Here is a 57671-nt window from a genome sequence, read left to right on the forward strand (position 1 = left end):
GCCGGCTTCGATGTTGCGGTCTTCGTCCTTATCAATGCCAGCAATGGCAACGACCTTATCCCTCGCGGTGGCTGGGAGCAGTTGCATGATACCGACTGCGCCGCGTGGACTGCGTTTCGATTGGTCGAGCTTGGATTCCTGATAGCCCTGCGCCATCAGCATCAGGTAATCGAAGGAATAGGTCGTTCCGTGCTTGCGGAAGAGTGTGACCAGTTGCTTGAATTTTTCGACATCGTCGCTTGAGTAAGCGCGCTGAAGAATTTTATCGCTCTTGAAATACGTATTTTTCAGAATATTGCCAAAGGTTGTTCCAACGCGATGCGTCGCCACGAAACGGTCGAGCTCTTTCTTCAACAATGGACTGTTCTTGCGGATCGCCCAGGCGATCTGGCCGTTACCGGAAATTTCGATATCCGGACGAACGACAACATCCTTGAAAATAGACGACCAGATTGCGGCCTTGTATTTGTCGACGACGGTGTAGGCCAGAAGATCCGCATTCACCATTTCAAGAAGATCTTCATCCTCGAGATTTTCGTCCGTAATCCGAATGCTTATCTCGGTCTTTCCCCGCGATTTCAAATCGGCATTCAGTTTTGAAAGATGTTCGAAATAGCTGCTTGTCTCCCGCACGGCGACCTGTCTGCCCGAAAGATCATCGAGATCGACTACCCTTTCGGCAGAAGGCCCCGTCACCAGAATTTCGCTTGCTTTGTCGTAAACGGGAACGGTGAAATCGACCTGCTCGAGCCGGGCAGGCGTTATTGTGAGGTTTGCCATCACCACGTCACCCAGTCCGTCATTCAACGCATGAATCAGTTCGTTGCGGCCAACCGGGATGAACGCGATGCGCACGCGATCGAGCTCTCTCTTGGCTCCGGCATTGAGCGCCGTCTCAAGCGCAGTGCCGAACTCGACTGCAGTGCCATACTGTTTGCCCTGATCAATGAAATAAATCGTCTTGCTATAAGGGACAAGAATTCGAATGAGCCGCCTCTGCTTCATCCCGTCCAGATCAAGAATGTGGCTTGAGAGGAACTTTGAGTCGGCCAGGGCCGGCGCGGCCATGGACAAACAAGCGATCCCGATGAGACCCAGCACAAGCCGGTTCAATGCGTTGCTGAATGCCATTGCTACCCCGCCCTTATCAGAAGTCATTGACCTTGGTTCAACTTTCCCCGGCTTTCGCGGCATCCGCTGCCTTCTTGCGGTGGATCGCATCGTTCGTGGCCGCTGCGGCGACACTGCCTGAATGATCGTCACCCGCAACCTGCACGGTCGGCGAGGCAAATTCGATGCCGGTCGCCGTAAATGCATCGCGTATCATGGCGTAGGCCCGTCGCCTGATGGTTGATTGGTGCCCGGGTTTGGTCATCATGGCGAAGCTCAGGTTAATGCCGTAGTCGCCGAATGCCTCGACGCCCTTCATCTTCACTGTCTCGATGATCTGCGGACCAAATTCCGGATCTTCCAGGAGCGTTGCGCCCACGGTCTTGACCACCTTTTTGACCTGCGCAATGTCGGTGTTGTAGCTGACTGAAATCAGGAACTTGTCGATGACCCAGTCGCGGCTCATATTCTGGACCGCACCGAGCATGCCGAAGGGAACCGTGAAGATCGGGCCACGGTGATGGCGCAGCTTGACCGAACGGATGCTGAAGGACTCTACGGTGCCCTTATAGCTCCCGCTCTGGATATATTCGCCGACGCGAAACGCATCGTCCATCATGTAGAACACGCCGCTGATGACATCCTTGACGAGCGTTTGGGAGCCAAAACCTATTGCAACACCAAAAATTCCTGCGCCGGCAATCAGCGGGCCGACCTCGACGCCGAGCCCCGAGAGCACCATCATGATGGCAATAACCGCGATGAGTACCGCGAGGAAATTGCGCAGGATCGGCAACAGGGTCAGCAGTCTGCCGCTGCGCGCCAGTTCCGCGGCATCGCCGCTCGCTCGCCGGGCCTTCTCAAGCCGATGGTTTATGGAGCTTTTGGCGACGTGCCACAGCATGTCCGCAACAAGGAGAATAATAACACCGCTGAGGACGCCGCGGATCGCTTTGCTGGCCGCGGCATCTTCGGTCAGAACTGTCGGATGCAGGCGCACAACCATGGCGAGCCAAATTACGGCAAGTGTTATGATGAGGGCTCGCGCACCGCGATCGACCAGAACTTCGAAAACCGGTTTGCTCTCATCCGCACGGTACTGGTCAAACACGGTTTTAACGATTGCACTTGTCGCTCTCAATATGCCGGGCAGGACTATCGCGTAGATGCCGAGCCACAACAGAATGTTCATGCCTGCAATCCAGAAGAGCCACAAAATGCAGAAGGAAGCGACGAGCAGCCAGCCTCCCGTGCCCACATCCCTGGCGTCGCGGCGAGGCCCGGGGCGGTGCCAAACGGCTTCCACCGCCACGGCCAGCAATCCGATACCAATGCAATAGACGATCAGGCTCTTTGCGTCGGCCGGTATCGATAGCGCCGTCAGAACACCGGCTGCAGCCCATCCGGCGAACAATATGATTGTAAAGGCGCTGGTGCGACGGCTCCAGAACCGGGCGGAGATATCCTCCATCGGAAGAAGCCGGATGTGGGCTTCGCCTTTGCCGGGCGCAAGCAGGAGTTCGCTCAGGCAAATGATCATCCGGCATCCGATCAGCGCCAGCAAAAGCGGGATGACGAGAGCATTGAACAGAGGCGGCAATGCCAGGATCAGAAAAACGCCGAAGCTCGTAATGCTGAAAACAGCAATCGGGGCAATTTTTACGAAGGCCGCCTGTGCCAAGTCTTCGTGAAAGATCACCTTGTCATCCGGCGGCTGGTTTGCGATCAATCCCGCGGTATTTTTTACCCATTTCCTGAAAAGAACCTCCAGGCCTATCCCGCAGAAAATGGGTATCAGAAGCAAAAACGCTGCGGACCAGAATCCGTATTCGCTGACCTTGGCTGCCAGGATTCTGCCTGCGTTCAGCAGATCGCCGGGGAGAGCCGGAACGGCATGAATCACCGCACGAAGATGTTCACGTATACCATTGGTCCAAAGCGTAAAACCGCTTGGAGCGCCATCGATGGCAGGCGCAGGCACTGTCTTCGGTTTGGTGGCAAGCCATGCACGGATTTCCGGATCGTCGAGCAATTTGATCAGTTGCTGGACCTTTTCAGGTGGCATTGCCGCCGCCGCGGGCTGTGCGGCACTGTTCGACCCGGAGGCAAACCATGCGGCGACCATCAATCCGACGATCAGACAGAGATGGATGGCAGTCCTTTGAATTGCAATGATGTGCATCACGACCGCTCCGGCCGTGCGCCCCGGACAGTTGCCGCAACTGCCTTCGCCATTTGCAAAAACGGATATACACCTGAACCGACCATTGTCGCCCCCAACTGCGCCACATTCCCTGGCTTGATGCCCATCGGCTCAGAACGGCACGCCCCCAAGGTAATACGTGGAAAGTTGCGGACGCACAGGTCGTTCTAGGTCATCGGGATCAAACATTGGCCCGGCGGAACGCGCGAACCAATTCCGTCTGGATTGTTGGGATAAATCAGAGGCCACGTCAAAGTTGTTACAGTTACATTGTTGCATTGCCGGAGTGCTCAAAGCATCTTCTTATCAGTAACTTATGCGAGGTAACGGATGAAACGTATAGCCCAGGGCCTTTGTCTTCTCGTCGCTCTGACAGACGTTGCTGCCGCACAGTCATTGCAGGTGCGCATACTTGAGCGCCAGACAGCGCGCGCAATACGCGCGGCAGGATTCTGGTGCAACCAGGTCAGCGACGCAAGAATCGATCACGTCCTGTCGGCAGCAGGCCCCACGATTGTGCTGGTAACATGTGACGACAAGACAAGGTTTGCCCAGTATAAATTGACAATGACCGCAGACGATAAAATCTCGAAGATCGAAGCGTGGAAGTGATTCCAGCGCGCCATATTTCTAGTGGCATAGACGTCCGCCCCCAGTGATTGAACGAGAGATTTGCCAGCACGCCATCGTGATAATCGCCGATCGTTCATGAATGCATGAGCGGTCGCGCAAGCCGCAAGGGCAAGTACGCAACTGTTAATTTGTCGAGCTAACGAGAGGAGACGTTGCGTCCAGTGCTCCCCCTTGAGGCCACTGCGGCAGCGCAAGCCCGGCCTTCATCAGGCCGGCACCAAGGGTGTCTACAAGGACAGGCGCGTACTGGCGGGCGGCCATTTCGGCGCGAAAAGCCGTCCAGAATTGCCGGTTGCGCGATTTGAGCCGGGTGACAACCTCGCCAACCGTTTCCGTATCACCAACTTGCGCTGCGGCTGCCAACTCAAGAATATTGGCGACATAATCGTCCGAACGGCCCATTTGCTGCACGCGCAAAAGCGCTTCCGCAAATTCACCGCGCCGATAGGCGTCAAGGGCCAGAGTCAGACCGGCGTCGCTGTGCGGAACCTCGTCGATCAGGCCCGCCTTGATCGCCAGTCCAGAACCCTCAGCCCACCGTCCCGCGGCAAAGAGCATTGCACCCAATCGGGCCGGGATGGCGCTATTCTGCGGATTAAGCGCCATTGCCCGATAACCGGAGACGAAGGCCGCTTCCGTCTGGCCATTGCGGAATTGTGCCAGCATGTGCGCGTAGTTGCTCAGATCCGACATCGGCGCAAGCGAGACGGATTTGTTTGCAAGAACAAGTGCACGTTCCGTCGCATCATTGGCAATGTCAGGCGCGGTCGACTCCAGCAGAAGAACCGCCAATTGGGCATTCACATCGGCATCGTTCGGGGCGACATTGAGCGTGGCTTCAAGGCAGGTCCTGGCTTCCCACATTTCATTGCCACTGTGCCGCTCGATGGCGACAGCGGCGCGAAGTATACACCCGTTCCCGATGGTCGGGGCTGCCAGTTCCCGCGTCAGTTCCGCGCTGTTGATCACGCCCCGCGCACCGGCAAAGCGATTGGCCAGATTGGTCACAAGTTCGCGACGCAAATCTTCATTGGTTTTATTGCCGACGAGAATCTTCTCCACCCCGGATCGCAAAGCCTCGCCGGTGGCCGGATTGACAACCTGCCACCAGACCGTGCGTTCGCTCGCGGTGGAATGATATTTCAGCTTCACATGGTAGCGGCTCATTCGCCGGTCCGACGTAAGGAAGGTCACATCTGCCGTCGGCTTCGAAACGTCGCGGCCCATGGCCTGCGGCTGGTCAGGCGCGGACAATTTGAGCGTATGAAACTGCGACAGGGCAATCATCAGGTAGTCGCGAATGAAAACGGCCTCGCCATCGGAGGGATCACCGGCAAGTTTCATCTCGATCGCAACATTCGGCTTATCGGAATAGATAGCCCCCCGCGCCAGGAAAGCCCAAAGGCCAAGGCATCCCGCAGCGATCGGCAAACCGAACAGCAGGAGATTTCGCAGGGAAACGATGTTCGCGGATTTCACGGCGTGGGGTGCATCGTCTTTGAATGCGGCATCCTCTGCCGGACTGACGCCGCTCTCCAGTTCCGCTATTCTTGAGAAAACGGGGATGTACCGACCCCGCGGCAATTCAATGTGCACGCTTCCAACATCCGTGCGCGCCTCGTAATACTGAACCAGCGATGCACGAAGGCGCGTGGCTTCTATTCTGACGATGGGATCGGTGGAGGGATCGAAACTGGACGGACGGCCGAAAACATCAACGGCGATGGTATAGGCCTTCACCGAGGCTGAGTTGCCTTCGAAAACCGCGTCGGCAACGTATTTTAGAAAGTTCCTGTTGCGCTCCGTGGAATGAAACTGTGCATCCGAAAGAAGCCGTTCCAGCTCCACTTTGGCATCTTCATCGGTTACGCCTGTGAGTTTCCGCGCGTCGACCATCTCGTCAACGTTCATTGCACTCATCCCCCATGAACGACCACAAAGTACAGTTAGAGTGTATTTTACACTTGCGGTATAGGGGGAAACCCTTGGTTCAAACAGTGAATTCCCTTAATATTCACACCAAGCAATATAATTCTTAATTACAGCATACGCTGCCTAATCATTTATAATTACTTATCGCCAATTTCAGCAACAAAACCCAGATCACATCATTTCTGATTCACTGCGATGCACATCTTGATAACTTCTTCTTCAAGCTCCCTGCAAAGATCTTGGTACTCCGCAATCAATTTGATATCGCTTGATCCATTCCTTCGCAACAGATCCAGCATCGAGCTCGCGTCGTTGTATGCCTCGCATAAACTCAGCAATGTGGCGTTTCGAGCACTGAGAACCTGGAGCTCGCCGCGCAACGCGGGCAGCTTGAGCATCAGTTTCCACAGTCCCCGCCGTTCTGATACCTCCGACATGGCTTTGTCTGATTTCGCTCCCTTTGATGACCCTCCAATTATCGTATCCGGATGAGACTTCGAAGCAGCCCGTTGTTTTCCGGGGGCTTTGTGGTCCAATGCGATGAGGAGTGGCAATGCGTGGTGGTCAACACCTTGGTCGTGTTTCGCCGGCGTCAATTTCCGGCCTGCTCTTGGCAAAGGCTTGAAGCCATCTTCAATGTCCTGGCGCAATCAGCTAAGTACGTAACGGTTACAAAGCCGCGGTGTCCCGCTTGCCTTTTGCCGTTCCGGCATCGCTTCGATACACCGCCGCGTGTCAGACCTCGTCTTCCGAACGGCGTAATCGTCGACAGCCTCCATCGCATTGATAGGCGCATATCCGCGATTTTTGTGTTCGCAAACGCCCGGATCGGGATTTGTTACTGTAACGTACTTCAGTCAGCCGTTCTTCTTCTTGATGCTGCACTCGATGCATGTGGAGGCGAGACAGGATGACCGTGGCAGTTCAATGGGAAGATGCAAGCGGGCCGTCGATATCCGAGGACGGTCTTGTCTGGATAGCTGGCAAGACCTTCACCATGGGTTCCGACAAGCACTATGCCGAAGAAGCTCCTAGCCACCCGGTCCGGGTCGACAGCTTCTGGATCGACGCCACGCCTGTCACCAACAGGCAGTTCGGGGAGTTCGTTGCAGCGACCTCCTACGTTACGCTTGCTGAAAAGGCGCCAGACCCGAAGGACTATCCCGGGGCGTTGCCGCACATGCTCAAGGCTGGGTCGCTCATGTTCGACCCGCCCAGCGAACCGGTCACCAGCTCGGACATAAACCAATGGTGGACCTTCAAGTTCGGCGCCGACTGGCGACATCCATACGGGCGCAAAAGCGATTTGAAACGGAAACTCGATCATCCGGTCGTCCACGTTGCCTGGTGCGATGCCAAGGCCTACGCTGACTGGGCCGGCAAGGATCTGCCGACTGAGGCTGAATGGGAACTTGCCGCGCGCGGCGGGCTTGACGACGCTGAATTTGCCTGGGGCGACGAACTTGCACCTGACGGCCGGCTGATGGCGAACACCTGGCAAGGTATTTTTCCCCACCACAACCTTCGCTCCAAAGGCAACGACCGGACCTCCCCCGTCACGAGCTTCCCGCCGAACGGCTATGGTGTCTACGACATGATCGGCAATGTTTGGGAATGGACAAGCGATTTCTGGTCGACGCGCCATCCCGAACCTGCAGCCAAGGCGTGCTGCATCCCTGTTAATCCCCGCGGTGGTGCAATTGAAACCAGCTATGATCCGCGGCAGCCTGCAATCCGGATACCGCGAAGGGTCCTCAAGGGTGGTTCGCACCTTTGTGCTCCGAATTATTGCAGGCGTTACCGTCCGGCAGCCAGACACGCCGAGCCGGAAGACACCTCCACCAGCCATGTTGGCTTCCGGTGCGTCAAACGCCCTTAATTGCCTAGAATGGAGCATTCCGTGACCAGACTTGCCAGGCTCGTCGGGCTGTTCGCAGCCATTCTGATTACCGCTGTCCCGACACTGGCGCTCAGCCAGGGTGCGCTGCCTTCGTGGCGCGAAGGCCGTGCGAAAGCTGCAATCGTCGCATTCGTTCAAAAGGTGACAACGGAGGGATCGGGTTTCGTTCCTGTTGCGGATCGCATTGCCGTTTTCGATAATGACGGAACCCTATGGTCCGAGCAGCCATTCTATTTCCAGCTCGGTTTCATGATCGATCGCGTCAAGGTTCTCGCGCCGGAACATCCGGAATGGAAGGAGAAGGAACCATTCAAATCCATCCTGGAGGGCAATCTTGCAGGCCTGGCCAGCGCGGGCGAAAAAGGCATTGTCGAACTGGGAATGGCAACGCATGCGGGGATGACAACGGACGAATTCTCCAAGATCGTTACCGATTGGTTCGCCACGGCAAGGCATCCAAAGTTCAAGCGCCCTTACAATGAAATCACGTTCCTGCCGATGCGCGAACTTCTCGACTATCTGCGGGACAATGGTTTCAAAACCTACATCGTCTCCGGCGGCGGTGTCGAATTCATGCGCCCGATGACGCAGAAGATGTACGGAATTCCGCCGGAACAGGTGATCGGCAGCAGCATCGAAACGAAATACCTTCTGGAGGGCGACACGCCCGTCCTCACGCGTGAACCGAAAATCGACTTCATCGACGATGGCGCAGGCAAACCCGTCGGCATCAACAAGTTCATCGGTCACCGCCCGATCTTCGTCGCGGGGAATTCCGACGGCGACTACGAAATGCTGCGCTGGGCAACGGCAGGCGACGGCCCACGCTTCGGGATGATCGTGCACCACACCGACGCAGACAGGGAATACGCCTATGATCGCGACTCCCACTTCGGCAAACTCGACAAGGCTTTGACAGAAGCCGGCACCCGCAACTGGCTGCTGGTCGATATGAAGACCGATTGGGGCAGGATTTACAGCTTCGAAGATCGATGATCTATTTCGGCACGGAAAACGTCAGCAACCCGCGGCATCTACTGGAGGGAATTGATGAACTGGATTCATGAAGTTTTTCGCCAATCACCTGAAATCGCGCTTTTCCTGTCGCTCGCCGGCGGCTACGCGATTGGTAAGATCCAGTTCGGCAAGTTCCAGTTGGGCGGCGTTGCAGGATCTCTGCTCGTCGCGGTTTTGATCAGCCAGGTTGGAGTCTCGGTTGACAACGGGGTCAAGTCGGTTCTCTTCGCACTGTTCATCTATGCGGTCGGCTTTGAAAGCGGCCCGCAATTCTTTCGCTCGTTAGGCCGCCAATCCTTGCGCGAAATTGCCATGGCTGTCGTTCTCGCCGTCAGTGGTCTTGTTACCGTTGTGGTGCTTGCCCGGATGTTTGGTCTCGATAAGGGGCTGGCAGCGGGCATCGCATCCGGAGCACTCACGCAATCCGCTATTATCGGCACGGCAAGCGCCGCCATCGGCAAGCTTGGTCTGGCAGCGGACGAGGTGCAGAGACTGCAAGGCAACGTGGCCGTCGGATATGCGGTCACCTACATCTTCGGTTCTTTCGGCGCCATCATCGTCTGCGTCAATATTCTTCCAAAACTCATGGGCCGCAGCATCAGAGACGACGCGATCAAAGCTCAGGCCGCGCTGCTGGCAGGCGCACAGATGTATGGCCCGGGAGAACACCCGGCTGCACCCGATCTCGTTGGCCGCATCTATCGTGTTGGCAAGGCAGCAGGGCAGACAGTTGTCGAGGTTGAGAATGCCGGCGCGAGCGACGCGGCGTTTACCATCGAACGGATCAAGCGCGCCGGCGCACTGATCGGCGTGCAACCCAATCTGACGCTTCTGGCCGACGATATCATCCTTGTTGTTGGCAGACGTGCCGGCGTCGTCAATGCGGCCGAAGCCATCGGAACCGAATTGCAGTCGTCCGAGGGCATGGATATCGTTGTCGTCACACGCGACGTGACAATCAACAGCCCGGCATTCATCGGCAAGACTGTGGCCGAGATCAAGAAAGCCGCGACTGCGGATCTGCGTCACGGCATTTACGTGACGGGCATCAAACGCGCCGACAAACCCCTGCCGCTTGATCCCGACACCAGAATTGAGCCGGGCGATGTCGTCACGCTCTACGGCACAGATCAGGATTTACAACGCGCGGCCAGATCGATCGGCACGGTCATTCTGCCGAGCGATAAGACGGATTTCGTCTTCCATGGATTGGGCCTGGTAGCCGGCTTGCTTGTCGGCCTGATTGTCCTTCGTATCGGCTCCATACCGTTGACGCTTGGCAGCGGCGGCGGTGCTTTGCTGTCCGGTCTTCTCTTCGGCTGGTATCGCAGCCGAAACCTCGCGATCGGCAATATGCCGACCGGCGCATCGACGCTTCTGCGCGATCTCGGGCTGGCAGGTTTTGTTGCGGTCGTGGGACTTCAATCCGGCCTGCAGGCGGTGCAAACGATCGCGACGAGCGGCCTTTCCATTTTTCTCATCGGCGTCGTTGTGACGATCCTGCCGTTGATCATCACCATGCTGTTTGGCCGCTATGTCCTGAAATATGACAACACGGCTATTTTCGCCGGTGCCCTTTCCGGCTCGCGCAGCGCCAACCCGGCCTTCGGGGAAATTCTCGACAAGGCCGGGAATTCCATTCCCACGGCACCCTTCGCCATAACCTACGCCCTTGCCAACGTGTTCCTGACCCTGCTCGGCCCTCTGGTCGTCGCATTTGCTTGAGGAGACAATCATGCCCCGCACCGATTACAGCCAATACGCCAAGCTCAGCCCCTTCGAACTGAAGGATGCCCTTATCAAAGTTGCCTCAGCGCGGGAAAACCGGTTGATCCTCAATGCCGGACGCGGCAACCCCAACTTTCTTGCAACTTTGCCGCGGCGCGCCTTTTTCCGCCTCGGCTTGTTTGCGGTTGCCGAAGCGGAATTGTCCTTTTCCTATATGCAGAACGGCGTTGGTGGTTTGCCGAAGATTGAAGGGATCGAAGCCCGTTTCGAGCGGTTCATTTCCGAACATCGCGCGCAGCCCGGCGTGGTTTTCCTGGGACGCGCCCTCAGCTATGTACGTGACCAGCTTGGCCTTTCAGCCTCCGACTTCCTGCACGAGGCTGTCGAGGGGATTCTCGGCAGCAACTATCCGGTACCGCCGCGCATGCTTCGAATGAGCGAAGAGATCGTCAAGCACTATATCGTCAAGGAAATGATCGGCGGCTTCCTGACCTCAAGCGATATCGATCTGTTCGCAACCGAGGGTGGAACGGCTGCGATGACGTACATCTTCAACTCGCTGAAACAGAACAAGCTCATTGCGGCCGGCGATAAAGTCGCTATCGGCATGCCTGCCTTCACCCCCTACATCGAAATACCTGAACTGAACGATTATCGGCTGAAGCAGGTTCACATCAATGCCGATCCCGCTGCGGGATGGCAGTATCCCGATGAAGAACTGGACAAGCTTCTCGACAAGGACATCAAGATCTTCTTCTGCATCAATCCAAGCAATCCCCCATCGGTCAAGCTCGACACCCGGAGCCTGGAACGGATCACAAAGATCGTCGCGGAAAAGCGCCCCGACCTGATGATCCTTACGGATGATGTCTACGGCACCTTTGCCGATGATTTTAAATCTCTCTTTGCCACCTGCCCGGCCAACACACTGCTGGTTTATTCTTTCTCCAAATATTTCGGTGCAACCGGCTGGCGTCTTGGCGTCATTGCGGCACAGCAGGGAAATATCTTTGATGCAAAATTGAAGGATCTGCCAAAATCGGACCGCAAGGAACTGGAAGAACGGTATTCGACACTGGTGCCTGACGTGTCGAAGCTCAATTTCCTCGACCGGCTGGTCGCCGACAGCCGCACCGTGGCGCTGAACCACACCGCCGGCTTGTCGACACCCCAGCAGATCCAGATGGTCCTGTTCTCGCTCTTCGCGCTCATGGACGAGAGTGATGGCTACAAGGCGGAGCTGAAGAAACTCATCCGCCGCCGCGAGGCCGCGCTTTATCGTGAACTCGGCCTGTCGCCCCAGCCGGACGAGAATGCGGTCGATTATTACACGTTGCTCGATCTCGAAGACATTACCAGAAGACTATATGGCGATGCCTTTGCGGATTGGGTCAAAAAGAATGTCGCGCCCACCGAGCTCCTGTTCCGCATTGCCAACGATACCGGCATTGTCCTTCTTCCGGGCAGCGGTTTCGGCACGCGTCAACCCGCGGGGCGTGTATCGCTCGCCAATCTCAATGAATATGAGTACGCCAATATTGGACGATCACTCCGCCAAATGGCTGATCAGATTTACGCGGACTACGCGAAAAAACTGAAGAAATAGACCCGGTACAGCAAACGGCGATCTCGCTCTAGCCAGGTACCTGTACCGAGATCGTCGTGCCCTGTTTGCTTGTCGAGATATCGAGAGTGCCGTTTAACGGACGAAGACGCGCCTCCATGCCGGACAGGCCAACACCTATGCTGACGCGCTTGCGTCGCTCGATGCCGACACCATTGTCTCTCACCGTCAAGGAAAGACGCGAATCTGTCGTCGTGCTGTTCCGGACAAGCCTGATGACAGCTTTTGTCGCCTTGGAATGCCGGTAGATGTTGGTCAGGGCTTCCTGCACAATTCGAAAAAGCGCAAGTTCGACACCGGCTGGCGGCCGTTTTACGCCAAGAACGGGATCGACCCGCAGTTCGATATCCATGCCACTTCGTTCCTCAAATCCTGCGATGAGGAGTTCCAAAGCATTCGGCAGCCCGGATTCATCCAGCATGGGAGGATGCAGCAGATAGGAAAGCGTCCTCAATTCATTGTTGCTGAGCGTAATCAACTGGGCCGTGCGGGACAATGCCGACGACGATTCCGCGTTAAGCTCTGGCAGAGTGGATCGAAGATTCTCCAGTTCCATGGCCGCGCCTATCAGATGCTGACCTGTCGAATCGTGCAGGTCTCTTGCAATGGAACGCCGCTCTTCATCCTGCGAAACGAGAAGCTTTTCGCCAACCTCCCGGAGCGACTGGTTTGAGCGCAGCAAGGCGATTGAACGACTGCGCGCGAACCATGCCGTCGTTATAAAGGCAGCCAATGCCGTCCCCAATACCAGGCTGTAGATGCGAACCGATTGCCGCCAGCCGTCCATCAGGGCATTCTCATCGATTCCGTATGTCACATAAAACGGGAAGTCGAGAACTTTTCGATAAGCGACGATGCGGTCGATTCCTTCCGATGACGTAACACGATGAACTTCGCCCGACTCCGGGTTCCTGGCAATTGCCGCCGCAAACCATGCCGGCGCGGCTGCACTCCCCTCCCAGAACGGAACATTCACCACGACGTCGCCGTTCACACGCAGCAATTGGGTGGCATCCGTTTGGGAGGCAGCGCCATTGAACAATCTTGAGAAATAATCGATGGGCATTGTGATTAATATCAAGCCATCGAACTTGCCGTCGGGACGGCGCAGCGCTTTGCTCATGGTCAAAGACGGCTTTCCATACACACGCCCAATCAACGGCTCGCCCATGAACGTTGCGTCCGATGTATCGTCGCGATGGAAACGAAAGTAATCCCTGTCGGATACATTCAGGGACTTTGCCGGAAAGCCTTCGCTGTAGGATACAAGCAAACCCTCCGCGTTAACCAACGCAATAACGCCCGAGTGTTTCAAATACTGCTTCTGGGTTGCCAAATGTTCTGAAACCCGCTCTGAAGCGGCAATTTCAGCCCAGGGGATCGTACCGACTTCAGCTGCAAGGTCGTTCAGCACCATGTCATTGGCTTCCAGAATCTTGCCGACATAGGCCTCAAGCAAAGCTGTTTTCTGCCGTAACTCGATTTCCGCCTGGGAGATCATTCTTCCCCGGCTTTCAAAAGCGCCGACGACGAAAACCATGACGATGACAAAAACGCTTAGCAGCATAAAAAAGCCGTAAGACGACAGCGGCAATCCCGACGCATCGGCGTGATTGCCGTTCGAGAGTGCGTTTCCGCGTGGCGCTATCAAGCCGCAACGTCGAAGCAGATCGGGTATCAGTTTAATGCCCCAGCGGTCGCCATGTCTGCGTAATATCCTCAATTGTCATATCCGAACAAAATCATGGGAGCTTTCGTGATTCGATGTCCCTTGCTGGATCTATAAAGTAGATCTATCCGTATATGAAAATATTACATTATAAAGCGGCGGTGTTGATCAGCACAAAATTTATTATGCAGTCTATACATAATTCAGATGACAACCCTTACTGGTGAAACTGCGACATCCTCCAATAAATACAAACCAATACAAATTCAAGAATACTGTCGCAGCGACAATACTCCCAATTGTGAATCGGCAGGAATCCGTACTGTCTTCCCACCTCCGGAGCGACATGGATTATCTTCATGCATCAACCGGCTTCCAGCTCTCGTCGGGAACCAAGGTCATGACGCCGGCCATTTGCCGAACGCGCTGCGAATGATCGCAATCATCCGCAGCGCGCATCTGCTATTTCTTCACGGCGGTAAAAGTCCCGAGGTTGAAAAGCTGCACCCGGCGGTTGTCTGCCGCTGTCGGATTGGACCCTTCGATCGGATATTCCTGTCCGACACCCACCGCAAACAGCCGTCCGGGCTCGATTGCAAACGTCGTTGCAAGGGCGTCCTTGATGGCGTCCGCTCGCTCCTGGCTGAGCTGAAGATTATGCTTGGCGTCACCGGTCGAACTCGTATGCCCGACGATAAGGAACTTGTACTTCAACAGGTTGGGATGGTGGAGCGCGTCCGCGAGCAGTCCGATTGTCCGGTAGGAGCGCGGCTCGATCGCAACGGAGTTGTTATCGAAATTGAGCTCGACGAGCATCTGCGGAAGTTTGCTGACCTTGTTCCAGTTCGGCAGCGTTTGCAGGTTCTGTCCGGGGTTGCCAAGCGCCTCCTGCCGAAGCAGTTCGACATCGATGATTGGAGCGGCTTTCGTGACCTTGCCAAGGCTGGCGGTGATCCGCTGCTGGGTCACTTCCTGCGCAGAGGCGCCGATGGGCTGGAACATGATACCGGCTGCGATGATGATGCCAAGTCGACGAGCGAACATTGTCTTTTCTCCTGTGGGGCGCATGGTTCACCGCCATCCGGCGTTGGTGATTGCCTGATTGCATTCGCCGCTGACGATCTTCTGTGTCTTGATCAGGCAGGACAGCTGGTAGCCGTCGCCCTTGATACCGCGGCAATGCCGGGCGATGTCGCCTTTGCAGACGTTGAAGTAGGCGGTCTGGGCTTCCCGGCGCTGCCCGATGGAACCAGCCACCGCGTTGAACGATGACGTGCATTTCGGTGAAATCTTCGCAGCGTTCTTCGCAAGACAGTTTGCAATCGCTCCGTTGCCAAGGTTCAGGCCGGCACAGAACTTTTTGATATCCGGACCGCAGTCATTGGCAAGTGTCGTGACGGCATCGCCATAGCTGATGGTCTCGGCACGCCCGGCGGCGCTCAGTGCAAGAAGGGCGATGACGGCCGCCCCACCCAAAACGATAAATCTGTTTGACATGTCTCGATCCTATCCACTCAGTTTCGCTTGCAGTCCATAGGTTGATCCGGTGCTCCGGTTCATCGGCTGGCCGTAGCGATGATGGCGGCGACATGGCTTCCAACGATCACCAGCAGCTTCAGATATTCCAAGCTGAACGAAGCAAAATCACGCGATGTGCGAAAGTACGTAACCGTAACAGCAAGCGTAGGTGAGAGATTGCATCGGGTGCGAAGCGATCTCCCTCCCACTTCGATCTGCGAACAGCGTCGATCCGGTTATGTCCAAGCTGCATCCCGCAACACAGGCGGATCTTGAGGCTATGGCTTCGTCCGGCCGCTGGGGAACAGGAAGGTAATTCCTGATTTTATGCCCCACTCCGGTGACTGATCCGGTCCTTCAATCCAATATTTCCCGCCGATCGAAAGGCTCACCGTCTGCTCGCCGATCTTGACAATCTTGGAAAAGGATACGGAGGCCGGGAGGCTCCAATTCCCGCCGGTCCAGTCATAGGACGCGTCCAGGCTGGCGGATATCGTCCGGCCCTTTCCGATATGCCATGCGATGAAAGGCTGGACTTCCGACTGGTTGACATCAGGTCTTCCAGATGACCCGAAGAGCGACCACATGTGATCGAAGGACGCTCCGGTCGTCACATTCTCGGTTTGAAGCAGCAGCAGTCCGGACGGCCCCGCTGAAAACTTGCCGGAGCCGAACATGGCGTTTGTCGCAGTCGGGAACGACAATTGCGGTCCGAATGCCCAGATAAACGCTCCGTGCGATGACGGCGTGAACGACAGGTTCTGGCTTATGTCCCCCAGCCCGAAACGGCCAGCGTCAGGTCCTGCCGGGTCGGAATAGGCAAATGGTATGTCCGTGTGCGAGATGAGATTCCAGTCCGCATTGAGCGAAAACGGGATCACGGGCTCGATGTCCAAGGTCTGATAGAAGCCGTGACCGGCACTGCTGTTCGCAAAATCACTGTCACTGTGAACCGGAACACTGATCATAAACGAAGCGGGATTTGACACCTTTTTCGCCAGTTCGTCAGCGTCATCGGCATAGGCACTGACCTGGGCCATGACAAATCCGGACACTAGCAGAACCGCTGCTGACAAAGAATGTCGAATACGCATCATTATCAGCCTTGCACCTGAATCCTGAGAGAGTCCCCGTTTCATGGTTCAGGATGCCATCCGTCCGCCCTCGGTGAAAAGTACGTTACGGTTACGCCCAAATCCTGAGCGTGACGGTTCAGTTGAATGTGTAACCGTAACCTACTTCGGAGGCTCATGCCTGCTGTACTAGGTTGTGCTGACGATCCGCCAACTGAAGGCCAGCCTCATGAAATCAGCCGCTGTACTGAATCTCACTCTGCTCGCAGCGATGCAATGTACGGCAGCAACGGCCCAACAGGCTTCCAACGACGAGCTGAACAAATCCAACAATCCTCTGAATCTTGCCATAACGCTCAATTTTCACAATTATTATTACCCGCCGACCAGTGGACCGGTCAGCGTCGATGGCAATGCGCTGTGGCTGCGCGGCATGGTGCCCGCGATGATCTTCGATACCCCCAATCCTTTCCGGTTTTCCATGCCGTACATCACGGAGCCGGCAGGAACCCCTACCCCATCCACGAAGCTGCGGCGTAAGCGTCCGCGCCCCTGAACAGCATACTTTCCGCTAAATGGACCGGCTTTTCAGATTGATACATAAATCAATGACTTCACTCTCGATTTCGGAGCAAATGGTTTCATACTCCTTGATCAGCTCTGCATTTGACCTTGGATCACGGTTCAGTTGGTCAAGGGCAGTCGTCGCATCGTCAAACGCGTCGCACAGTCCCATGAGTGCCTTGTTTTTCGCGCTCTCCATTTGCAGCTGCCCCCGCAGCGCAGGCAGCTTCAGCATCAACTTCCAAAGTCCTCGCTGTGCCGACGCCATCTGAATCACTTTCGTCTGACCCGCCCCGTATCGGTCAGGCATGCTCCAGCGAGCAGCCAGCCTGATACATGATGTATCGGCAAAAATAATATGGCAGTACGTTACGGTTACTTATCCGGACAATACACATTGGATGAATGTAACAGTTACGTACTCACATCCGGTCAACGTCATGAATATCCTTCCGCGATCAAACGCAGGGAGCCATTCATGAAATTTATCACCCTTATGACAGCCGTTGCGGCCAGCATTCTCTCGGCTACCTGTTCTTTTGCCCAACAGCATGAGGATGTGAATGCTGCCAACAACCCGCTCACGCCCAAGATAACCATCAATTTGCATGACTACTACGTGCCCGAGCTTTCCGGGTTGCCGGGCAACCGGTATGCCAATCAATTCCTGCTGCGCGGCCTGATACCATCAGACATGTTCGGTGCGCCGCAACTGCTCCGGTTCACGCTGCCTGTCGCGACAGCGCCGGAATTTCCGGCGGGATACAGCACAGGGCTCGGCGATCTCACCCTGATGGACCTTTTTCTGGTTCCCGGAAAAAAGGTGTCGTTCGGTTTAGGCCCTCTCGTCGTGCTGCCGACGGCAACCGATGACGTGCTTGGATCGGGCAAATGGCAGGTCGGTGCCGCAGGTGTGGTTGTCGCTCCCCAGACCTGGGGATTGATCGCCGGACTGGCCACCTATCAAACCTCGTTTGCCGGCCCGGAGAGCCGCGAGGATGTTTCCCTTGCGACATTCCAGCCGATCGTCAATTTCAATCTGAAAGATGGCTTCTATCTCCGCTCCACGGCCACCTGGAACTTTGATCTGGAAAGCGGAAACTACTCGATCCCTGTCGGGCTCGGCGTCGGCAAAGTGTTCCAAGTCAACGACAAGGTCACGATGAATGCGTTCGTCGAGCCTCAGTATACGGTGTTCGACCATGGCGCCGGCAATCCCGAGTGGCAGGTGTTCGCCGGGGTCAATTTTCAGTTTGCGCTCGGGAAATAAATTCCTCCCGTCACTTCATACGTGTCAGCCGCTTCACAGCGGCAAGCCACGGTTGGTCGCGCTCTGAACCTCATTCGTAACAGTAACGTACTTCCGGCAACTTCAAGGGTACGAAACGATGCTTCCACCCGCGCTTTGCGGCCGGTCCACCAACCCTACCGGGAGACCACGAAGTGAGCCACACCTACAATCTGCAACAGGAGGTTGAATCATCATGACAGCTGACCCCAAGCACAAGCGCGCGTCCCTGTGGAGCGCCTGCATACCGCGAGGAATCAGAGCCAAGACAGTGCTTTTGGCAACCGCGGCGGCTTTTACCGCCATCTCGTTCTCGCAATGGCAGGGAACCCAGCCGGCCTATGCGCAAGAGGCGGCCAAACCCAATATTCTTGTCATATTCGGCGATGACATCGGCCAGTCCAATATCAGTGCCTACACTGACGGCTTGATGGGCTACAGGACGCCGAACATCGACCGCCTGGCCAAGGAAGGCATGAAGTTCACTGATTACTATGCGGAGAATAGCTGCACCGCCGGACGTTCCTCGTTCATCACGGGCCAAACGGTGCTGCGGACAGGCATGTCGAAGGTCGGCGCGCCTGGCGCGACCGTAGGACTTCAGGCGCGCGATGTTACGATTGCGGAGGCACTCAAGCCGCTTGGTTACGCCACAGGTCAGTTCGGCAAAAACCATCTTGGTGACAAGGATGAATTTCTGCCGACAAACCATGGCTTCGACGAATTCTTCGGGAATCTCTACCACCTCAATGCAGAGGAAGAGCCTCAGAGGCCTTACTGGCCGAAAGACCCGAACGATCCCTACGTCAAGAATTTCTCCCCGCGCGGCGTTCTCAAAGCCACAGCGGACGGCAAGATTGAGGACACGGGCGCTCTGACCACCAAGCGCATGGAAACCATCGATGATGAGACCACCGGCGCCGCCATGGATTTCATCAAGAAGCAAACCAAAGCAGGCAAACCGTTCTTCACCTGGATGAACACCACACGCATGCACCTGTACACCCACGTGCGTCCGGAATACCAGGGCCAGAGCGGAATGGTCGGCAATGAATATGCCGACGGCATGGTCGAACACGATGGCGACGTCGGCAAACTGCTGAACCTGCTGGACGAACTGAAAATCGCCGACAACACGATCGTCGTCTATACCACCGACAACGGTCCGAACCAGTTCTCCTGGCCGGATGCGGCAACGACGCCGTTCCGCAGCGAAAAGGACACCAACTGGGAAGGCGCATTCCGCGTGCCCGCCTTCATCCGCTGGCCCGGCAAGATCAAGCCGGAAACGGTGAGCAACGAAATGGTTTCGGGGCTGGACTGGTTCCCGACGCTGCTGGCCGCGGCGGGCGACAAGGACATCAAGGAACGCCTTCTCAAGGGCACGACTCTCGGTAGCAAAACCGCCAAGGTCCACCTCGATGGCTACAACCAGCTTCCATATCTTACCGGCGAACAGCCCAAGAGCGCTCGCAAGGAGTTCTATTACTTCGACGATGACGCCAACCTTGTGGCCATGCGGTTCGATGACTGGAAGATCGTGTTCTGCGAACAAAAGACACCAGGTGGTTTTCAGGTATGGCAGGACCAGTTTAGTTGCCTGCGTCTGCCCAAAGTCTTCAACCTGCGAATGGATCCGTTCGAGCGCGCTGATATCGTGTCCGATCAGTACAATGATTGGCTCGCCAAGAACGCTTACCTGACGGCTATGGGCACGATGAAAGCCTCGGTATTCCTCGAGACCTTCATCGAGTATCCGCCAAGCCAGAAGCCGGCGAGCTTCTCGGTCGACCAGGTGGAAAAGTCTGTCCACCAAAAGATCGACGCGATCCTCGAGAAAGCTGCGGAACAAAAGAAAGCCAAATAATCCTGGAGAGGCCGCCTCTGGCGGCCTCTTCCTCTCACTATGCAAGGAGGCCTCCTGATGACCGCCAATGCGGACCTGCAGCCGAATAGGCACTTTCGCGACAATGCAAGCGACATGGCTAAGAGCCAAGCTGCCGTCGGCGCATCGCTGTCTATCGCCATATTGCTGCTGTTTCTCTCCGGATTTTCGTCTCTGGTATTCCAGGTCGTATGGATCAGGCAGTTGTCGCTTGTGGTCGGCGTGGATGTCTACGCCGTGACGGCGGGAGTGGCCGCTTTCATGGGAGGCCTGGCGCTTGGCGGCATTGTATTCGGCAGGCAGGCTGACAGGTTCGCAAACCCGCTTGCCCTCTATGCCGGGCTCGAAGCGGCAGTGGCATTCTGCGGCATTGGTTTAACAATATTACTTTCACATTATGCGCTGCCGTTCGTGAAGCTCGAGACGTTCTCGCCGGTTATCGCCTGGTCGACCGTCTTCATTCTTATCGGAACTCCCGCCGTCCTCATGGGCGGCACGCTGCCGGCTCTGATGCGCTCGGTGACATCGATCAGCAACAATATCGGTTCGGCGGGCGGTCGCCTCTACGCCGCCAACACCGCCGGTGCGATTGCGGGCACGCTCGCCGCCGCGTTCATATTGATCCCCTCATTGGGTATTTCAGGTGCAGCCTACGTCGCCGCCGCTTGCAGCATTGCCGCTGCCGCGGGATCGTGGGCCATTCCCCGACGCGCGCCTCCCGCGGTGCAGACCGTCCAGAATTCCCAGCCCCACACCGGCGACGTGCGTCTCGCACTCGCGCTTTATACTGTCGCAGGCGCGGTAGCTCTCGGCTATGAGGTTGTCTGGACCCAGTCCATTGTTCAATTCATGAGCACCCGAAGCTTTGCCTTCGCCATCGTATTGGCGACGTATCTGTTCGGGCTTTCCCTCGGTTCTGCTGTGATGGCAGGCAAAATCGATCGTTTGAAAAACCTTTGGAGCACGCTGGGTCTTCTCCTTTCCGGAGCCGGGCTTGCCGCCCTGATCTCGACAGCACTGTTGGGAAACTGGATCGTTACGGCACAATCGCTGGCGGAATACTGGGTCCTGAACCTCACCGGTAGCGAGCTCGCCGGAATGTCCGCCAGATTCACGATAGCTGCATTCACGACCGTGCTGCCCGCCACCGTCCTCCTTGGTGCGGCATTTCCGGTCGTATTGAAAATTGCGGCACGGGATGGCCGCACAGGCCGCAGCGTCGGACTTGTCAGTGCCTGGAACACCCTGGGAAGCATAGTCGGAACTGCGCTGACAGGATTTTTTCTGATCCCCAGCTTTGGCTTCATCGGTTCGCTCGGGCTTCTCGCTGTCATTGCGACAGCAATTGGTATCATCGCCGTCTACCGGAATATCGCTGCCGTTGCCTGGCATCGCGCCGCAGCACTGGCGTTCTGCGCCATCGCCGTCGCCCTCACCTTTCTGCTCCCTTCGACACGCTTTGCGGATCTCCTGGCCCAATCGCGTGGCGGCAAGCTGGTGTTTTACGAAGAAGGCCTCGGTGCGGCGGTGGCTGTCCTCGAGCAGGGAGGCGACAAGAAATTCAGGAGACTTTACATTCAGGGCGTTTCCAATACCGGGGATTCACTGCCGTCACTGCGCTACATGCGGCTTCAGGCGCTGATACCTTTGATCAGCATGCAGCAGCAGCCGCAATCGGCACTTGTCATCGGGTTGGGCACCGGCATCACGGCGGGTGCCGTGCTGACCTATCACGGCCTCGAACGGAGGGTCGCAGCCGAACTTCTGCCAGCCGTCACGCGGGCGACAAACCTGTTCGCCGGAAACAATCATGCCGCATCCGATCCACGACTGGATATCCGTCTGCGCGACGGAAGGCGTGAACTGCTTGCAAGCGCCGACAGGTACGACCTGATAACGCTCGAACCCCCGCCCCCGTCGGCAGCGGGCGTGGCAAATCTCTACTCGACAGACTTTTATCGCCTCGCGTCTTCCAGGCTGCGAAGCGGCGGGCTGGTGGCGCAATGGCTGCCCCTTCCCACCCAGAATGACGAGGACACCCGGTCCCTGGTGCGCAGTTTCCTCGACGTGTTTCCGCATGTCGGGCTGTGGACCACCGAACTTCATGAAATGATGCTCGTCGGTTCGCAGGAACCGCTGCGTTTCGACCTCCCGCGCATGCAGGCCCGGTTCGACCAGCCCGATGTCAAACAGGCCCTCGCCGAAGTGGGCGTGAATTCCCTTGCCGGACTGATGGCGACGTGGGTAACCGACCGGGCGGCACTTGAGACGTACGCCGGCGATGCGGTGGCGGTTACCGACGACTACCCACGCATCGAGTATGGCTCCTGGGTGCGCCCCGACTCGTTCGCGGTCACGCTTCCCAAACTCATGGACCTCGCAAAGGAGCCCGTCATCGATGGCGCAAGCGCCGATTTCACCAAGGCGATGCAGGAGGAGCGCGGCAAACTCCACACATTCTACAGGACGGGCCTGAGCGCCTATAACGGCGACCGCGCGGGATGGCAGCGCAATGCCGCGCAGTTGCGCGGAAGCGTCGCCGGGAATGCATATTACTCATGGTTTTTCGGCGGAGCGACGGAATGACCGCACGTGACGACATTACACTCCTTGGCAAACACATTGGCGAGTCCATCATTGGCCAGCAGGCGATGGTTGAACGCCTGTTGCTTGGCCTCCTGGCCAACGGACATCTCCTCGTCGAAGGCCTGCCGGGACTAGCAAAAACAAGAGCAATCAAAAGCCTGGCGAAGAATCTTGATGCTTCACTGTCGCGTGTGCAGTTCACGCCAGATCTGCTGCCGGCTGACATAACAGGATCGGAAATCTATTTCAGCGAAGGCGGCAAGGGTCAGTTCAAATTTCAGCAGGGACCCATCTTCGCCAACCTTATCCTCGCCGATGAAATCAACCGCGCACCCGCCAAGGTCCAGTCGGCCCTGCTCGAGGGAATGGAAGAACGCCAGGTGACGGTGGGAGGCAAGAGCTATCCCCTTCCCGACCTTTTCATGGTGATGGCGACGCAAAATCCGATCGAACAGGAAGGCACCTATCCTCTTCCGGAAGCCCAGCTTGACCGCTTTCTCATGCATATCGAAGTCGGATATCCGGATGAGGCGTCCGAAGCAGCGATCATGCGACTGGTGCGAAGCGAGGAGAATGCACAGGCGAAATCAGCCAAATCCGCCCGGAAAATCAGTGCCTCCGCAATATTCGATGCCCGCAAGGCGATTGGCAATGTAACCGTGGCCAAGGCCGTCGAGGATTATATGGTGGCCCTTGTCTTTGCCACGCGCTATCCGCTGAAGCTGGACAAGGATCTGGCCAAGTGGCTGCAGGTTGGCGTGAGCCCGCGCGGGGTGATCGGACTGGACAAGGTTTCGCGCTCATACGCCTGGCTCAAGGGGCGCGACTATGTCACGCCCGACGATGTCAAAGCCGTCGTTCACGATGTATTCCGGCATCGGCTCATCCTTTCCTACGACGCGCACGCCGCACGTATATCACCTGATGCAGTGATCGACCGGATCGTCGAACTCGTGGCTGTGGCTTGAATGCCATGGTCACGCGTCCCGCCCACGTGCAGAAAACCGCAAGCGGCGTTTATGTCACCGTTGACGATCTCGCCAAGCTGGAGATGGTGGCCCGCAACCTGACATTTCTGCAGAAGACCACGGTGCAGCAGTCTTTGGTCGGACGACACAACTCAAAAATGCGTGGCCGCGGTCTGACCTTTGAAGAATTGCGTGAATATCACGCGGGCGATGATATCCGCACCATCGACTGGCGGGTTACGGCCCGGACGGGAAAGCCGTTCGTGCGGATTTATGGCGAGGAAAAGGAGCGCCCGGCGCTTATTGTCGTTGATCAGAGGACGAACATGTTCTTCGGCAGCCGCCGCTCGATGAAATCCGTGACTGCGGCGGAAGCCGCGGCGCTTTGCGCATGGCGCATATTCGGTTCCGGAGACCGTGTCGGCGGTTTTGTCTTCAACGACGAGAGAATTGATGAACTGCGGCCTCACCGCAGCCGCGAAGCCATTTTCGCCCTGTCGACCGGAATATCCGCGATGAATCAGGAACTGACGGCGGATACGCCGGCAAGACGGTCCAGTGGACAGCTCAATGCCGCTCTCCAGGCGGTCGCCAGCGTGGCGGATCACGATCATCTGATTGTCATCGTCAGTGATTTCGACGGCCATACCGACGCGACCAAGGACATGCTGCTGCGGCTCGCGACGCACAACGATGTCCTGGCAATCCTGGTCTACGATCCTTTTCTGCTTCAACTCCCGACCAGCGGCGGGATCGTCGTCAGCGGGGGCTCCACGCAAGCCGAACTGGCATTCCAGCGGCCCCAGATGCGAAGCGCGATCGGCGAATTCGCACGTCAACGCGGACGCAACCTTCTCGCCTGGCAAGTCGAACTCGGACTGCCGATGCTGCCGGTTTCATCCGCCCAGGAAACGGCGCCGCAATTGCGCAGTCTGCTCGCGCAGGCGGCATGGCGACAGCGGAGACGGTGAGATGGCCGAACTCGCGCCAATGCCCGATGACCTCACGGAAACTGCGCTGAAAACGCTCGCAGACATTGCGCTCCCCCCTGACGTGTCGTGGATGCCGCAAACCTGGGGCTGGGCCGTGCTTGCCGGTGCCATTTGCCTTGCGCTCGGATGGAGCATTTGGCGATCGGCAAGGCGGTGGTGGAGGAACCGTTACCGCAGGGAAGCGATCAGCTGCATACGGCAGATGAGCACGGCCGACCTTCCCGGAAGTGTGCCGGTCATCTTGAAAAGGACCGCGCTTGCCGCATGGCCGCGCGAACAGGTGGCCTCGCTGACGGGAAAGGAGTGGGTGGCTTTCCTGGAGCGCACGGCACCCAACCACAGACTGGACCCCGAGCTTGCCCGTTTCATTGCGGAACTGGAATATGTGTCCGCGAATGCGGCATCGGGCCCGGATACTTCGCAGTTGAGGCAAGCAGCCATCCGCTGGATCGGAAAGCATCATGTATCAACTTGATTATCCCTGGCTGCTTGTCCTGCTTCCCGTACCGCTGCTGATCTGGTGGATTGTGCCGCCTTACAAGGAGCAGACCACTGCGGTCCGCATTCCCTTCTTCGAAGAAGTCGCCCGCGCGGCTGGCGTTGTTCCGACCACGGGATCGCTGGTTTCGCAGCGGTCCGTCCTGCAGACTCTATCCGCAAGCCTTGCCTGGATACTGATAGTCCTTGCGCTTGCCCGTCCGCAGTTCATCGAGCCGCCGCTGCAGAAGACGCAACCGCAGCGGGACCTCATGCTTGCTATCGATTTATCCCAGTCCATGGACACGAAGGATTTCCGCGAACCAAACGGCACCCTCGTGCCTCGCGTCGAGGCAGTGCGCAAAGTTGTGGCTGATTTTGTCTCGAAACGGCAGGGCGACCGGATCGGTCTGATTGCCTTCGGCGACGCGCCCTACCCGCTTGCCCCGTTCACGATGGACCATGCCACGGTTCAGACGATGATAGCGGATGCGCTTCCCGGGATGGCTGGGCCGAGAACAGCTCTCGGCGATGCGATTGGGCTTGCCATCAAAATGTTCAATGATCCGAACATTCCGGAAAAGGTGCTTGTGCTTTTGACCGACGGGAATGATACCGCGAGCAAAATGCCTCCCGCAAAAGCTGCCGATATCGCCAAAGCCGCCAGGATCACCGTCCATACAATCGGAATTGGCGACATGAATGCGGTTGGCGAGGACAAGCTGGACGTGGCCATGCTGCAGAAGATCGCCGAGGTCACCGGTGGCCGCTATTTCTTCGGGCAGGATTTGAAAAGCCTGGAGGACGTCTATGCGACCCTGGACCGGATAACGCCTGCCACGCAGAAAATTCTGTCCTGGCAGCCGCGGACCGAGCTTTTTGTCTATCCGCTCGGCGCTGCTCTGGTTCTCCTAGTGGTATTTCATGCACTCGCATGGTTGGGAACGGAATTCAGGAGGCGCCGGGAATTGCCCGGCGGTGCGCAGCCATGATCGCCGACTTCCACTTCCTGCGACCGTGGTGGTTGACCGGCATTCCGGCGGCGATGCTCTTCCTTTGGCTGGCCTCGCGGCAAGGTGACATGAGAATAAAGTGGCGCGGCATGATTGCACCGCAGTTGCTCGATCATCTGATTTCCGGCAGGGAGCACCGCGGCGGCATCCGCCCCTATCATGGGATGGCAATGCTGATGGCCCTATCGGCGATCGCGCTGTCGGGGCCGACCTGGCAAAGGGAACTGCCGCCGTTTGTGCAGGATTCCGCCGCTCTTGTTGTCGCAATCGACCTCTCGCGGACAATGGATGCGATTGACGTGACACCGTCGCGGCTGGAAAGGGCCAAGCTGAAGATTGACGACATACTGGCGTTGCGCCCGGCGGCCAAGACCGCAGTGATCGCCTATGCCGGATCGGCTCATCTCGTGCTGCCGCTGACGGAGGACGCTTCGCTTATCCGGACCTATGTGAATTCCCTGATCACGCCCATCATGCCGGTCGGCGGCCGGAACACCGCGGCCGCGCTGGAACTGGCAGAAAAAACGCTGGCCGATGACGGGGCAACCGGCACGATCCTTTTATTGACCGACGGTATCGATTCCGGCTCGCTCGCAGCTGTTCAATCGAAGCGGCAAAGCGGCCTCGTGGTGCTCGGCATCGGCACTGCGCAGGGCGGTCCGGTCAAGACCGCCGACGGCAGCTTTGCCAATGATGCCAATGGCAACCGCATCTTTGCCAAACTCGACATCGATGCTTTGAGAGAGTTGCGCAACAGCGAAACCAGTGTCGCCACCTACACGGCGGATGACAGCGACGTGCATTGGATTGCCCAACACATCCGGACGCATTTTGAACAGCGGTCGGATGCCGGCCAAACCCGGTGGCGGGATTTCGGCTGGTGGCTGACGATCCCGATCGCGCTGCTTGCCGCTTTCACGTTCCGGCGTGGCGGGGGCATCCGATGGACGGGGGCCATCCTTGCCTTCCATATGATCACCAGCACGGATACGGCTCGTGCCGCTGACAACTGGTTTGCGGACGCTTGGCTCACCCGAGACCAACAGGGCCGCCTTGCCTACCAACGCGGGGATTTTCCGGACGCTGCCGAAACATTTGCCGATCCGGCCTGGAAAGGAGCGTCGCTATACCGTGCCAGGAAATTTGACGAGGCGATAAACGCATTCGCACGCGAAAACACGCCCGAAAGCTGGTTCAATCAAGGCAACTGTCTCATGCAGCTTGGAAAATATGATGCGGCTGTTGCCGCATATGAAAAAGCGCTGGCGGTGCGCAAGGACTGGATAGCGGCCAAGGGTAACCTTGCCGTTGCCGAGCGGCTTGCAGCGCGCAAAAAGAAGGATGAGAGCGAAGAGCCACGGGATCCGGATGACGATCCGGATCAGATCCAATTCGATGAAAAGGGTAAACAGGGGAAAGAGGGAGAGGTCGATATCGCGGAACAGGCGGCGGATATCTGGATGAAGAACATTGTGGTCAGCCCGGCACAGCTGCTGGCGCGGAAATTTGCACTCGAAGCGGCGCGGGGTGCGAAATGAGAATCCTTGCTGCAGCCTTGCTGGTGTTGTTCTGGCATCATACCGCTTTCGCCGCCGGCCCTTTTGTTGAAGCGACCATTGCCACGAAGGGTACTTTGGTTGCGGGTCAACAGATCCAGATCGACATCGATGTCTTCGTGCCGAATTATTTCACCGCACCGCCACAATTTCCCGCGGTCGATCTTCCAAATGCGATTGTCACGCTCTCCGACGGGCGCGCCCAGAACCTCAACGTCGTCAAGGACGGAGCGCAGTACTCGGGAATCCGCCGCACTTATCTCGTCATTCCGCAATTGACAGGCGACTATGCATTGCCGACCGCAGACATAGAATTCGGCTACGCCGCCGTGCCGGGTCAGTCGGTCACGGCGAAAGTGTCGCTTCCGCCCGCGAGGTTTCATGTGAATGAAGTACCCGGCAGCGGCAACGCCGGGCCGATCCTAGCTGCGACCAGTCTCGAGTTGTCACAGACCTTGGACAGCGACCCCGGCAAACTGACAGTCGGCGACACCCTGGTGCGGACCGTGTCGCAGACTGCCGGGGGAACGCAGGCAATGATGTTGCCGCAACCGCATTTTGAAACGCCAGCCGGAGTCAGGATGTATATCAAACCGCCGCGTTTGGAGAACGGCATCAAAGGAGCCGGTGGCGGATCGGGCAGCAGGCGGACCGACAGCGTCACCTATGTCGTAGAGCGCGAAGGCAGCCTGACCATTCCGGGCCTTTCCATCGACTGGTACGATACGGGCAATGCCAGTCGCCAGCAGGCCAGGCTTTCCACCATTGCGCTCACCGTGAAGGCGGCTCCCGCGACGACGAATGCAATCATTCCGGATACGCCGGCACAACCGCAATCGTCGCGCGCACCTTCGCTGCATACAATAGTGCTTGCCGGGATAATCCTGTCTGCAGCAGTTTTGGCCGCCTGGGTCTGCTGGATCACATTGCCGCGCCTGTTCAAATGGATGGATGCGCGCCAGAAGATGCTTGAACGATCAGAACCCGCCAGGTTCCGGCAGCTGTATCTCGCCTTGAACTCGGACGATCCGTCAGCGGCCTATGCGGCTCTCGAAACCTGGACGGCAAGTGCCGGATACAAAAGCATTGCGGCCTGGGTCGCCGCTACCCAGGATCAGGAAATTCTGAATGCACTTGAGGCCTTTGAAGCGGATTTATACCGTTCGCATATCGCTGCGAACTCCAAAGTCACCATGAACAAACTGGCCTCCGCCATTTTCTCGTGGCGTGACGGCAACGGCAAGAGGCTTAACGTGAAGCACGAGAAGCCAGCACTGCCACCGCTCAACCCCTGACGCGCAAAATTCTTCGCCTCAGTTGGAATCCCATCATTCTCATTTGTTCCGTTCACACGAAATGCGGCCGTCCCTGATCACCATTGTGACGATGAAGACGCAGCTCGCTTTATCCCGATATGGATGATCCATCCAAAGGGCGCCAGCGTATGAGGCAGAAAGGAATCTTTCATGCTCAAATACGTCATCGCCTATCTCTCGACAGCGGCGCTGTTTCTTGCGGTCGATTATGTCTGGCTCAGCATCATGGCAAACGGCTTCTACCGCAGCCGGATTCCCGATGTCATTGGCACACAGGCCAACTATCCCGCGGCAATTGCCTTCTATCTGATCTTTGTCGCGGGTATCGTAATCTTCGCGGTCAGCCCCGCTTTGGAAAACGGCCGCTGGACAACCGCTCTCGTCTATGGGGCGCTTTTCGGCTTCATGGCCTATGCGACCTATGATCTGACCAATCAGGCGACACTCAAACAGTGGTCCACGATGGTGACGATTGTCGATATGGGCTGGGGTACCTTCGCATCGGCTCTATGCGCAACCCTCAGTCTTCTGTTCACGCGGTGGTGGCTGGCCACGGTTTGACAGGTCGACCTATGTCCTCGCACTCCGCCATTGAAGTCACGATGCCGGAAAGTCTGACGGCGCGCCGGTCATGATCTGTCGTTCCCCCCATGCCCAAGAATGAAATCAACGGTATCGCGCAGTGTCGGCGCAACGAAGCGGATCGGCGATCCCATCGCTCCGATAATGCCGATGTGACCGACACCCGGATAAAGCTTCGTCTGGACCGGAGAGCCGACAGACCGCAGCTTCTTGTCAAGCGCCATGCTGTTGCGCGGATAGACAACTTCATCGCTCTGCCCGTGCAGCAGGAGTACCGGCGGGTTGCCGGGTCGAACCTGATTGACCGGCTGCGTTGATTCCGGCGCCCGCGCCGGGCTGAAAATATCGGCCACGGTTTTATCGTCGAACGGCAGAAAATCATACGGTCCGGAAATGCCGACAAACCCCTTCAGATCGCGCGCCGGATCAAGTTTTTGCTCGCCGAGCCACCTCTTGTCCAATGCCAGCATGGCGGCGATGTAGGCGCCGGCCGAATGCCCGATGAGATAGATTTTGTTGGGGTCTCCGCCATAGCTCTTACCGTGATCCTTCGCCCAGCCGACCACGGCAGCCCCGTCCTGCAGGAAGGCCGGATAACGCACGTTAGGATATAGCCGGTAATCCGGAACCACCGTAACGATACCTCTGGCGGCCAGCGCCGAAGCCACAAAAGCGTATGTTGCCTTATCCCCGCTTTGCCAGGTGCCGCCGTAAAAGAAAATTGCTATGGGCGCAGCGCTGGTGTTTTTGGGCGCATAGATATCCAGGGCCTGCCGCTGATCCCCGCCATAGGCAATGTTCCGGGTAACAGAAGCCCCGCCGGATGACGTCGTGATATCGAGCATCTTTCCGGCCGAACATCCAACCAGCGTTACAACCGTCAAAAGTGCCAGCAGCTGACGCAACACGTTAAAATCCAAGCAATGGTTGAACGAGGCGGCCGAGCACACTCTTCAATTGCAAACGCCCATCCACGACGGCCAGACAGATGCATTCTTCGTCAGGCCCCGCCTTGGGCTCATGTTCAAGACTGGCATCGGCGACAACAAGATCGCCCGGATAATAATCACCCAGCGCATCGTGCAACGTCCCCTTGAGCACCAGCGTATATTCGACACCTCTATGGGTGTGTTCCGGCAGCACCATTCCGGGCTTCGCGCGCAGCAGCATCGGCCGATTGCGGGGCGCACCGCCTCTGCCAATCGAGCTCCACTGCACGCCCGGCGCCAGGAACTTCCATTTGCCGATGTCATATTGCTCCAGCGGTGACGGCAGAACCAGACCATCCGGCATAGCGGCAAGATGCCGGACCTGCGGCATGACCTGCAAGGATGATGGCGTATCAAGACTCGCAAGAACCTGTTCCAGGGCATCAGCTGCCATTTCCGCAACCGGTACATCCTCGAGCGCAATACCACCCGCAGCCTCGAACTGCCGCACGCGTTCGGCGCTGTCCGGGCAGAGCGACAAATGCGCCGCGACAACGAGCGCCGGTCCCTGGGCAAGGCTGCCCGCGGCATAGGCCATCAGAATGTCATCGGAAGGGCGATGGGTCATGTCAGCTCATTCCTCGCCCAGCAGATTTCTGAGATGCTGCATCGCCAGACGCAACCGCGATTTGACGGTTCCCAGCGGCAAATCCAGCGTCCGGGCGATCTCACTGTGCGGCTTGTCATCAAAATAGTGCAGTTGGATGACGCTCATCTGTTCTGGCGACAATTTCTGCATGGCCGTGCGCACCAGCGTTTCGCCTTCCAGCCGCAGCAGCATCTCTGACGGAGAAGGTTCAAAATCCGGCTCATGTTCTTCCATGAGATGCGCTGCGGGATAACGCTCGCGCCGGATCGCATCGACCCTCAGGTTTCGCGCAATCGTGAAAATCCAGGTGGAAGCCGACGCTTTGGCGGGATCGAACAGAGATGCCTTGCGCCAGAGCATCAGCATGGTTTCCTGCGCCAGTTCCTCGGCCTGCCCCGGCGCCATGCCGCCGCGCATGAAAAACCCTTTGATACGCGGCGCATAATAGCCGAAGAGTTCGGCGAAAGCCGCCTTGTCACTGTGCTGCGCGATACGAAGGATTTTTGCGGAATAATCGGCCGGCCCAGTCATTGTCTGAACGGTACGCCTGATTGCCGGCTTTGTTCCGGCAACCGAAAACCGACCGCGTCCAAAACGCTGCCATATCCTGTGGAAATCGCCGAAAGATAGGGTTGCGAGGCCATTCATACCGCTCAATACGCAGATGCGCCGCAATCGGATCAGCACCGAAACTAATCCTGATCCAATTCCGTATTTCCACCGTATGCACTGATGCTGCAAGAAACAACGTCTGATCATGCCGATCCGTGTTGTTTCCACATGATGAGTACGGGAGAACATCGTTGAAAATTGCTGTCATAGGATCGGGTATTGCGGGCATGTCCGCCGCATGGCTTCTTTCCCAGAATCATGACGTGACCGTTTTCGAACGGGAGCTGCGCGTGGGTGGTCACAGCAATACATTCCTTGTCGGCCAGACAGACGGAAGCCACATTCCGGTTGATACCGGTTTCATCGTTTTCAATGAACATACCTATCCGAATCTGACTGCCCTGCTCGACCATCTCGGCGTGGAAACAGCGGCATCGGACATGTCCTTTGCGGTATCGCTCGACGATGGCAAGCTGGAGTATTCGGGCACTGGATTCAGCGGCCTGTTTGCCCAGCAGCGCAACCTGTTCAATCCGCGTTTCTGGATGATGCTGCGCGATCTCCTGCGCTTCTATCGCGAAACTCCGGCCCACGCGGGCAAACTCGGCCTGCTTGCTCTGGGTGAATTTCTGGAACGGGAGGGATATGGCCGCGCCTTCCGCGACGATCACCTCCTGCCCATGGCAGCCGCCATCTGGTCGGCGCCGGCATCGGCATTGCTCGACTATCCCGCAGAGGCGTTCATCCGCTTTTGCGACAATCACGGCCTGCTGAAACTCGCCAACCGGCCGCTATGGCGCACCGTCAAGGGCGGTAGCCGCGCCTATGTCGATCGCCTCACGGCAGGTTACAAAGACCGCATCCGGACCGGATGTGCCGCCGCATCCATCCGTCGCGGCAGAGACAGCGCCGCCGTGACCGATATCCATGGTGTTACCCGGGTTTTCAATCACGTCGTCCTGGCCGGCCACGCCGATGAATCCCTGGCGCTGCTGTCCGACCCGACGCCCCTGGAAGCCAACCTACTTTCCGCTTTCCGCTATTCGGTGAACCATGCTGTTCTGCATGAAGACGACACACTCATGCCCAAACGGCGGGCCGTCTGGTCCAGCTGGAACTATCTGGGACAGCGCCGGGAAGCCGCCGGTCCGGGCAACCAGCTGTGTGTGACCTACTGGATGAACCGGTTGCAGCCGCTTGAAACCGACCGTCAGTTCTTCGTCACACTCAATCCGCAGCATCAGCCGGATGCGCAAAAAATCCTGCATCGGGAAACCTATACCCACCCGATTTTTGACGGCGCGGCGATGCAGGCGCAAAAACAGCTCTGGCAGATGCAGGGACAGCGCAGCACCTGGTACTGCGGCGCCTATTTTGGCGCGGGCTTCCACGAAGACGGATTGCAAGCGGGCCTTGCGGTGGCGGAAGATCTCGGCGGCGCGCGCAGACCCTGGCAGGTTGCCGATGAATCCGGGCGCATCTATCGCCAGAACCGCCCCGAACCAATCGGGGTCGCGGCATGAATGCCTTCCGCTCGGCGATCTACACTGGCAGGGTCACCCATAGGCGCCTGCGCCCCAAGCAGCATTTTCTGCGTTACCGCATGTTCTACATGCTGCTCGATATTGACGAGATCGAAGGTATCGCGCGCGCCAGCCGGTTGTTCTCCCACAACCGGTTCAATCTCTTCGGTTTCTTCGATGGCGACCATGGCTCCAAGTTTGATGCGGCAGCGCGGTGTCCGGACCTGCGCGGTTATGTGGAGGACCATCTGCGGGATGCCGGCATGGTGCCCGATGGTGGGCCCATCAAGCTGATGACCATGCCCAGAATACTTGGCTATGTGTTCAACCCGCTGAGCGTCTATTTCTGCCACGATAGGAGCGGCAGGCTGAAGGCACTGATCTACGAGGTCAACAACACGTTCGGCCAGCGTCACAGCTACGTTTTTCCGCTGGGTGATACGGACGACGGCAAGCCGTTGCATCAGGAATGCGGCAAGGAATTCTACGTTTCGCCCTTCATGGAGATGGCGCTGGACTATGATTTCACCATCACCCGACCAGCCGATACAGCATCGGTTGTCATCAACGCGAGCGACAAGGACGGGCTCATCATCGCAACAGCTTTTTCAGGCAAGCGGCGGGAATTCAGCGACCGCCAGTTGCTAAAGCTGTTTCTCGGCTATCCCCTGCTAACTCTCAAGGTCATTGCAGGCATCCATTGGGAAGCCCTATGGATCTGGGTCAAGGGTGTCAAATGCAGACCCCGGCCGCGGACGCCTGTTCAAACCCGGACAATCATTGCGCGCCGAACGGAATCGGATACGCAGTTCTCAAAATAACAGGCATACATGACTGAACAGCAATCATCGGCCACCCGCTCCCCCGTCATTGTCCTCTTCAGACACGATCTGCGGATCAGCGACAATCGTGCCCTGTATGCAGCCGCAAACACAGGTAAACCAGTCATTCCCGTATTCATTTGGGATGAGGGGAACACCGAAGCATCACGGCCTGTTGGCGGGGCGCGCCAATGGTGGCTGCACCACTCACTGGCTGCGCTTTCAGCGTCACTCAAGGTTCTTGGCGCGAACCTTGTTCTCAAACGCGGGGCGACGCAGACCATTGTTGATCGGTTGCTGGACGACACAGGCGCCGACATGGTTCTGTGGAACAGGCGGTACGATCCCCCCGGCGTCAGGACGGACACGAGCCTCAAATCCGAACTCAGCCGCCGAGGCATATCGGCAGAAAGCTTTGACGGGCATCTCCTGCACGAGCCTTTCTTGTTCAAAACCGGCACTGGCGGGTTCTATCGCGTCTATTCGCCGTTCTGGCGGGCTTTGACGGCAGGTCCGGAACCACGCGATCCGGTTCCAGCACCGCGAACGCTGGAGCCATATCATGAATCGATGGGTTCGGAGTGCCTGAACGACTGGGCTCTACTGCCTGGCAAACCCGACTGGGCGAACGACTTTGCCAAGGATTGGACGCCAGGGGAAAACGGCGCACAGGAAAAACTAGCCGTCTTTCTCGGCGGCGCTATTGGCGGCTACGATCATGATCGGGACAAGCCTGCCATCGAAGCAACGTCAAGGCTTTCCCCCCATCTCGCCCACGGTGAGATCACACCGTTCCAGATATGGCATGCCCTGAAATCACCGAGCCTTGCGCGGGAAGGCAGGGATGTGGATAAATTCCGCAGGGAAATCGGCTGGCGGGAATTTTCCTACCATCTGCTGTTCAACAATCCCGCGCTTGCGACCAAGAACTACAATACATCGTTTGATGGCTTCGCTTGGCAGAACAAGGCCGATGATCTCAAGGCATGGCAACAGGGCCGGACGGGTTATCCGATCGTCGATGCCGGCATGCGCCAGCTCTGGAAAACAGGCTGGATGCACAATCGGGTCCGTATGATCACCGCATCATTTCTGATCAAGCATCTGCGCATCGACTGGCGCAAGGGCGAAGCGTGGTTCTGGGATACGCTTGTGGATGCCGACCCCGCCAGCAATGCCGCCAGTTGGCAATGGGTTGCAGGATCGGGTGCAGATGCCGCGCCTTATTTTCGCATTTTCAATCCTATGTTGCAGGGCGCCAAGTTCGATTCATTGGGCGCCTATGTGCGGGAATTTGTGCCGGAGCTGACAAATCTTTCCGACAAATATCTGCACGCACCTTGGCTTGCACCGGAGAATATTTTGAACGCGGCGGGCGTCGTTCTGGGCCAGAATTATCCTCATCCCATCGTTGACCATCAAGCAGCGCGACAACAGGCGCTGGTTGCCTATGCGAACACCCGTAAAGATTCTCCCGGCCATTAGCCCTCAACGGCCATGGATTGGTGACTGCCCATCACGCACCCTCCTCTACACCGCCTCCGTCATGCTCCCTGCGAGACGGCGGACCCGGCCATGAGTTGCAAGTCGGCCTCCGAGGCGTTTCCAATGACCCACGGGCAGGCATAATAATCTTCGATGCGGTCGATGACCCGACCGGCGACACGGACGCGCACCGGCCACGCGACCTGCCACCGGTCGCCTCGCTGGAAGAGCACGAGCAGGACAGGTTCTCCGTCGATCGCCCCGAACTCCATGGTCCAGGTGTCCGGGTTTCGCTCGTATTCGGCGAAATAGGGAGAGTTTCTGAGCAGGCCGTCAAAGCAGTCGGCGACCCGCAACCGAGCATCGGCGCTGGTGAGACTGCGCACGCCATCCCAGTCATGGCGGTTGAAGAGGTCAACATAGCACTGCAAGATCCGCGCGGTGTCGGGATCAAGCGGACTGCTCGGTTCGCCGGCAGGTTCCGCCGGCAAGTCGGCGAGCTTCGCCCGCCCGCGGGAGAGCGCGGATTTGACGCCGCCAACCGTCGAGTCCACGAGCTCTGCGGTCTCTTCCAGCGAATAGTCGAATACATCCTTCAGGAGGACGCAGGCGCGCTCCTTGGGCGGCAGGTGGCCAACCAGCCGTTCGATGGCGCGATGTGCACCGGTCGTCGCCGGCTCTGCAGCGACGACACCAATATCGTCCGAATAGGCGCTTTCCGCGCGCTCGCGCGCATCGCGCCGCCGCAGAAAGTCAATGCAGCGATTGTGAGCGATGCGAAAGAGCCAGGGTTTCAGCTTGCCGGCATCGTCGAGGGTCTCGATCTTCGTGTAGGCCTCGAACAGCGTCTCCTGCATGAGATCCTCACCGTCGAGCCGTGAACCGGTCATGCGGGCGCAGTAGCGATGCAGTTGGGCGCGGACGTCCGATACCGTCTCGAGGAAGGCTCGATACTGCGCGTCGAATAAGCCGTTCGGTCGCTCAGGCATGTCCCTCACCTGCCACCTCTTGGCGTCATCGAGGAACACAGGTGAGGACCGCGACGCGGTTCCTGAAGCGATGCGTATCGACGAGCCTTTGGGCGGACGAGCGCGTGTCCAAGGTCTGCAAACGCGCACTTGCCCACTTTCAATTTGCGAGTCATGCGACCTCCTGACTTTTGCCGGGTGTTGCTGCGGTTCCGGTCAGGCCGAGCTTGGGGCGGACCCATTGTGCGAACCGCTCTATCGCGTCGTCGGCTTCGGGCGCGCGGCCAGCCATCATCTGGAACGAATGCAGCATACCCGGAAATATCTCCAAGCGCACCTCGACACCGGCGTCCTTCGCGCGGTCGGCGAGCGCCCGGCTGTCGTCAAGCAGGGTTTCGTCTCCGCCCGCCTGCAGATAGATCGGCGGCAGGCTCTTGAGATCGGCAAAGATTGGGCTGGCGAATGGATGCCGGGCATCAGCCCCTCCAAGGACTTGCGATGCCAGCATATCCACGGTCGCCTTCTGGAAGAAGGCGTCCTTCTCGCGGTTCGCTTCATAAGAAAGCCCGCTTGCCGACAGATCATGCCAGCCAGAGATACTGAGGATCGCGGCCGGCAAGGGACGTCCCGCATCACGGAGTTTCATCGCGGCGGCAATGATCAGGCCCGCGCCAGCGGAATCGCCCGCACCTATAGTATGCTTCGGCCTGATACCCTGCTCGCCCAGCCACTCGAACGCGGTCACGGCCTGCTCGATTTGGCGCGGGAACTTGCTCTGAAACGCATAGTCGTAAGTGGCAAGCAAAGCGTAACAGCCAATCGCCTTGGCGAGGTGCCCGACCATCTTGCGATGGGTCCAGATCGATCCGCCGACATAGCCACCGCCGTGCAGGTAGAGCATGACCCGATCCTTGGCCGCCTGTTTTGGCTGAACCCACAGCGCTGTCTTGTCGCCGAGGTTCGTCTCGATGTAATCGACGCCGCCCGGTTCCGCCGTCAACACAGACCATTCGGAGACTTCAGGCGGCAATTCGCGACCGCTGCGCCAAGCCTCCGCGAGCCTTTCGTAGTGTATCTTGTTTGCCAGGCTCTGCTTGCTCTCCATGGTAACGCTCCAATTCGTTTGGGAGGGCGATGTCGAGGATGACAGCCCGTCAACAGCCAAGACGGACGAACCCAGCAAAAGGATACGCCGCCGCCGGATCGGGCACGCTTCTTCCCGGTGAATGTCCCCTTATTCGATCCCTGCTGAAACTAATTTGAAAAACCGCTCGTAACTCCGCCGCTTCCCAATCAAAGGGAAAAAACAGTGGAGAGAGAAATGTTCACCAAATCCATTCGCCTGGTTGCACTCGCATCTGTGTTGATTTCGGGAGCCGCGTTTGCGGAGAATCCCATGGTCGGCGGTGCACCCATGTACGAAAACAAAAACATTATTGAAAACGCCGTGAACTCCAAAGATCACACCACACTCGTCGCAGCCGTCAAGGCAGCGGGCCTTGTCGAAACTTTGCAGGGCAAGGGTCCCTTCACCGTCTTTGCACCAACCAATGCAGCATTTGACGCGCTGCCCAAGGGCACGGTCGAAACCTTGCTGAAACCTGAAAACAAGGACAAGCTTACCAAGATCCTGACCTGCCATGTCGTCGCCGCCAATGCGGATTCGAAGGCCATCATGAAGATGGTCGATGATGACAAGGGCGCGCACCCCGTAAAGACCGTTGGCGGTTGCGTGTGGACCGCAAAATACAAGGGCGACAAGCTGACTTTGACCGATGAAAACGGCACGGTTGCCAATGTGACGATCGCCAACGTCAAACAGTCAAACGGTGTCATTCACGTCATCGACAAAGTTCTGTTGCCCAAGATGTAAATCCGTTTCCGGTTCCCGGTACGAAGGGAACAGTCGGCTGGCCCCTGCCAATATGATATGAATAGGGGCCAGTTTTAACAGACGGCAGGAAAGGACAATTCCATGGTAAAATACGGTCTCTATGTCTCGCTTGAAGCAAAAGCAGGCAAGGAAGATGATGTGGTGTCTTTCCTCACTGCCGGGCTGGCCATCGTCAACAAGGAGCGTGATACGGTGTCGTGGTTTGCTGTGCGCAGCAGTCCATCGGCATTCGCGATCTTTGACACATTCAACACTGCTGGTGCGCGCGATGCGCACCTTGCCGGCGATCTCGCCAAGCTGCTGATGGGACGGGCTGACGAACTCTTTGCCACGCCGCCCGATATTCAGATGGTTGATATTCTGGCATCAAAACCGTAGGCCATCTGAAAATCGGTTCAGGCCCAATATCTCTCAAGTTTCTGCGCGCTCCAGTTGCAGGCCCAATGGGCGCGAAGGTGATGCTTGCGCCATTCTGGCCGAACAGCATATGAAAACCTGATCGCAGCGCATAGAATGGAAAAACGGACAGGAGATGAGCCGCATCTTGAATGCGCCTAGCGAAGGAAACGACAATGCCCCTGGGAGTTTTCTCCATCATGCAGAACAAATACGCGAGGTGTCTGGCTCTGGTCATGACGATCCTGATCGGCTCGAACGCGTTGCTCTGTGCCAGCGGATTTGCTTTCGAAGGCAAGACGATCGGTCTCGCCGATGCGACAATCGTCATTATCCGCCATGGAGAAAAGCCGGACAGCGGAACAGGTCTCTCTCCGGCTGGTGAAAAACGGGCGCAGGCCTATAGCGCGTATTTCCAGCACCTGACGCTCGACGGCCATCCATTCCGGCCCGACACGCTGATTGCGACCGCAGATTCCAAGAACAGTGCCCGCGAACGGCTGACCCTGGAGCCACTGAGCCAAGCGCTGGGGCTGCCTATCGATCTGAGATTCGGCAACAAGGATCTGGCTGGCCTTACCAAGGCTTTGAGAACCGAGCCGCACGGCAAATCGGTGCTCATTGCCTGGCATCACGGCAAACTCTCGCAGCTCATCGAAGCATTGGGAGGTGATCCGTCGACGCTGTTACCCGGCGGGCAATGGCCCGACGATGTTTTCGATTACATGGTTGTGCTGCGTTTTGATCATAAGGGGAAACCGATGACCGGTTCTGCCGAGCTCATCCATGAGGACTTCGCCAATCCGCCCGGGCAGATCGGCGCCATGACGTCTCATTGACCGGTTGTTCCCGGCGCCAAGGACCGCCGGGGTCCGTCCGGTTATTTTTCTTTAACCTCCAAAACTAGGGAGTCACAGCAATACGCCCCTTCATGTTGGGATGAAAGCGGCAATAGAAGTCAACCGACCCTGCTTGCTCAAGCTGGAGCGTTGCCGCTTTGCCGGAGGAGATCACGACATCCCATCCGCCTTTCACTGTTGCCGTATGATCCACGATATCCTTGTTGATCCATTCGATCCGGTCGCCAACTTTTGCGGTGATGACGGCTGGGGTAAACACCATCTTCTCGATCGTGACCCGTATGGTTTCCGCCCTGGCAGGAATGGACCCCATACCCAGCATCAGGGCAATCGAGATCCATGCCTTAAGTTGCGATGCCATCGGTCTGCCCTATTTGAGCCCGGCCGCAACATGTTCGGCGTGCTGTTCATGTCCCTGGAAGATCTTCAGTCCAGTTTCCAGCAGGCTTTTAAGCTCGGCATTTTTTGCCGAAGGAATGAGCAAGGTTTCAAGCGCACCATTGACCTGCTTGTGATAGGTCACCTCGTTGGTTACATAGGCCTTGTCAAAGGCAGTGCCATCGAACTTGTCCAGCTTGGCGCGTTCGGCGGTGGCCGCCTTGACGAGCGAACGGCTGGTGTCGTTGTCCTCGGGTGTGACCTTCAGCTTTTTGACCAGTGCGAGAGCTTGCGTGTTGACCGCTTCATGATCGCGCACCATGTCCCTGGCAAATGCAACAACGTCCTTGTTTTTTGATTTGGCAATCGCCTGTTTCGCAGCTTCGATATCGATGATGCCTGCCGTATAGGCAATGTGTGCAATTTGCGGGTCGGTTGGCTTGTCTGCCGCATGAGCGAGTGAAGCGCTGCCCAACAGGGAAAGAACAGCCAGGGCTGTCATTGTTCGAGAGAACATAATACCTCCTTCACCCGGAGGAATATCCGGGTCGTTTTTCAACTGACAGCCATTTGATGTTGAACAGCGAAAAAGGTTCCCGGAATTCACTCGACGAAGCCAAGCTGTTTCATGACTGCGGCGGTCAAACGGGCGCAGCGCTGTCCGGCAAATGGAAAGGCATCCATCAAGACCGGGCCGATCTGGTCGTCCAACTGTTTACGTACGAGCGCACGAGCACGATGCAGACGTGTCTTGACCGTCTCCACTCTGATCCCGAGCACCTCCGCTGTCTCCTCCTGACTGAGCCCCTCGATCACGCGCGCGATAAAAACAGTCCTGTACACGTCGGGAAGAGCATCGGTTGCCCTTTCAACCATTTGTAAAATCTGCCGCTGTGCCATTAACCGCTCCGGGTCTTCACCTGTTTTGATGGGAAACGGGATGATCCGCGTGTCTGAATTCCGGCTCGTCGAAGCCGCAAGATCCGGCGCACGCCGCTTTTTGCGCAAACGTCCCAAAGCTTCATTGATGACAATGCGGGAAAGCCAGGTTGCCAGTGAGGATTCACCCCGGAACTGGTCGAGATGAGAGAAGGCGGAGCAATAGGCCTCCTGAACGATATCCTCGGCTTCGCTGTCATCCCGAATGACGCCGCGGGCAATTCGGTAAAGCCGGCGATTATGCGTCCGCATTATTATGCGGAAAGCATCGGCATCCCTGATCAGCGCACGTCGAACAAGTTCGACATCATCCCCATGACCGGATGGGGAAACTGTCTTTGCCGGTAATACCATCATCCTGAACTCCTCTGGCCATCATAGATGATATTTGCGGCAAAAGGTTCCCGGTGTCTTGGGCCTCAGATCAACATGAGCCGAGACATTGAAGCAGTCCGAATGCTTCCAGGATCGGCACGGAGCAAGGTATCGATGTGATGGACATCAGCCCGCCAGAAGATGCGTTAAACAGCCGACTTCAGCGCGACTCTCTTTTCAAGCGCCGCCGCATCTTCCTTTCGCTCACTGTAGCGATCGGTGAGATAGCCGGAGATATCACGCGTCAGCAGCGTGAATTTGACCAACTCCTCCATCACGTCGACAACGCGGTCATAATAGGCGGACGGTTTCATGCGGCCGTTTTCGTCAAACTCCTGATAGGCCTTGGCGACTGACGACTGGTTCGGGATCGTGATCATGCGCATCCAGCGGCCAAGCACCCGCATCTGATTGACCGCGTTGAACGACTGCGATCCGCCGGACACCTGCATGACCGCCAGCGTCCGCCCCTGCGTGGGACGGATCGCGCCCATGGCTAGGGGTATCCAGTCGATCTGCGATTTCATCACCCCGGTCATCGCACCGTGCCGTTCGGGGCTGGTCCATACCTGCCCCTCCGACCACAGCGAGAGGTCGCGCAGCTCCTGAACTTTCGGATGATCAACCGGCGCATCGTCAGGCAAAGGCAGGCCAGCCGGATCGAAAATGCGGGTTTCCGCCCCGAAATGCTCCAGCAGGCGCGCTGCTTCCTGGGTCAGAAAACGGCTGTAGGACACTTTTCGGAGGGAGCCGTAAAGCAGAAGGATGCGCGGACGGTGTGCGGAGAATGGTGCAGACAGCCTTTCAGCGTCCGGAACATGCAGGACGCTCGACGCGACATTGGGCAAATCAGACAATGCGCTTTCCCTCACTGTCGATGACGACTTCGCCGTCTTCCTTGGCGAAGGCACCTTTTTGCGGGCTCGGCAGGATATCGAGGACCGCTTCGGATGGCCGGGCAAGACGCACACCCTTTTCCGTAACGACAAAGGGGCGATTGATCAGGATCGGATGGGCCTCCATCGCGTCCAACAGCTGCTCGTCATTCAAGGACAGGTCATCCAGCCCCAGTTCCGCATAAGGCGTTCCCTTTTCGCGGATGGCCTCGCGCACGGTCAGCCCTGCCCTGCGGATCAGATCCTTCAGCTCCTGTCGGGCGGGCGGCGTCTTGAGATACTCGATGACGGTCGGCTCGATGCCCGCATTGCGTATCAACGCCAGGACATTGCGGGACGTGCCACAGGATGGATTGTGATAAATGGTGACGGTCATCAGACGGTCCTTTCTGCTTTGACCATGATCGCATCAGACCGGGCGCGTTCAGGCATTGCGTTTTTCCTCGGGCGGGCAACAGGGAACAATGTCGGCTATAAGCGGTGTGCAAATGTCCGGGTGCCCTGCGCAGCAATCCTTCAGGAGATAATTGATGGCCGCACGCAGCTTGCCGAAATTGGCTCTGTAGATGATGGAACGGCTTTGGCGCGCCGATGTGATCAACCCGGCGCGTGACAGGATCGCGAGATGTGTCGACATGGTGTTCTGAGGAACATCGAGAATACGGGCGATTTCCCCGGCAGCGATCCCCTCCGGCTCGTGCATCACGATCAGCTTGAACGCATCCATGCGCGAGGGTTGAGCGAGAGCAGAAAAGGCCTCGATGGTGTTTTCTTTTTCCATATATCCAGATTTACAGATATTTTGGACACTGTCAAGAACGGTGCCTTGCAACGCAGGAACTCCATCGCCCGACGAGGCCATGGCATGCTTCAGCCTTTCCTGCCGGAAAGGTTCGTTCAATGTTACCGCGCGTCCCGCTTCGCCTGCGCTACCTTTGCCGCAGCCCGCTGCCGCCCGCGCTCCATTGGCCGAATCAAGCTTCCAACCTTGGAGTTTTCGATGACCCGCAAACCTTGATGCGCGTGACGCGTGTTCAGCTCAGCGGCGTCTTTTCTTGCGCCTTGCTTCATGTTCAACGCCTTGCGTGCATTTTCAATCAGTTCGATACTTGCCGTCAGCCGGCGGCGGCGTTCAATTTCATTGTTGAGACGACGCATCGCCATGGCGAGAACCGCAACCTTCAATTGAGAACCGTCGTCTTTGGTCGACGCTGTTGCACCCTTCGGCGCCGCTTTGCCGCGCATTTCGCGGCGACGGCGATGCGCCTGCGTTTGGGCTTTGTCCCGCTGCCCGCGCAACAGCTTGACCAAATTGGCCAGTTCCGCGTCGTTCAAGTCCTGCAGCTCAGGATGGTGGGATTTGTCGACAAGGACTCGCTCTTCCGCACTCAAAGCGCGCGCTTCTTCCTTGCGTGAAATGGCCATGCTGTTTCCTCCCATTCTTATCGTTCGCATGAAGCGAACGTGTCGAAATGTGCAATTTTCGGATCAAATCAAAATACAAAACAACGCCGCCTTATTGCTGCATAAAGCCTCCTCGTTTCTGGAATAATTTTCACTTCAATCTTTAATTTTCACCCAATTCAATTTAATGTACTTTGACGAATACTTATATATCCGACCGACACAAAGTCAAAAGGATCATCGTGAAAGACGACCGGAATGACGCATTGAAACATAAAGTTCTGCTTGTCGAATTGTCAGCCAAATTGGCGGCGGCTTATGTTCGGCGCAGTTCGATACCCTGGACTGAATTGCCCAAGGTCATTACGGAAATCCATGCCGCGCTCGACAAAGTCGCGCTTGAACATGCGCCGCTTCCTCAAGCGCAAAAGGCGGCACCAGCCGTTAATCCGAACAAATCGATATTGGCCGACTACATCATATGCCTGGATGACGGAAAGAAGTTCAAAACTTTGAAACGTCATATTATGAACGAGTATGGATTGACGCCGGAAGCCTATCGCGAAAAATGGAGCCTGGACTCCTCTTATCCGATGGTTGCACCCAATTATTCGACCAGGCGCTCTGCTCTGGCAAAAGAAAATGGTCTTGGCCGAAAACGAATGGGTTTATAGTCGGGGCCCGCAGCTTTATCTGCCTGAAGCGCGAATGCCAGAGCATCAGTCGCACCATTTTCTCCCGTCGAAACATAACTAAATATATGGCGCCGTGACTTAAGCCGCCCGAAATGGGACAATCGGTCGATTTTATCGCTGAACATTCCGGCTCGAATCCTGATCGTCGAGGATGATCGCGATATCGCCAGCATGCTTTCGGAACGACCCCATTCTGTGGCGATGCCCCCGGTGCCGTCATCAGGGGTCGCCGGGAAGCGCTGACAGCATCAATCGGCGTTCTGCACGCCCTTTGTCGCGGCAAGAACGCGTTCCGCACCGTCCTCGATAACCCCGCGCATGGCCTTTTTGGCAGCGCTCACATTGCGGTCCCTGATCGCATCGGCAATGGCCCTGTGGCGCGCCACCGAATAGCTGTGGCGCTCAGGGTTCGGGATCGGCGAGCTGATCGTGAACGTGGTCACCAAGGCCACCTCGATAAGCGCGCTGATCGAGCGCATGAAGGGATTGTGAGACGCGTCGGCGATGGCGATATGAAATTGCAGATCGCTGTCGACGAAACTGGATGCGGCTTGGCCCGCCTCCCCCATTCTGTCGACCCACTTATAGAGTGTTTCGAGCTGCGCAGCCGTTCTGCGGCGCGCGGCGAGGCCCGCCGCTTCGGGTTCGAGCGCCAGACGCATTTCCAGAAGGCTCGACAGGAATTCCGGCGTGGGGCCGGCCTCGAAATGCCAGACCAGAATGTCTGGGTCGAACAGATTCCAATGCGATCGCTCGAGCACGCGCGTGCCAATCTTGGCGCGCGGCTGAATCAGGCCCTTGGCCGCCAGCGTCTTCAATGCTTCGCGCAGCACCGTCCGCGATACGCCGAAGCGCTCGAACAGCTCGGCGTCACCCGGCAGAATGCTGTTCTCCGCGTAGTCACCGCTGATGATGCGCAAGCCGAGCGCGCGCATGACGTGGCCGTGATGCGTGTGCGAATGGCCCGCCGTCCGGAAATCGTAATTTGAAAGATCGTTGCGTGGCAAATCACCCCCCACTGGTCGCCGTTGTTCTCTTCAGTGACAGGAACACCAATATGCGTTGCAAGGCAATGAACGAGAAGAGAAGGACGCCGACAACGATTTTTGTCCACCAGCTGGACAGCGTTCCATCAAAGACGATGTAAGTCTGGATAATCCCCTGGATGATCACGCCGATGAACGTACCGGCGATATAGCCGACGCCCCCGGTCAGCAATGTCCCGCCGATCACCACTGCCGCGATGGTATCGAGTTCGACGCCAACAGCGGCGAGCGAATAACCCGCAGAGGTGTAAAGCGAAAAGACAATTCCGGCGAGCCCCGACAGGAAGCCCGACATCGCATAGATGCCGATCGTGGTCCTGGCAACCGGCACGCCCATCAGCTCGGCCGACGTGCGGTTTCCGCCCACCGCATAGATGTAGGAACCGAACTTGCTGAAATGCGCGATGACGATACCGACCAAGAATACCAGCACCATAAGGCAACCGATGAAGGTCAGCCGTCCGCCGCCTGGCAACCGGTAGAACAGCCCCTGTAATGCCGTATAGAACGGGTGATCGATCGGGATTGAATCCGTTGTCATCACGAAGCACATGCCTCGCGCCAGAAACATGCCTGCCAGCGTGACGATGAAGGACGGCACTTCAAGGTAATGGATGATCGCGCCCATGCTTGCCCCGAAAGCCGTGGTGATCAAAAGCGCGATGGCAAAGGCAATCAGCGGATGAACGCCATAATGCGTGATGAGGACGGCCAGAAGCACGCCGGTAAAGGCAATCACCGATCCCACAGAGAGGTCAATGCCGCCGGAAAGAATGACGAACGTCATGCCGACAGCAGCAATTCCCAGAAAGGCATTGTCCGTCAGCAGATTGCCGGCAACACGGGTCGAGAACATCGCCGGAAACTGGAAAACACACGCCGCATAGGCAATGAGGCAGATGAGCAGTGTGGCACAAAGGGGCAAAAGGCGTGTGTTCATTGTCTCTTTCCCCCCTTCGAGCCGATTTCCCCCCTGAGAAATGCCCATCCGCCCAGGGATGAAAATGACTGTGCCAGCAGGATGACAATGATGACCAGCGCTTTCAGGATGAGATTGTATTCGGGCGGGAAGCCGGACAGCAATATCCCCGTGTTCATCGCCTGAATGATAACCGCACCAAGCGCCGACATGAGAATGGAAAAGCGGCCGCCAAACAATGACGTCCCGCCGACGACAACCGCGAGAATTGCATCCAGTTCCAGCCAGAGACCCGCATTGTTGGCATCGGCGCCGCGAATATCCGCGGCAATGATGATCCCGGCCAGTGAAGCGCAAAACCCGCAAAACCCGTAGATGACGAGCAGCAGCAGTTTGCTGTTCAGTCCGGCATAGCTGCTTGCGCTTCGATTGATGCCGATCGATTCGATCAGCAGCCCGATTGCCGTGCGCCGGACCACGGCAATCGCCACGACGAGAAGCGAGGCCGCGATCAGGATGGGCATGGGAATGCCGGCAAAGGAGCCTGTTCCGAAGAAGATCAGGCCGGGCTCGGTGAAGGTGACAATCGAGCCCTCGGTGATGAGCTGCGCAATGCCGCGGCCGGCCACCATGAGGATCAAGGTCGCCACGATGGGTTGCAGGTCGAAATAGGCGACGAGAATGCCGTTCCACAGGCCGCATGCCAGACCCGTACCGAGAGCGGCAACAATGACGACAGGCAGAGGATAACCGGCGACGGTCATCGTTGCAGCCAGCGCGCCCGAGACGGCCATGACGGCGCCGACCGAAAGATCGACACCGCGGCTGGCGATGACAGCGGTCATGCCGATTGCCAGGATGATCACCGGGGCACCGCGATTGAGGACATCGATCAGGCTGCCGAACAGCCGGCCATCCTGAAGGCGTATTTCGAAAAATCCGGGGAATGCCAGATAATTGAGAAACAGTATGAGCATCAGCGAAAGCAGCTGCGGCATGGCTTTCGTCAACGCTGCAGTATTCAGACGGATCATGCAGGGGCCCCTTCAGATTCAGCAGCAATCATCTGCATGATGTTTGATGTCGTGATATCGTCACCGGAAATTTCGCCGCGATGCGCGCGATCCCGCAGGACAACGACACGGGTGCTGTAGGCGACGATTTCCTCAATCTCCGAGGAGATGACGAGCAGCGCCATGCCATCGTCGCAAAGCCGGTTGATCAGCGCGATGATCTCCGCATGCGCGCCCACATCGATACCGCGCGTCGGCTCATCGAGAATGAGAAACCGTGGATTGGTTGCAAGCCAGCGGGCAAGAATAACCTTCTGCTGGTTGCCGCCGGATAGAAATTTGATCGGCTTTTCAATATCCGTGGTGCGGATATCGAGCGCCTTGACGAATGTGTCGGCCAGGCTGATCTGCTCACGGCTCGACAACCGGTTGAACCAGCCCTTCTGGGCCTGCAGCGCCAGGCAAATATTCTCGCGCACGGAAAGATCGCCTATGATTCCGTCAGACTTGCGATCTTCCGGGCACAGCCCGAACCCGCAGGCGACAGCGTCCTGCGGTGTGCGGATGAGCACGGGATGTCCGTCTATGCGGATATGCCCCGTGTCCGCGGCGTCGATTCCGAACAGGATTTTGGCGGTCTCCGTGCGTCCCGATCCCAAAAGCCCCGCCATGCCGATCACCTCACCTTCACCGATATCGAGATCGAACGGCGCAATGCTGCGGCTGCGTCCAAGTCCCTTGAAGGAGAACGGTTTGATGGCGGGGACCGGCCGGTCATGGCGCGTATTGTGCGTTGCGACCGCCAATGCCCGTCCAAGCATCAGGGAAACCAGATCGATCTTTGGAAGTTCCGCAGTCAAGGCGCTGCCAGCCAGCTTTCCGTTGCGCAGGACCGTGACCCGGTCACAGATTTCATAGACCTGATCGAGGAAATGCGTAATGAAGACAATACCAAAGCCGCGGGCGCGCAACTGGCGGAGTATGGCGAACAGGATCTCGGTCTCATGGCGATCAAGACTGGCGGTCGGTTCATCAAGGACAAGAACGCGCCCCGACATATCGACAGCGCGGGCGATTGCCACGAGTTGCTGCACAGCCACGGAGTAACGGGACAAATCGGACGAAACATCCAGATGCAGGTCATATTGCGCCAGCAATTCCCGCGCCTGTCTTTCCATCAGCTTGCGGTTGACAAAACCGAACCGCATTGGCTGGCGGCCGATGAAGAGATTATCGGCAACGGACATATTGGGCAGCAGATTCACTTCCTGGTAAACCGTACCGATACCGAGATGTTGGGCATGCTGCGTATCGCGCATGGCCACCGGTTGCCCGTCGATTTTGATCACGCCGGCATCCGGCTGATGGACTCCAGTCAGCACTTTGATCAGCGTTGATTTCCCCGCGCCATTTTCGCCGAGAAGCGCGTGGATTTCCCCCGGCCTGACGGTGAAATCAACACCATCCAACGCTTTGAAACCAACAAATGATTTGGAAATGCCCTCTACCGCAAGAAGACCGGGTTTGTCCGTCATTGCGCCGTCTCCCCATCAGCAGATTTCCGATCAGTGACCAGCCGCCCGAACGGGACGGCTGGCACGGTGGTCCTGATCAGTATCCCAGGCCCTTCTTTTCCTCGTAGACCTTCTTCGGGTCATCGGCCTGTGTGTAGAGCTTCGATTCCGTCTGTATCCACTTTGGCGGGGCTTTTCCGCTGTCCTTGAATGCCTTCAAGGCATCAAAGGCTGGTCCCGCCATGTTCGGGGTCAGCTCAACCGTTGCGTTCGCTTCCCCTTCAGACATCGCCTTGAAAATATCCGGCACCGCATCGACAGACACGACGAGAATGTCCTTGCCCGGCTTCAACCCGGCTTCCTTGATTGCCTGGATGGCACCAACGGCCATATCGTCATTGTGCGCATAGAGAGCACAGATATTCTTGCCGCCGTTCTCCGCCTTGAGAAAGCCTTCCATGACCTCCTTGCCCTTGGAACGGGTAAAGTCACCGGTCTGGCTGCGGGTAATCTTGATATTGGAGGCCGAGGCGATTCCGTCCTCGAAACCCTTCTTGCGGTTGATGGCAGGACTTGAACCAACCGTTCCCTGCAATTCAACAACCTTGCAGTCCTTGCCCGCCACCGCTTTGACGAGCCATTCGCCGGCAACCTTGCCTTCGTGGACGGTATCGGACGTAACCGCAGTCAAATAGAGACCGTCATTGGCTGTTTCGATGGTGCGGTCCAAAAGAATGACCGGGATCTTGGCTTCCTTGGCTTCGGCAAGAACAGTATCCCACCCTGTCGCCACGACCGGGGCGATGAAGATGGCGTCGACACCTTGCGCAATGAAGCCGCGAATCGCCTTGATCTGGTTTTCCTGCTTCTGCTGGGCATCGGCAATTTTGAGATCGACGCCGCGTTTCTTGGCTTCGATCTTCGACACGGATGTTTCAGCCGCACGCCAGCCCGACTCCGAGCCGATCTGTGAAAAACCGACTGTCAAATCAGCCGCATGCGCAGCACCAGCGCACAACATGGCAACCGTGCTGGCAAGCAGAATTCTCTTCATGGAAATCATGACGTCTCCTCCCGAAATTGGTCAAATTTACAAGATCCTCCCAGACCTCCGCCGTATTACTATAATATAGTAATATAAATAACAAGACGGTTTTGAGTCACCACAAAGCGCCCGGTTGCGGGCAGCAGCCGAGGGAAATCAATCGCGGAAGGATAGCGAGAATGCCAGGTACAGAAGCGCGAGCGGGGACGCGTCAGCCCGACGGATTGTCATGAAACTCCATCGGCTATCGGGATGGTTTACGTGGGTTGCGCCGACAAGGCACCCGTTGCCACCCTTGGCACGGCACTCTCGATCATGTCCGACTTGGCCTGAAAACGCAGGCCAAAGACGGCGATGAGCAGCGCGAACCAGACCGGATTGCGATTCTGGAAGAAAAGCGTGTCCGTACAGCTCGCAAAAATCACGTAGAGCCAGATACGGGAGAAAAGGCGCGTCAGATGCGGGTTTCCTCCCTGTTCTTCTGCACGCTCGATATAAAGGATCGGCAGAATCAACAGCCAGATGAAGATGAGTATGAGGCCGGGAATTCCGGCTGAAACGAGCGTATCAACGTAGCCATTGTGGGCGGTTCCCGCGTTCAACGCTCCGCTTTCGATCTGGCCGCCGCCATAAATCAGTTCAGGAGACCCCCAGAACACGTCAAAGCCGTATCCGGTGATCGGCTGGCGCGCCACCGCATTGATCGCAAGCCTCCAAATATCGGTGCGTGTCGTGAATGTCGGGTCTATTCCGACGGAGGACAGCAGCTCGCGCACCGGCTCGAGAAAAGCCGCGCCGACCGTGACGAAGTTGATGGCGATGATTCCGCCCAGGACGATGAGGAAACGCAGCGACCGCAAACGCTCGAACAGGGCTGCGAGAACAAGCGTGGCCGGCAAAGCTGCTGAGGAGGTTTTACCACCGGTCCTGAACAGGAAGTACGTTGACAGGACGACAATGACAACGGCTCTCAGGCGCAGATGGGATGACCATGCGTACAGACCAAAGAAGACCGATATGACCATCACGCCCGCGGTGATGTTCTTGTGCGAGAACTGACCGCGCCAATCGCCTGCCAGTTCCCGTTCGGCAAAATCACCGATATTGTGAATCGCATATTGCGGCCAGACCGTGACGCCCCAGTAGGCGAATCCCAGCATCACCAGGGTGGCCAAACTTAGGAGTGCCGCAAAATGCCGCTCCGATTTTGGCAGGAGCAGGAATATGCTCGCGTTCATGCAAACCAGTGCGCCAAGAATGGCCCTTTTCACGGCAACGTCCGGGTGAAGCGACAGGATTGAAACGAAGATATACCAGATGAAAATTGCCGAAAGCAGAGCGGCTGGCTGCAGGATCATTCGCCGGAGGGGGTGTCGCAAACCGAAGAAGAGCAGCATGGCGGAGAGGAGCAGCATCACCACCTGATAGAGTGCGTCAGAGCGCGGATCGGCGGGATTGATGACAGCGCTCAAATCGGGAAATGGAGTCGTGGTAATCCAGAACAGAAAGAATATCCCCAGAAACACAAAGGTGCGCATCAGGGTCTGGCTGACCCGAATGGTGTTTTGCCCTGTATCGTCATGCCCGCCCCCACGTACGGATGTTGATTTTCACCGGCAATCGACCCGGTGTTTTTCCTTGGAACCATCCGCGTCCCGACTATGTTTCAGATTGCGCAATGGGGTCAAGTGCAATGAATAGGCATATTGCAATGCCGTTGTTCAAAAATGACGGGAGCGATCAACCGCCATCTCTATGCTGGTCCAAGCACCGGTTTGACCTGTCCGAACGCAACGCGATTGTGGCGGTAATAATTTTCAATTCTTGCGCGACTTGAAGAAACTCATGTCCAGACACCCCGGCTGAAAAGGATTTCAATGGGAATCGTGATGCATGAACACGGCGACAACAAACCGATGCGTATCGAAGACATTCAAACAATGGCTCCATTGTCCGAATTCGAAATTCGCGAATTGTTCCGGAAAATGTTGAAACTCACCGAAGATGCCCGCGGTGCGACGCCCGCCGGCCGTCATGAACTGGATGTCGTGCAAAATGTCCTGAAATTCTCGATGGCGCGGCTGAAAGAACCCGACAGGCGCGGAATAGCCAACGATAATCCGGCGGGATAGTCCCATCCTCCTCCGCAGGGTTCAGAGCCCGACATCGTAAAGAATTTGGTTCATCGAACGGGCTGGCTCCCTTTCCTGCACGCCACCGATGACCTTGGCGGGAACACCCGCCACCGTTTTCCTGTTTTCGACGGATTTCAGGACAACCGAACCGGCGCCGATCTTGGAATTGACGCCGATCTCGATATTGCCAAGAACGGTGGCACTGGCGCCGATGAGAACGCCGTGGCGCACCTTGGGATGCCGGTCTCCGGTGTCCTTCCCCGTACCGCCCAGCGTCACGCCCTGCAGAATGGAAACATTGTCTTCGATCACGGCCGTCTCGCCGACGACGATGCCGGTGGCATGATCAAAAAACACGCCCTTTCCCATGCGCACGGCGGGATGAATATCGACCTGCAGAACACGTGACGATCGCGATTGCAGGAAAGCAGCCATATCCTCCCGGCCCGTATTCCACAAATGATGGGCGAACCGGTGGACCTGGATCGCGTGGAACCCTTTGAGATAGAGCAGCACATGCAATGCGCTCCTGGTGGCAGGATCGCGCTCAAGGACAGCGCTGACATCCGCCTCCATTCCGGACAATACCGCGCGGTTCTGCTTCAGCACGCCGCTGAACAGATCCCATAGTTTTTCGCTTGTCACGACCGGGCTGGCGAGAACATCCGCCAGCTGCTGGCACAGCGCATCCTCAGGATTGTCGAAACGCAATACCGCGTGCTGTAGAAACGCGGAAAGCGTCGGTTCGCGCTCGCTCACCGTCGCTGCCTCTGTAAGAATACGCGACCATAGTGCGCGCTTTTTTGAAACTGCCGTTGCATTGGTCATTGTGCACCACACTCAAAATCCGGTGATCGGCGTTATCTTGGACCCGTCACTGAAACGGGAAAACCGGAAAGCCGCCGCGTCCACCACCGGCGCGCGCCCGGTCACGATATCGGCCATCAAACGCCCGGCAGCCGGTCCTATGCCGAACCCATGGCCGGAAAAGCCCGTGGCGATATGAAAGCCGGGGATTTCGTCGACGGCCGAAATGACAGGTATAGCATCAGGCGTGGCGTCGATATAGCCGGCCCAGCGCTGGGCAATCTCCGCCTGATTGAACACGGGAAATGCCGCTTTGAGGCTGTCGAAAAAGCGGTTCGACAGATCGAGCGATGGCTTGGGATCAAGGACCCGGTGATACTCGAACGGGCTCGCCTCATCCATTTTCCATTTTGCCGGAATGCGCGCCTCGTCAAAGAAACGGCCGCCCAAGCGAAAGGACAGGGAATTCCATTCCAGTTTCAGTGCCGGCAGGAACTGCCGCGCATAGCGGAATGATTTCGGCACGATATCGACAATATTCTCATGGCCGGAGGCAATGGTGTATCCCCCGTCCTGACGCTTGCGGATGGCAAAATCCTTGGACCAGAGCGCCGTTTCCGGGCCTCCCTGCAGCGGCTTGGTGCGGATGACGGTGTTCAGCACCTTGAGTTGCGGCAGGTCGATGCCATAGAGGCCGCAAAACAGATTGGACCACGCGCCGCCGGCGAGCACCACCGCGCTGCATCCGATTGTCCCCCGTTCCGTGACAACACCGGATATCTTGCCGCCGGTTGTTTCGATGCCCCGCACGGCGCATTCCGTGAGGATGGACGCGCCTGTGTCGCGCGCCGCTTCGGCGATCGCGGGTGCCGCCTTCTGCGGTTCAGCACGCCCATCGACGGGCGTATACAGAGCACCTTTCAGGGGCAGATGTCCGCCCGGCAGAAGATCGTCGAGCTCCTTGCCGCTGATCATGCGGCTCTCCAACTGATAACCCTTCAGATTCTGCAGCCAGCGCTCGTTTTCCTCGTAGGATTTGTCATCCGGCGCGGTGAACAGAATGCCGGCGCGCGTATACCCGGTATCGCGGCCAAGCCGCTGATCAAAACCGGACCACAGGCGCAGCGCCTCCGCCATCAGCGGCACTTCGCGCGGGTCACGGCGCGATATACGCACCCATCCCCAATTGCGGCTGGATTGCTCCTGGCCGATGCCGCCCTTTTCGCACAGGGCCACCTTGAGGCCGCGTTCGGCCAGTTCGAGCGCTGTCGAGGCTCCTATGATACCGCCACCGACAACGACCACATCCACCTTTTCCGGAAGGTCTTCGTCACCATGAACGCGCACAACATAAGGGCCAGGCATTGAACAGGTTTCCTCTCACCAACAATCGATCATACAGGTCTACCGGCGTGGCGACGCCGTGGCAGATGCTTTCCAGCCATGCCATTACGCCGCCGCCGCTGCAAGGTAGAGAAGATCGGTTTCGAGAGGAGGTATTGTTTTGCCAATGACCGGCCATCTGCGCAGGAATATGCTCAAACGAGCGTGTTTCGCGCCATGCATGCGCGAAACACGTATTGTCAGATGGCTTCCTGTCTGCGGGCGGGCCTTACAGGAGCTTATCGAGAGTGATCGGCAGCTCCCGGATGCGTTTTCCCGTGGCATGAAAAACCGCGTTCGCTATGGCCGGGGCCACGCCAACGATCGGCAATTCTCCCACCGCCTTGCCGCCGAGCACGGAAGCGTGATGATCGGGGATGCCCACGGAGATCACCTGCAGATCCGGGATATCCGCATTGGTCGCCACGAGATAATCGCCGAGATTGTTGTTGATCACGCGGGCGTAGCGCGGATCGACGACGCCCTCCTCCAGCAGTGCCTGGCCGATGCCCATGATGATGCCGCCCCGCCATTGGCTTTCCGCCAGCTTGGGATTGTACAGGCGGCCCGAATCAAGCGCCGAGACCATGCGCGAGACACGCACGGTGCCGAAATCCGCATCAACCCGTACCTCGACAAAATGCGCGCACCAGCTGTGCAGGGAGTAGCCGCCTTCCGTCGGCGGCTTCATCGCCATCATGGTGGTGAAGTTGTTGTAGCGGTCCTGCGTGTTCTTCTTGTCCTCCGGCAGGGTATCGCGCAACGCCTCGACCTTTTCCTGCCCGATGACACGCATGAAATCGGCGATGGAAATATTGGGCTTTTCATTCCGCGGCGTCGAAATCACGCCATCGGCAATGGTCAGGGTATTGGTCTGCTGATCGAGAAAAGGCGAACTTGGATGATTGAGCGCAAGACCGATCAGCTCATCGCGTGCCGCGTGGGCTGCCTTGTGGACAGCGCCCGTCATCAGGTTGGCGAGTTGCGAGCCGCCGGCAACCGGTGCCCGGGGCAAGGCGGAGTCTCCAAGTTTCACGCGAACCCGGTCAACCGGAATGCCCAGAACCTCAGCGGCGGTCTGGGCAAGAATCGTATAGGTTCCCTGCCCCATATCGATGCTGCTGCTCGCGACCTCCGCCGTGCCGTCGGCGAGAATGCGGACCAGCGCTTCACCGGGTGTGCGCCGCACCGGATAGGTCCCTGCCGCGACACCCCAGCCGATCAGCTGGTTGCCTTCGCGCATCGAACGCGGCGCCGGCGAGCGCTTTGACCAGCCGAAGGCTTCCGCACCTGCGGCGAAGGCCTCCCGCAGCCGGCGGGTCGACCAGGGAATTTTCGCCTCCGGATCTTCCTCGGCATAGTTCAGCAGGCGGATCTGCAGGGGATCGATGCCCACTTCATAGGCAAGCTCATCGATCGCCGATTCAATGCCGAACGCGCTGGGATTTTCTCCCGGCGCCCGCAGGGCACCCGGGGTGACCGTGTTGAGCGGAATGACATTCTGCCGCGAGCTGAAATTGGGCACCGCATACATGATCGCGGTGACAGAACCGAGCGGCTCGACCGCAACGCCGAGCATCGATGTCTCGTTGACGCCGCGCTGCACGATGGAAAGGAGTTTGCCCTCCCTGGTTGCCCCGAGGGCCAATGTCTGACGGGTGGCGGGACGGCCGCCATAGGCGGTGAAGGTTTGCGGACGCGTGACCACAAGCTTCACCGGTTTGCCAAGCATCCGCGCAGCGATCGCGGCAACGGCGCCATGTGGCAGCGACAGCGCTTTCGAGCCGAAGCCGCCGCCGATATAGGGCGAGATCATGCGGACATTCTCGAACGGTATGTCGAACCATTCGGCGTAAGAACGGGCCATGCCGTCGATCCATTGGCTTGGCTCCCATAGCGTGAGGCTGTCTGCCTCCCACTGCGCGATAATGCCGTGCGGTTCGATGGCAACATTGTATTCACGCGGCGTCCGGTATTCCTGTTCGATCCGCACCGGAGCCTCGGCCAGTGCCTTCTCGGCATCGCCCCGCGACATCGTCATGCGCTCGATCGGCACCCCGTCCCCGGCCTTGGGGTCGTCGAGGCCGTAAACATGCTCCCTTTCCTCATAGGTGACCCTGATGAGGGCTGCGGCGGCCGTGGCCTGCTCCAGGGTTTCAGCCACAACGGCAGCGATGTGCTGGCCATTGAAGCTCACAATCTTCGGCAGCGCCAGAAACGGACCTTCCGGGCCGGGCGTACCGGCCCATGTCGTCGCTGATTTCAGCGGCATGATATTGTCGGGCGTCAACACCAGGAGCACGCCCGGCGATGCTTCAGCAGCCTTGGCATCGACGGATGTTACGATACCGGCTGCAATCGTGCTCTGCACCGTTACGGCATAGACCAGCCCCTCGATCTGATGTTCGACCGCATAGGTCGCGCTGCCGGTGATTTTGGCGGGGCCATCGAGCCTTGACAGGCGTCCGCCGAGATTGCCGTCGGATGCATCGCCATGCTTGGCCTTTGGATTGATGAAAGTCATGCCAGACCTCCCAGTTGCAGGACAGCGCGCGTGATCACACGCGGGGCGAGATCGATCTTGTAGTGGTTCGCGCCATGATCAGCCGCGCCTTGCATGGACAGCAGACTGGCCTGACGGACCAGCTCCGGTTCCAGCACCTTGCCGATCAATGCCGCCTCCACCGCGCGGGCCCGCCACGGCTTCGTTGCTACGCCGCCAAGGGCTATGCGCACATCGCGAACCGTCCTTCCGTCGGCAGCCAGTTCCAGCCCGACAGCGGCGCTGGCGGCGGCGAACTCATAGGACTGCCGGTCGCGAACCTTGAGGTAGGTGGAGCGCCGTGCGGCGGCTGATAGCGGTATTGTCACGGAGGTGATGATTTCACCGCGCTCCATGGCGTGTTCGCGATCCGGATGATTGCCGGGCAGCAGGAAGAAGTCATCGATCGGTATCTCGCGGCTTCCCAGATGCACAACCGCATCAAAGGCAACCAGCGCGACAGCCAGGTCGCCCGGATAGGTGGCAATGCAGGCGTCGCTTGTTCCCAGAACCGCGTGATTGCGGGTCACGCCGCCAAGGGCAGTGCACCCGGAGCCGGGACTGCGCTTGTTGCAGGCGGGAAATACGGCCGCATCACGGAAATAGGGACAGCGCGTGCGCTGCAGCAGGTTGCCGCCAATGGTCGCCATGTTGCGGATTTGCGCGGAAGCTGCCAGCGCCAGCGATTGCGTGACGGCCGGAAAGGCGTCCTGCATCGCGGGATGATCGGCCACCGCACTCATGCGGGCAAGCGATCCGATCGATGCCCGGGTCCCGTCGACCTCTATGCGGTCAAGACCGGTGAGATG

55 protein-coding genes (1 of these 55 running past the window's edge) are annotated in these 57671 nt (G+C 57.7%); 24 read left to right on the forward strand and 31 right to left on the reverse strand.

The genetic code is table 11. From position 1 onward, the window contains the following. Both ACZ25R_RS01610 and ACZ25R_RS01615 read right to left on the reverse strand, forming a co-directional pair. On the reverse strand, positions 1–1194 hold a 1194-nt coding region (locus tag ACZ25R_RS01610), incomplete at its 3' end, for an MltF family protein (protein ID WP_472459805.1). Beyond that, positions 1169–3292, reverse strand: a complete 2124-nt coding sequence (locus tag ACZ25R_RS01615) for a mechanosensitive ion channel family protein (protein WP_472459806.1) — start codon at positions 3290–3292, stop codon at positions 1169–1171. The genes ACZ25R_RS01615 and ACZ25R_RS01610, both read right to left, overlap by 26 nt. Before the next feature lie 351 nt (positions 3293–3643). On the opposite strand from ACZ25R_RS01615, the gene ACZ25R_RS01620 reads away from it, so the two are divergent. Beyond that, a complete protein-coding gene (locus ACZ25R_RS01620) occupies positions 3644–3925 on the forward strand; it encodes a hypothetical protein (protein ID WP_464664679.1) in 282 nt (93 codons plus the stop codon). Positions 3926–4069: 144 nt separating this feature from the next. Here the strand turns inward: ACZ25R_RS01620 and ACZ25R_RS01625 are convergent, their stop codons facing one another. Together ACZ25R_RS01625 and ACZ25R_RS01630 are read right to left on the reverse strand one after the other, a co-directional pair. Beyond that, a complete protein-coding gene (locus ACZ25R_RS01625) occupies positions 4070–5857 on the reverse strand; it encodes a hypothetical protein (protein ID WP_472459807.1) in 1788 nt (595 codons plus the stop codon). Between the two features lie 197 nt (positions 5858–6054). After that, a complete protein-coding gene (locus ACZ25R_RS01630; protein ID WP_472459808.1) occupies positions 6055–6528 on the reverse strand; it encodes a hypothetical protein in 474 nt (157 codons plus the stop codon). A 260-nt stretch (positions 6529–6788) separates the two neighbouring features. Between ACZ25R_RS01630 and ACZ25R_RS01635 the strand changes: the two genes are divergently transcribed. The 4 genes from ACZ25R_RS01635 to ACZ25R_RS01650 are packed head-to-tail and all read left to right on the forward strand — an operon-like array spanning position 6789 to position 12129. Further along, positions 6789–7757 carry a formylglycine-generating enzyme family protein gene (locus tag ACZ25R_RS01635; RefSeq protein ID WP_472459809.1) on the forward strand — a complete coding sequence of 323 codons (969 nt, stop codon included), beginning with the start codon at positions 6789–6791 and terminating at the stop codon, positions 7755–7757. 9 nt (positions 7758–7766) lie between these two features. Continuing rightward, positions 7767–8774, forward strand: coding sequence for an HAD family hydrolase (locus ACZ25R_RS01640; RefSeq protein WP_472459810.1), 1008 nt, complete (start codon positions 7767–7769; stop codon positions 8772–8774). A gap of 54 nt (positions 8775–8828) precedes the next feature. Further along, on the forward strand, positions 8829–10520 hold the full coding sequence (gene aspT / locus ACZ25R_RS01645; protein ID WP_472459811.1) for an aspartate-alanine antiporter: 1692 nt from the start codon (positions 8829–8831) through the stop codon (positions 10518–10520). A gap of 10 nt (positions 10521–10530) precedes the next feature. Beyond that, positions 10531–12129: a bifunctional aspartate transaminase/aspartate 4-decarboxylase gene (locus ACZ25R_RS01650; protein ID WP_472459812.1), complete on the forward strand. Its 1599-nt coding sequence runs from the start codon at positions 10531–10533 to the stop codon at positions 12127–12129. 28 nt (positions 12130–12157) lie between these two features. On the opposite strand, the gene ACZ25R_RS01655 is transcribed toward ACZ25R_RS01650, so the two are convergent. The 4 genes from ACZ25R_RS01655 to ACZ25R_RS01670 form a co-directional block, all read right to left on the reverse strand. Continuing rightward, positions 12158–13870, reverse strand: a complete 1713-nt coding sequence (locus tag ACZ25R_RS01655; RefSeq protein ID WP_472459813.1) for a cache domain-containing sensor histidine kinase — start codon at positions 13868–13870, stop codon at positions 12158–12160. 408 nt (positions 13871–14278) lie between these two features. Continuing rightward, positions 14279–14860, reverse strand: a complete 582-nt coding sequence (locus ACZ25R_RS01660; RefSeq protein ID WP_472459814.1) for an OmpA family protein — start codon at positions 14858–14860, stop codon at positions 14279–14281. 27 nt (positions 14861–14887) lie between these two features. Continuing rightward, positions 14888–15313, reverse strand: a complete 426-nt coding sequence (locus tag ACZ25R_RS01665; RefSeq protein ID WP_472459815.1) for a cysteine rich repeat-containing protein — start codon at positions 15311–15313, stop codon at positions 14888–14890. 299 nt (positions 15314–15612) lie between these two features. Then, complete coding sequence (locus ACZ25R_RS01670) at positions 15613–16374, reverse strand: transporter (protein ID WP_472459816.1); 762 nt, start codon at positions 16372–16374, stop codon at positions 15613–15615. A gap of 262 nt (positions 16375–16636) precedes the next feature. Here ACZ25R_RS01670 and ACZ25R_RS01675 point away from each other — a divergent pair, with 262 nt between their 5' ends. After that, positions 16637–16963, forward strand: a complete 327-nt coding sequence (locus ACZ25R_RS01675) for a hypothetical protein (protein ID WP_472459817.1) — start codon at positions 16637–16639, stop codon at positions 16961–16963. Positions 16964–16978: 15 nt separating this feature from the next. On the opposite strand, the gene ACZ25R_RS01680 is transcribed toward ACZ25R_RS01675, so the two are convergent. Then, on the reverse strand, positions 16979–17239 hold the full coding sequence (locus ACZ25R_RS01680; protein WP_464664664.1) for a hypothetical protein: 261 nt from the start codon (positions 17237–17239) through the stop codon (positions 16979–16981). Between the two features lie 228 nt (positions 17240–17467). Here ACZ25R_RS01680 and ACZ25R_RS01685 point away from each other — a divergent pair, with 228 nt between their 5' ends. The 10 genes from ACZ25R_RS01685 (at position 17468) to ACZ25R_RS01730 (ending at position 29613) form a co-directional block, all read left to right on the forward strand. Beyond that, entirely contained in the window at positions 17468–18241 is a 774-nt protein-coding gene (locus ACZ25R_RS01685) for a hypothetical protein (RefSeq protein ID WP_464664865.1), read from the forward strand. Between the two features lie 214 nt (positions 18242–18455). Further along, on the forward strand, positions 18456–20126 hold the full coding sequence (locus ACZ25R_RS01690; protein WP_472459818.1) for an arylsulfatase: 1671 nt from the start codon (positions 18456–18458) through the stop codon (positions 20124–20126). Between the two features lie 57 nt (positions 20127–20183). Next, positions 20184–22730, forward strand: a complete 2547-nt coding sequence (locus ACZ25R_RS01695; protein ID WP_472459819.1) for a spermidine synthase — start codon at positions 20184–20186, stop codon at positions 22728–22730. After that, entirely contained in the window at positions 22727–23698 is a 972-nt protein-coding gene (locus tag ACZ25R_RS01700) for an AAA family ATPase (RefSeq protein WP_472459820.1), read from the forward strand. The genes ACZ25R_RS01695 and ACZ25R_RS01700 overlap by 4 nt, the downstream gene beginning before the upstream one ends. Before the next feature lie 5 nt (positions 23699–23703). Further along, complete coding sequence (locus tag ACZ25R_RS01705) at positions 23704–24669, forward strand: DUF58 domain-containing protein (protein ID WP_472459821.1); 966 nt, start codon at positions 23704–23706, stop codon at positions 24667–24669. A gap of 1 nt (position 24670) precedes the next feature. Continuing rightward, positions 24671–25165 carry a DUF4381 domain-containing protein gene (locus tag ACZ25R_RS01710; RefSeq protein WP_472459822.1) on the forward strand — a complete coding sequence of 165 codons (495 nt, stop codon included), beginning with the start codon at positions 24671–24673 and terminating at the stop codon, positions 25163–25165. Further along, on the forward strand, positions 25152–26159 hold the full coding sequence (locus ACZ25R_RS01715; RefSeq protein WP_472459823.1) for a VWA domain-containing protein: 1008 nt from the start codon (positions 25152–25154) through the stop codon (positions 26157–26159). The genes ACZ25R_RS01710 and ACZ25R_RS01715 overlap by 14 nt, the downstream gene beginning before the upstream one ends. Continuing rightward, positions 26156–27718, forward strand: coding sequence for a vWA domain-containing protein (locus ACZ25R_RS01720; protein ID WP_472459824.1), 1563 nt, complete (start codon positions 26156–26158; stop codon positions 27716–27718). The genes ACZ25R_RS01715 and ACZ25R_RS01720 overlap by 4 nt, the downstream gene beginning before the upstream one ends. 17 nt (positions 27719–27735) lie before the next feature. Beyond that, positions 27736–29031, forward strand: a complete 1296-nt coding sequence (locus ACZ25R_RS01725) for a BatD family protein (RefSeq protein WP_472459825.1) — start codon at positions 27736–27738, stop codon at positions 29029–29031. Positions 29032–29202: 171 nt separating this feature from the next. After that, entirely contained in the window at positions 29203–29613 is a 411-nt protein-coding gene (locus ACZ25R_RS01730) for a DUF2177 family protein (RefSeq protein WP_464664656.1), read from the forward strand. A gap of 68 nt (positions 29614–29681) precedes the next feature. On the opposite strand, the gene ACZ25R_RS01735 is transcribed toward ACZ25R_RS01730, so the two are convergent. From ACZ25R_RS01735 to ACZ25R_RS01745, 3 genes are read right to left on the reverse strand one after another with little or no spacing between them, the layout of a single operon-like run. Further along, positions 29682–30542, reverse strand: a complete 861-nt coding sequence (locus ACZ25R_RS01735) for an alpha/beta hydrolase (protein WP_472459826.1) — start codon at positions 30540–30542, stop codon at positions 29682–29684. 1 nt (position 30543) lies between these two features. Then, positions 30544–31191: a ChrR family anti-sigma-E factor gene (locus ACZ25R_RS01740; protein ID WP_472459827.1), complete on the reverse strand. Its 648-nt coding sequence runs from the start codon at positions 31189–31191 to the stop codon at positions 30544–30546. A 6-nt stretch (positions 31192–31197) separates the two neighbouring features. Then, on the reverse strand, positions 31198–31743 hold the full coding sequence (locus ACZ25R_RS01745; RefSeq protein WP_472459828.1) for a sigma-70 family RNA polymerase sigma factor: 546 nt from the start codon (positions 31741–31743) through the stop codon (positions 31198–31200). Positions 31744–32015: 272 nt separating this feature from the next. Between ACZ25R_RS01745 and ACZ25R_RS01750 the strand changes: the two genes are divergently transcribed. The 3 genes from ACZ25R_RS01750 to ACZ25R_RS01760 are packed head-to-tail and all read left to right on the forward strand — an operon-like array spanning position 32016 to position 35653. After that, positions 32016–33347: an NAD(P)/FAD-dependent oxidoreductase gene (locus ACZ25R_RS01750; RefSeq protein WP_472459829.1), complete on the forward strand. Its 1332-nt coding sequence runs from the start codon at positions 32016–32018 to the stop codon at positions 33345–33347. Then, positions 33344–34168 (forward strand): DUF1365 domain-containing protein, encoded by an 825-nt coding sequence (locus ACZ25R_RS01755; protein ID WP_472459830.1) that lies wholly within the window; start codon positions 33344–33346, stop codon positions 34166–34168. The genes ACZ25R_RS01750 and ACZ25R_RS01755 overlap by 4 nt, the downstream gene beginning before the upstream one ends. Positions 34169–34177: 9 nt before the next feature. Further along, a complete protein-coding gene (locus tag ACZ25R_RS01760; RefSeq protein WP_472459831.1) occupies positions 34178–35653 on the forward strand; it encodes a cryptochrome/photolyase family protein in 1476 nt (491 codons plus the stop codon). Between the two features lie 59 nt (positions 35654–35712). Here the strand turns inward: ACZ25R_RS01760 and ACZ25R_RS01765 are convergent, their stop codons facing one another. Both ACZ25R_RS01765 and ACZ25R_RS01770 read right to left on the reverse strand, forming a co-directional pair. Then, entirely contained in the window at positions 35713–36642 is a 930-nt protein-coding gene (locus ACZ25R_RS01765) for an RNA polymerase sigma factor (protein ID WP_472459832.1), read from the reverse strand. A 151-nt stretch (positions 36643–36793) separates the two neighbouring features. Beyond that, entirely contained in the window at positions 36794–37726 is a 933-nt protein-coding gene (locus ACZ25R_RS01770; RefSeq protein WP_472459833.1) for an alpha/beta hydrolase, read from the reverse strand. Between the two features lie 216 nt (positions 37727–37942). On the opposite strand from ACZ25R_RS01770, the gene ACZ25R_RS01775 reads away from it, so the two are divergent. The 3 genes from ACZ25R_RS01775 (at position 37943) to ACZ25R_RS01785 (ending at position 39750) form a co-directional block, all read left to right on the forward strand. Next, the gene (locus tag ACZ25R_RS01775; RefSeq protein WP_472459834.1) at positions 37943–38494 is read left to right on the forward strand and encodes a fasciclin domain-containing protein; all 552 of its coding nucleotides are present in this window, start codon (positions 37943–37945) and stop codon (positions 38492–38494) included. Positions 38495–38596: 102 nt separating this feature from the next. Next, entirely contained in the window at positions 38597–38893 is a 297-nt protein-coding gene (locus ACZ25R_RS01780; RefSeq protein ID WP_472459835.1) for a putative quinol monooxygenase, read from the forward strand. Positions 38894–39087: 194 nt separating this feature from the next. Further along, the gene (locus ACZ25R_RS01785) at positions 39088–39750 is read left to right on the forward strand and encodes a flagellar basal body-associated protein FliL (protein ID WP_472459836.1); all 663 of its coding nucleotides are present in this window, start codon (positions 39088–39090) and stop codon (positions 39748–39750) included. Between the two features lie 64 nt (positions 39751–39814). On the opposite strand, the gene ACZ25R_RS01790 is transcribed toward ACZ25R_RS01785, so the two are convergent. The 7 genes from ACZ25R_RS01790 to ACZ25R_RS01820 form a co-directional block, all read right to left on the reverse strand. Continuing rightward, positions 39815–40132, reverse strand: coding sequence for a cupredoxin domain-containing protein (locus ACZ25R_RS01790; RefSeq protein WP_472459837.1), 318 nt, complete (start codon positions 40130–40132; stop codon positions 39815–39817). A 9-nt stretch (positions 40133–40141) separates the two neighbouring features. Further along, on the reverse strand, positions 40142–40666 hold the full coding sequence (locus tag ACZ25R_RS01795; protein ID WP_346307777.1) for a DUF4142 domain-containing protein: 525 nt from the start codon (positions 40664–40666) through the stop codon (positions 40142–40144). An 86-nt stretch (positions 40667–40752) separates the two neighbouring features. Further along, a complete protein-coding gene (locus tag ACZ25R_RS01800) occupies positions 40753–41445 on the reverse strand; it encodes an RNA polymerase sigma factor (protein WP_472459838.1) in 693 nt (230 codons plus the stop codon). A 164-nt stretch (positions 41446–41609) separates the two neighbouring features. Further along, on the reverse strand, positions 41610–42311 hold the full coding sequence (arsH, locus tag ACZ25R_RS01805) for an arsenical resistance protein ArsH (RefSeq protein WP_472460134.1): 702 nt from the start codon (positions 42309–42311) through the stop codon (positions 41610–41612). A 1-nt stretch (position 42312) separates the two neighbouring features. Next, on the reverse strand, positions 42313–42735 hold the full coding sequence (gene arsC / locus ACZ25R_RS01810) for an arsenate reductase (glutaredoxin) (RefSeq protein ID WP_223615799.1): 423 nt from the start codon (positions 42733–42735) through the stop codon (positions 42313–42315). A 48-nt stretch (positions 42736–42783) separates the two neighbouring features. Beyond that, the gene (locus tag ACZ25R_RS01815) at positions 42784–43140 is read right to left on the reverse strand and encodes an ArsR/SmtB family transcription factor (RefSeq protein WP_472460135.1); all 357 of its coding nucleotides are present in this window, start codon (positions 43138–43140) and stop codon (positions 42784–42786) included. A 122-nt stretch (positions 43141–43262) separates the two neighbouring features. Next, positions 43263–43784: a hypothetical protein gene (locus ACZ25R_RS01820; RefSeq protein ID WP_403181397.1), complete on the reverse strand. Its 522-nt coding sequence runs from the start codon at positions 43782–43784 to the stop codon at positions 43263–43265. A 221-nt stretch (positions 43785–44005) separates the two neighbouring features. Between ACZ25R_RS01820 and ACZ25R_RS01825 the strand changes: the two genes are divergently transcribed. Then, positions 44006–44437, forward strand: coding sequence for a Ros/MucR family transcriptional regulator (locus ACZ25R_RS01825; RefSeq protein ID WP_472459839.1), 432 nt, complete (start codon positions 44006–44008; stop codon positions 44435–44437). Between the two features lie 269 nt (positions 44438–44706). On the opposite strand, the gene ACZ25R_RS01830 is transcribed toward ACZ25R_RS01825, so the two are convergent. From ACZ25R_RS01830 to ACZ25R_RS01855, 6 genes are all read right to left on the reverse strand, one after another. After that, positions 44707–45465: a FadR/GntR family transcriptional regulator gene (locus ACZ25R_RS01830; RefSeq protein ID WP_472459840.1), complete on the reverse strand. Its 759-nt coding sequence runs from the start codon at positions 45463–45465 to the stop codon at positions 44707–44709. 1 nt (position 45466) lies between these two features. Further along, positions 45467–46444 (reverse strand): galactofuranose ABC transporter, permease protein YjfF, encoded by a 978-nt coding sequence (yjfF, locus tag ACZ25R_RS01835; RefSeq protein WP_472459841.1) that lies wholly within the window; start codon positions 46442–46444, stop codon positions 45467–45469. Beyond that, positions 46441–47457, reverse strand: a complete 1017-nt coding sequence (locus ACZ25R_RS01840; protein ID WP_472459842.1) for an ABC transporter permease — start codon at positions 47455–47457, stop codon at positions 46441–46443. Before ACZ25R_RS01840 ends, yjfF begins: the two co-directional genes overlap by 4 nt. Continuing rightward, complete coding sequence (gene ytfR / locus ACZ25R_RS01845; protein WP_472459843.1) at positions 47454–48971, reverse strand: galactofuranose ABC transporter, ATP-binding protein YtfR; 1518 nt, start codon at positions 48969–48971, stop codon at positions 47454–47456. Before ytfR ends, ACZ25R_RS01840 begins: the two co-directional genes overlap by 4 nt. 76 nt (positions 48972–49047) lie before the next feature. Continuing rightward, positions 49048–50004, reverse strand: a complete 957-nt coding sequence (gene ytfQ / locus ACZ25R_RS01850; RefSeq protein ID WP_426137275.1) for a galactofuranose ABC transporter, galactofuranose-binding protein YtfQ — start codon at positions 50002–50004, stop codon at positions 49048–49050. A gap of 248 nt (positions 50005–50252) precedes the next feature. Next, the gene (locus ACZ25R_RS01855; protein WP_472459844.1) at positions 50253–51533 is read right to left on the reverse strand and encodes an O-antigen ligase family protein; all 1281 of its coding nucleotides are present in this window, start codon (positions 51531–51533) and stop codon (positions 50253–50255) included. 402 nt (positions 51534–51935) lie between these two features. Between ACZ25R_RS01855 and ACZ25R_RS01860 the strand changes: the two genes are divergently transcribed. Beyond that, positions 51936–52127 carry a hypothetical protein gene (locus tag ACZ25R_RS01860; RefSeq protein WP_464664636.1) on the forward strand — a complete coding sequence of 64 codons (192 nt, stop codon included), beginning with the start codon at positions 51936–51938 and terminating at the stop codon, positions 52125–52127. Positions 52128–52148: 21 nt separating this feature from the next. Here ACZ25R_RS01860 and cysE read toward each other — a convergent pair whose 3' ends face one another. The 4 genes from cysE to ACZ25R_RS01880 all read right to left on the reverse strand — a co-directional run. Next, the gene (gene cysE / locus ACZ25R_RS01865; protein WP_464664635.1) at positions 52149–52958 is read right to left on the reverse strand and encodes a serine O-acetyltransferase; all 810 of its coding nucleotides are present in this window, start codon (positions 52956–52958) and stop codon (positions 52149–52151) included. A 12-nt stretch (positions 52959–52970) separates the two neighbouring features. Further along, positions 52971–54302 carry an NAD(P)/FAD-dependent oxidoreductase gene (locus ACZ25R_RS01870; protein ID WP_472459845.1) on the reverse strand — a complete coding sequence of 444 codons (1332 nt, stop codon included), beginning with the start codon at positions 54300–54302 and terminating at the stop codon, positions 52971–52973. A gap of 247 nt (positions 54303–54549) precedes the next feature. After that, a complete protein-coding gene (locus tag ACZ25R_RS01875; protein WP_472459846.1) occupies positions 54550–56844 on the reverse strand; it encodes a xanthine dehydrogenase family protein molybdopterin-binding subunit in 2295 nt (764 codons plus the stop codon). Further along, a protein-coding gene (locus tag ACZ25R_RS01880; protein WP_472459847.1) for an FAD binding domain-containing protein crosses the window boundary here: on the reverse strand, positions 56841–57671 show its 3' portion. The gene runs 153 nt beyond the window's last position; 831 of the gene's 984 nt are visible here — the last part of the coding sequence; the start codon falls outside the window, past its right edge — the gene reads right to left on this strand; its stop codon occupies positions 56841–56843. The genes ACZ25R_RS01875 and ACZ25R_RS01880 overlap by 4 nt, the downstream gene beginning before the upstream one ends.

Source organism: Phyllobacterium sp. RCAM01083 (assembly GCF_055685835.1).

Bases quoted from the DNA above. Each gene is read 5' to 3' on its own strand.
- ACZ25R_RS01710 (WP_472459822.1), top strand. From the start codon at position 24,671: ATGGCCGAACTCGCGCCAATGCCCGATGACCTCACGGAAACTGCGCTG.
- ACZ25R_RS01860 (WP_464664636.1), top strand. From the start codon at position 51,936: ATGGCTCCATTGTCCGAATTCGAAATTCGCGAATTGTTCCGGAAAATG.
- ACZ25R_RS01815 (WP_472460135.1), bottom strand. From the start codon at position 43,140: ATGGAAAAAGAAAACACCATCGAGGCCTTTTCTGCTCTCGCTCAACCC.
- ACZ25R_RS01640 (WP_472459810.1), top strand. From the start codon at position 7,767: ATGGAGCATTCCGTGACCAGACTTGCCAGGCTCGTCGGGCTGTTCGCA.
- yjfF (WP_472459841.1), bottom strand. From the start codon at position 46,444: ATGAACACACGCCTTTTGCCCCTTTGTGCCACACTGCTCATCTGCCTC.
- arsC (WP_223615799.1), bottom strand. From the start codon at position 42,735: ATGACCGTCACCATTTATCACAATCCATCCTGTGGCACGTCCCGCAAT.
- ACZ25R_RS01650 (WP_472459812.1), top strand. From the start codon at position 10,531: ATGCCCCGCACCGATTACAGCCAATACGCCAAGCTCAGCCCCTTCGAA.
- ACZ25R_RS01685 (WP_464664865.1), top strand. From the start codon at position 17,468: ATGACAGCCGTTGCGGCCAGCATTCTCTCGGCTACCTGTTCTTTTGCC.
- ACZ25R_RS01680 (WP_464664664.1), bottom strand. From the start codon at position 17,239: ATGGCGTCGGCACAGCGAGGACTTTGGAAGTTGATGCTGAAGCTGCCT.
- cysE (WP_464664635.1), bottom strand. From the start codon at position 52,958: ATGACCAATGCAACGGCAGTTTCAAAAAAGCGCGCACTATGGTCGCGT.
- ACZ25R_RS01715 (WP_472459823.1), top strand. From the start codon at position 25,152: ATGTATCAACTTGATTATCCCTGGCTGCTTGTCCTGCTTCCCGTACCG.
- ACZ25R_RS01800 (WP_472459838.1), bottom strand. From the start codon at position 41,445: ATGATGGTATTACCGGCAAAGACAGTTTCCCCATCCGGTCATGGGGAT.
- ACZ25R_RS01615 (WP_472459806.1), bottom strand. From the start codon at position 3,292: ATGCACATCATTGCAATTCAAAGGACTGCCATCCATCTCTGTCTGATC.
- ytfQ (WP_426137275.1), bottom strand. From the start codon at position 50,004: ATGAAGAGAATTCTGCTTGCCAGCACGGTTGCCATGTTGTGCGCTGGT.
- ACZ25R_RS01625 (WP_472459807.1), bottom strand. From the start codon at position 5,857: ATGAACGTTGACGAGATGGTCGACGCGCGGAAACTCACAGGCGTAACC.
- ACZ25R_RS01665 (WP_472459815.1), bottom strand. From the start codon at position 15,313: ATGTCAAACAGATTTATCGTTTTGGGTGGGGCGGCCGTCATCGCCCTT.
- ACZ25R_RS01755 (WP_472459830.1), top strand. From the start codon at position 33,344: ATGAATGCCTTCCGCTCGGCGATCTACACTGGCAGGGTCACCCATAGG.
- ACZ25R_RS01775 (WP_472459834.1), top strand. From the start codon at position 37,943: ATGTTCACCAAATCCATTCGCCTGGTTGCACTCGCATCTGTGTTGATT.
- ACZ25R_RS01690 (WP_472459818.1), top strand. From the start codon at position 18,456: ATGACAGCTGACCCCAAGCACAAGCGCGCGTCCCTGTGGAGCGCCTGC.
- ACZ25R_RS01760 (WP_472459831.1), top strand. From the start codon at position 34,178: ATGACTGAACAGCAATCATCGGCCACCCGCTCCCCCGTCATTGTCCTC.
- ACZ25R_RS01670 (WP_472459816.1), bottom strand. From the start codon at position 16,374: ATGGCCCAGGTCAGTGCCTATGCCGATGACGCTGACGAACTGGCGAAA.
- ACZ25R_RS01770 (WP_472459833.1), bottom strand. From the start codon at position 37,726: ATGGAGAGCAAGCAGAGCCTGGCAAACAAGATACACTACGAAAGGCTC.
- ACZ25R_RS01700 (WP_472459820.1), top strand. From the start codon at position 22,727: ATGACCGCACGTGACGACATTACACTCCTTGGCAAACACATTGGCGAG.
- ACZ25R_RS01855 (WP_472459844.1), bottom strand. From the start codon at position 51,533: ATGCGCACCTTTGTGTTTCTGGGGATATTCTTTCTGTTCTGGATTACC.
- ACZ25R_RS01740 (WP_472459827.1), bottom strand. From the start codon at position 31,191: ATGACCCATCGCCCTTCCGATGACATTCTGATGGCCTATGCCGCGGGC.
- ACZ25R_RS01720 (WP_472459824.1), top strand. From the start codon at position 26,156: ATGATCGCCGACTTCCACTTCCTGCGACCGTGGTGGTTGACCGGCATT.
- ACZ25R_RS01730 (WP_464664656.1), top strand. From the start codon at position 29,203: ATGCTCAAATACGTCATCGCCTATCTCTCGACAGCGGCGCTGTTTCTT.
- ACZ25R_RS01675 (WP_472459817.1), top strand. From the start codon at position 16,637: ATGAAATCAGCCGCTGTACTGAATCTCACTCTGCTCGCAGCGATGCAA.
- ACZ25R_RS01705 (WP_472459821.1), top strand. From the start codon at position 23,704: ATGGTCACGCGTCCCGCCCACGTGCAGAAAACCGCAAGCGGCGTTTAT.
- ACZ25R_RS01695 (WP_472459819.1), top strand. From the start codon at position 20,184: ATGACCGCCAATGCGGACCTGCAGCCGAATAGGCACTTTCGCGACAAT.
- ACZ25R_RS01790 (WP_472459837.1), bottom strand. From the start codon at position 40,132: ATGGCATCGCAACTTAAGGCATGGATCTCGATTGCCCTGATGCTGGGT.
- ACZ25R_RS01785 (WP_472459836.1), top strand. From the start codon at position 39,088: ATGCCCCTGGGAGTTTTCTCCATCATGCAGAACAAATACGCGAGGTGT.
- ACZ25R_RS01870 (WP_472459845.1), bottom strand. From the start codon at position 54,302: ATGCCTGGCCCTTATGTTGTGCGCGTTCATGGTGACGAAGACCTTCCG.
- ACZ25R_RS01875 (WP_472459846.1), bottom strand. From the start codon at position 56,844: ATGACTTTCATCAATCCAAAGGCCAAGCATGGCGATGCATCCGACGGC.
- ytfR (WP_472459843.1), bottom strand. From the start codon at position 48,971: ATGACGGACAAACCCGGTCTTCTTGCGGTAGAGGGCATTTCCAAATCA.
- ACZ25R_RS01840 (WP_472459842.1), bottom strand. From the start codon at position 47,457: ATGATCCGTCTGAATACTGCAGCGTTGACGAAAGCCATGCCGCAGCTG.
- ACZ25R_RS01635 (WP_472459809.1), top strand. From the start codon at position 6,789: ATGACCGTGGCAGTTCAATGGGAAGATGCAAGCGGGCCGTCGATATCC.
- aspT (WP_472459811.1), top strand. From the start codon at position 8,829: ATGAACTGGATTCATGAAGTTTTTCGCCAATCACCTGAAATCGCGCTT.
- ACZ25R_RS01780 (WP_472459835.1), top strand. From the start codon at position 38,597: ATGGTAAAATACGGTCTCTATGTCTCGCTTGAAGCAAAAGCAGGCAAG.
- ACZ25R_RS01765 (WP_472459832.1), bottom strand. From the start codon at position 36,642: ATGCCTGAGCGACCGAACGGCTTATTCGACGCGCAGTATCGAGCCTTC.
- ACZ25R_RS01620 (WP_464664679.1), top strand. From the start codon at position 3,644: ATGAAACGTATAGCCCAGGGCCTTTGTCTTCTCGTCGCTCTGACAGAC.
- ACZ25R_RS01795 (WP_346307777.1), bottom strand. From the start codon at position 40,666: ATGTTCTCTCGAACAATGACAGCCCTGGCTGTTCTTTCCCTGTTGGGC.
- ACZ25R_RS01820 (WP_403181397.1), bottom strand. From the start codon at position 43,784: ATGGCCATTTCACGCAAGGAAGAAGCGCGCGCTTTGAGTGCGGAAGAG.
- ACZ25R_RS01745 (WP_472459828.1), bottom strand. From the start codon at position 31,743: ATGACTGGGCCGGCCGATTATTCCGCAAAAATCCTTCGTATCGCGCAG.
- ACZ25R_RS01660 (WP_472459814.1), bottom strand. From the start codon at position 14,860: ATGTTCGCTCGTCGACTTGGCATCATCATCGCAGCCGGTATCATGTTC.